Consider the following 55,768-nt stretch of genomic DNA (forward strand, 5'->3'; position numbering starts at 1 on the left):
TGCCATTGCTCTGCGGAGCGAGGTAAGTCACTTCAAATCCTTCGCGCTCTAACTGGCGACAGGTATCCAGCACCGCTTTATGTTCAGTCTTGCTGGTAATGATGTGCTTGCCTTTTTTCTGATAAAACTGCGCGGCGCCTTTGATGGCCAGGTTGTCGGACTCGGTCGCGCCAGAGGTAAAGACAATCTCACGCGGATCGGCGCCGACCAGCTCGGCAATTTGGTTGCGCGCGATATCCACCGCCTCTTCGGACTGCCAGCCAAAACGGTGGGAACGGGAGGCCGGGTTACCGAATGTTCCGTCCAGGGTGAGATATTGCATCATCTTTTCCGCCACACGCGGATCGGCCGGCGTGGTGGCGGAATAATCCAGGTAAATCGGTAATTTCATTGCTCTTAAGCTCCGTACATCGCTTCAAATCAAAAAAATATCAGGCCCGCAGATTTATATTAATCGTCTCCTGCGTGCGGCCATTCGCCATACGGCGCGTTTCATTATTCTGACGATCGGCTATATCAAGGATCTCTTTATTATTCACCAGCTCAGCCAGCGTAATGTTGTTGAGAAAATCGCTGATACGCTCGCTTAAATCGTGCCACAGGACATGAGTCAGACAGCGCTCGCCGCCCTGGCAGCCCTCTTTCCCCTGACAGCGCGTGGCGTCAACCGACTCATCGACGGCGGTGATCACCGCGCCAACGGCGATTTCCGCCGCGCTTTTGCCCAGCAGGTAACCGCCGCCCGGTCCACGTACGCTGGCCACCAGGCCATTTTTACGCAGGCGGGAAAAGAGCTGTTCAAGGTAAGAGAGAGAGATCCCCTGACGCTCTGAAATATCGGCCAGCGGCACCGGCCCTTCGTGTGAGTGCAGTGCAACGTCAAGCATCGCGGTAACGGCGTAACGCCCTTTTGATGTCAGTCTCATAGCTTGGCGACCCTCGGTTATACCCTGTTTCGGAGTGATATATGATGGCCGCAAGTCTGACATTCCTGAGTGTTTTGGTCAACTATTTAACCTGGTAAAACACTCAAGTATTCCCCGCTTCGCTTGTACTCTGCCGGGCTTATTTTTCGCCGCGCTTTTTCTCAAAGGAAGAGAGCATGCCGCGCAGGATGTTCAGCTCGTCACGTTCCGGACGCGCGCGCGTGTAAAGGCGGCGCAGCTTGCTCATCACCTGTCCCGGATTGGACTGGCGAATAAAGCCGCTATTCACCATCATCTGCTCCAGATGTTGATAAAAACGCTCCAGATCGTCCACTAACGGATAGGGGCTTTCTTCATACTGCGGCTGTTCCACGCGATCGCTTTGCAGGAAAGCCATACGCACTTCATATGCCAGGATCTGCACGGCCATCGCCAGGTTCAGCGAGCTGTAGTCAGGATTCGCCGGGATCGCCACATGATAATGGCATTTTTGCAGTTCATCATTGGTCAGGCCGACGCGCTCGCGGCCAAACACGATCGCTACCGGCGCCTGTGCGCCCTCTTCCACGCACTTAACGCCGCATTCGCGCGCATCCAGCATTGGCCAGGGCAGCGTACGCGACCGGGCGCTGGTGCCAACCACCAGGCTACAGCCGGCAATGGCTTCGTCCAGCGAATCGACAATCACCGCATCGCCAATCACATCGCTGGCGCCTGCGGCGAGCGAGATGGCCTGCGAATCAGGTTTAACCAGCGGATTAACCAGGTAAAGGTTAGTCAGCCCCATGGTTTTCATCGCGCGAGCGACGGAGCCCATATTGCCAGTGTGAGAGGTTTCCACCAGCACAATACGAATATTTTGCAGCATATAACTCAAGGAGGTCGGTGAGATAATTTGGCAATGCTAGCATAAATGCAGGACATTTTCCGATCTCCCTGCTATACTCCGTGCCGTTTTCCCCGTTCTTTAACATCCAGTGAGAGATACTGATGCATCCGATGCTCAACATCGCCGTGCGCGCTGCGCGCAAGGCTGGCAACTTAATCGCCAAAAACTACGAAACTCCAGACGCCGTTGAAGCTAGCCAGAAAGGCAGCAACGATTTTGTGACCAATGTTGACCGCGACGCCGAGCGCCTGATTATTGAGGTGATTCGCAAATCTTATCCGCAGCACACCATTATCGGCGAAGAGAGTGGTGAACTGTCGGCAGAAGATCAGGATGTACAATGGATTATCGATCCGCTGGATGGCACCACCAACTTCATTAAACGCTTACCGCACTTCGCGGTTTCCATCGCCGTGCGCATTAAAGGCCGCACCGAAGTGGCGGTGGTTTACGATCCAATGCGTAACGAACTGTTCTCTGCCGTACGCGGCCAGGGCGCTCAGCTGAACGGCTATCGTCTGCGCGGCAGCAATGCGCGCGATCTGGACGGCACCATTCTGGCGACCGGCTTCCCGTTTAAACAGAAGCAACATGCCGCAACCTATATGAAACTGGTAGGCAAACTCTTTACCCAGTGCGCGGATTTCCGTCGTACCGGTTCAGCCGCGCTGGATCTCTGTTATGTCGCCGCCGGTCGCGTTGACGGCTATTTCGAGATCGGCCTGAAGCCGTGGGATTTCGCTGCTGGCGAACTGATTGCACGTGAAGCGGGCGCGCTGGTGACCGACTTTACCGGCGGTCACGGCTTTATGACCACTGGCAACATCGTTGCGGGTAACCCACGCGTGGTTAAAGCCCTGCTGGCTTCCATGCGAGATGAGCTGAGCGATGCGCTGAAGCGTTAAGTCTCACGCGAACGAAAAAATGCCGCATGCTCCTTCGGGAGGTGCGGCATTTTTTTTGCCTTGCCGTTAGCGCAGCGCGCGCAACCCGCCTGATATCGCCGGCTGCGCGCTTAGCCACAAGATTATGCCGCCGGCAATCAACAACAAACCGCCCGCCAGCGCCAGGCTGTGTAGCGCTACGCGTTGCCATGGCGCAGGCGCGGCGCGTTGGTTAAGGCGCTGCGCCAGCGCACGCGAACTCTGCACCAGCAGCGCCATCATCGAGACCGTCAGCGCCGTGCCGAGAGCCATCGCCAGCGCGCTCAGTACGCCCCAGGCATAAACGCCGATCACCCGTGAGAACAGCAGCATCATAATCGCGCCGGAACAGGGCCGCAGCCCCATCGACAACACCACCAGCAGCGAGGTTTTCCAGCCGGTCGCCCGCGCCAGCTGTTGTTCATCAGGCAGATGCTGATGACCGCAGCCGCAGTGCTTATCGTGCTGATGATCGCGCGGGCGAAACGTATGCACCCGCATCGCTCCGCTACGCCGCAGCTGACGCAGCGCGCGCCAGCAGAGCCAGACGCCAAGCGCGGCAACCAGCAAATAGCTGCTCTTTTCCAGCCAGTAGCTGCTGAGGTGAAGCTGACGGGAAGAGGCCTGCAGGAGCCCCAATACCAGGCTCACCAGCCCTACCGCCACGGCGCCTTGCACCATTGCGGCCGCCAGCGTTAAGCGCAGACTGGTTTTCAGCCGGACAGGATGCGTCGCGAGAAAGGTAGCGATCACCACTTTGCCATGCCCCGGCCCCAACGCATGTAAAATGCCATATGTGAGGCTGAAACCGAGCAGAGCCAGTCCGGTCTGATGCGGATGCTGCGCCACGCGCTGCAACAGGCCAATCATTTGCTGATGAAGGCTTTTTTGCCACAGCACGCTCTGCCACAACAGCTGCGGCCAGTACCACCAGGCGGCCAGGGCCCCCAGCAGCGCCAGCGCCAGCACGCTCCATAGCGGCCACAGGCGACGCCAGCGCGGATAATCGCGTTGCAGTATTATTGACATGACAGCGTTACCGTTTGCGCGAATTGACGCCCCAAATCCATGCTTTCCGGCGGCGCATCGGCTTTATCCAGCGACAGGGCAAAATCTTTCAGCGCCGCATCCGGCTCTGGAGTATGCAGCGTCAGCTTGCAACGGGAGGAGAGCGCCTCCGGCAGGCTCAGCGACTGGGCATTTTTATAAGTCATATCAACAAAATAGGTGGGATCAAATGAGCTAAAAGTATAGCTCTGGCCTGCCAGCGGCTGCGGCCGCGCCAGCGGTAAAACAAAAGTCAGTACCGCCTGCGCCCCGCTGCGCGCCAGCGAGTAGGCGGGCGGCAGATTTTCAAACTTGACCGCTTTGCCCTGATGCCAGAACTCAGTGAAATAGTGCTGTGCCAGGACGTTAGCCATCACTTCCGCCGCCAGCTTTTTCCACACTGGCGAATCGGGCGTAGCGTCGCCGGCATCATAAAGCAGATCGGCTGAGGTGATCTCATCCATCGTCCAGACCATCTTTAAACCGGTCAGGGCATCATTGCTGACCACCGGCGTGGTTTGCATCGCAATAAAACTGTGCGGATGAGACCAGGCTAAAGGCGAAAGCAGCAGAGCCAGGCAGCCGCCGGCGGCGCGTTTGATCAGAGTAGTGGCTGTCATTCATCTTCCTGTACGGCAATTCTGTGACCCAGGTTAACGTCTGGATAAAAAATTGTCGACGCGCATCTGTTGTCACGTCGGTTGTCTATGCTTATTTTTGGTATGACTGACCGGAAAATTCACGATGAGTTCTGCTACAACTACAGCACCACTCTTCTCCAGTTCCCAGCGTCGTTGTCATCTCCTGCTTATGCTTTATCTGCCCGAGCCTTTGCTGACTCTGGATAGCCTGTGCCAACTCAATCAAGTCGACCCTTCGCTTGCCCGGCAAGATATAGCGGAGGTTGAGGAGGAGATCCAGCGTTATCACCGCCTTGGTATTTTACAGCAGCAGGACGGCACTTTTTTATTGCAGGGCGATGAACTGGATCAACGCCTGTGTCTGCTGCACTGGCTGCGCCGGGCGCTGCGCGTTTCGCCGGTATTTATCGAGGGGAATTTTGTTCCCGCTCTGCGCCAGCATTTGCAGGCGCGTCAGATAGAAAAACTGCTGTATAACGAGCGCAATCTGCAGGCCCTGATTGAACATTGCGCCAGCCGCCTACAGCGCAACTTCAGCCCGCGCGATCGGTTGTTTCTTCAGCTTTTTATGCAATATTCGCTGTGCCACACGCGGCAGGCTATATTTTCCGCCCGGCAACGGCTATGGCTGGAAAATAAGGCCGAACGGCTGGCGGCACAGGACATTATTCAACACTGGCAGCGGCGCTGCCGGTTCGCGCCCGACGCCAGCGAAATCGATTTTTATACGCTGCTGTTTAGCATGATCCATGCACCCTCCGCCGCGCGCCTGGCACATCAGGGCGAACTGCAATTGATGGAGCAAACCCGGCTGCTGATGACGCGTTTTCAAAGGCTCTCCGGCATGCGCTTCAGCAATGAACAGGGCCTGTGCAGCCAGCTTTATACTCATCTGGCGCAGGCGCTGGATCGCTGTCATTTTGCCGTCGGCATTGATAACAGCCTCTCTGAAGAGGTGATTCGCCTCTATCCACGCCTGCTGCGTACGACCCAGGCCGCCGTGGAAACCTTTGAAGATCATTACGGCATCCGCTTTTCCGCGGAAGAGATGGGGCTGATCGCGGTTATTTTCGGCGCATGGCTGATGCAGGAGAGCGTGCTGCAAGAGAAGCAGGTGCTGCTGTTAACCGGCACAGACGCCGCGCTGGAAAAGGAACTGGAGCACCAGCTGCGCGAGCTGACGCTGTTGCCGTTGAATATTAAATATTTATCTGTTTGCGATTTTCAGCATCACGGCGCGCCAAAAGGGGTAACGCTGGTGATCTCGCCTTATGCCGCTCCGTTACCGCTCTATTCGCCGCCGTTGATACACGCCGAACTGCCGTTAAGCGCGCATCAACAGCAGCGTATTCGTCTACTGTTGGAGTCCTGACGACTGTACGGGCGGGCGTAAAAACAGCGCCGGCAGCACCAGCAACGCCATTAACCAGAAGATATCGCCCTGTAAATAGGTGAACAGCACGCCGCAGACCATAGTCATCACTGCGATACCGCCGCCCATCGCCAGTGCAGAATAGACCGACTGCAGACGAATCACCTGCCCGCCCTGACGCGCCGCGATGAAACGCATCGCCGCCAGATGACAAACGGTAAAACTGCCACAGTGCAAAATCTGAGCGACGATCAGCCACGGCAGCTGAGTGGTTGAAGCCATCAGGCTCCAGCGCACCAGCGCGCAGATCCCGGAGAGCAGCAGCAAATCACGCGCGCTCCAGCGATGAAATAGCCGATTGCTCAGCGCAAAGATGATGATTTCCGCCACCACGCCCAGCGACCATAGATAGCCCACCACGCTGGCGGAATAGCCCGCCTCCTGCCACCAGATAGCGCTGAAACCGTAATAGGCGGCATGCGCGCCCTGCATCAGCGTCACGCACAGCAGGAAACGCCATACGCTCTTCTCGCGCAGCAGCGATCTCCATTCGGCCCAGCCGGCACTGTTCGCCGTGCGCGCTTCTCCCAGCGGCATCACCGTCGGCCGCAACAACATGCCGCCCAGCATCATCACAATGCCGACGCTTAACAGCGCCAGGATCGCCTGACTGTTCCAGGCAGTAATCAGTACGCCGGTCAGCGCCGAGCTGATCACAAACGCCAGCGATCCCCATAACCTGACCGGCCCGTAAGGCAGCGCGATTTGCCGTGTCCAGGTAGCGGCCAGCGCATCGCTGAGCGGCACCAGCGGCGAGAAAAAAAGATTAAAACCGATCATTACCAGCAGCAGCCATAGCCATTGCTGCCCCAGCCAGAAGCCGGCGGCGCACAGCAGGGTTAACAAGGCCAGCAGACGCAGTGCCAATACCAGCTGTGACGGATCGCGCACGCGTGAGGCGATAAGCAGACTGCCGACAAAACGGGCGATCATCCCGGCCCCCAGCAGCAGGCCAATTTTTTCTGCATCCAGGCCGCTGCCTTTTAGCCAGACCGCCCAGAAAGGAAGATAGATGCCATAGCAAAAGAAGTAGGTGAAGTAACCGAGTGCTAACCAGTATGTTGAACGGACCGTCATATTTCCCCCCGACAATGAGGCGCTACTTTGGCAAATCGCGGAAAGATAAGCAATTGAGGGCTTCACAGGGCATAAAAAAGCCCCGGCCAACGGGACGGGGCTTTTTGTTAAAGCGAGAGAAAAACAATCAGGCGTAAACCGGGAAGCGCGCGCAAACTTCCAGCACTTTCTGCTTCACGCGCTCGATGGTCGCTTCATCATTGATGTTATCCAGCACGTCGACAATCCAGCCGGCCAGCTCACGAACTTCCGCTTCTTTAAAGCCGCGACGGGTAACCGCCGGGGTACCGATACGGATACCGGACGTGACGAATGGGCTCTTAGGATCGTTCGGCACGCTGTTTTTGTTCACAGTGATGTTCGCGCGGCCCAGCGCGGCATCCGCCTCTTTACCGGTCAGGTTTTTATCCACCAGATCCAGCAGGAACAGGTGGTTATAGGTGCCGCCGGAAACCACGTTATAGCCGCGCTCCAGGAACACTTCGACCATCGCCTTGGCGTTCTTCGCTACCTGCTGCTGATAAACCCGGAACTCCGGCTCCATCGCTTCTTTCAGCGCCACCGCTTTACCGGCGATAACGTGCATCAGCGGGCCGCCCTGTCCGCCCGGGAACACAGCGGAGTTCAGTTTTTTATACAGATCTTCGTCGCCGCCCTTCGCCAGGATCAGGCCGCCACGCGGACCCGCCAGGGTTTTGTGAGTAGTCGTAGTGACGATATGCGCATGCGGAACCGGGTTCGGATAGACGTCTGCGGCAATCAGACCGGCAACGTGCGCCATATCAACAAACAGATAAGCGCCTACGCTATCGGCGATTTCACGCATTTTCGCCCAGTCGCATACGCCGGAATAGGCGGAGAAGCCGCCGATAATCATTTTTGGCTTATGCTGCTGCGCCAGCGACGCCAGTTCGTCATAGTTGATCTTGCCCGTCTCGTCGATGCCGTAAGGCACCACGTTATACAGTTTGCCGGAGAGGTTTACCGGAGAGCCGTGCGTCAGGTGACCGCCATGCGCGAGGTTCATACCTAAAATGGTGTCGCCCGGCTGCAGCAGCGCGGTATAGACCGCAAAGTTTGCCTGTGAACCAGAATGCGGCTGGACGTTGGCATAATCTGCGCCAAACAGCGCTTTGGCGCGATCGATCGCCAGCTGCTCAACGATATCGACATACTCACAACCGCCGTAGTAGCGTTTGCCCGGATAGCCTTCGGCATATTTATTGGTTAGCTGTGAACCTTGCGCCTGCATTACACGCGGGCTGGTGTAGTTTTCTGAAGCAATCAGTTCAATATGCTCTTCCTGACGCACTTTTTCTTGCTCCATTGCTTGCCACAACTCGGCATCGTAATCGGCAATGTTCATATCTCGCTTTAACATCCGCATCTCCTGACTCAGCTAACTTTAAACGGCACTATATGGCCCTGACGGGCGAAGGCCCACAGTGTAAACCGTTTTGCAGGTGGAAGCATAGCCTCATGGCCCGCTTTTTACGCAAACGATTGGCTTGAGCGCTGGCAAGGCCTACAGCCCGATTTGCTCTCCGCTTTTATCACGATAGTTATTCAGTCTTCGCTTGCAGTTTTTTCATTATTGTTAACCTCGGCATCCTTTATTTTTTCAGGGTTATTTACAAATATCGACAAAAGCGATTAACATGCATTTAAAATGCAACTTATAAAGCTAATCGGAGAGCCACCATGCTTGATGCCCAAACTATCGCTACCGTTAAATCTACTCTGCCCGCCGTTGCGGCGACGGGCCCCGCGCTGACCGCTTACTTTTATGACCGGATGTTTACCCATAATCCGGAACTGAAAGATGTATTTAATATGAGCAATCAGCGCAATGGCGATCAGCGTCAGGCCCTGTTCGACGCCATCTGCGCCTACGGCGCCAATCTGGAAAATCTGGCGGCCCTGCTGCCGGCCGTTGAGCGCATTGCGCAGAAACACACCAGCTTTTCCATTAAGCCTGAGCAGTATCAGATTGTGGGCAAGCACCTGCTGGCGACCATTGATGAAATGCTGCGCCCTGGCCCGGAAGTGCTGGACGCCTGGGCCAAAGCCTATGGCGTATTGGCTAATGTCTTTATCCAGCGTGAAGAAGAGATTTATCACGAGCATGAGAAAAAACAGGGCGGCTGGCGCGGCACTCGCGCTTTCCGCATTAGCGCTATTCAGCCGCAGAGCGAGGTGATTAAAAGCTTTACCCTGACGCCGGTGGATGGCAAGCCGGTAGCAGATTTCCAACCCGGCCAGTACCTGGGAGTGCATGTTCAGGACCCTGACTTCGCTAACCATGAAATCCGTCAATATTCCCTGACCCATGCGCCAAATGGCCGCGATTATCGCATCGCCGTGAAACATGAGGCGCAGGGTACGGTTTCCGGCTGGCTGCATGCGAAAGCGCAAGTCGGCGATGTAATTAACCTGGCGGCGCCGGCCGGTGACTTTTTCCTGCAGGCGGACGCCGCCACGCCCGTAACCCTGATTTCCGCCGGCGTCGGCTTAACACCCATGCTGGCGATGCTGCACGCCCTTGCTAAACAACAGCATCAGGCGCCGGTAAGCTGGCTGCACGCGGCAGAAAACGGCGCTCGCCACGCGTTTGCCGATGAAGTCGCGCAAACCGGCGCGCAGCTGGCTCACTTCAGCAGCCATGTCTGGTACAGCAACCCGCGCGCTGAAGATGCCGGACGCTTTAACGCTCAGGGCATGATGAATCTGGCCGCCGTTGCCGCCGATCTGGCTGATATTCACCGCCACTACTACCTCTGCGGCCCGGTAAGCTTTATGCAGTTTGTCGCTCGCCAGCTGTTGGATGCTGGCGTACCGAATCAGCATATTCATTATGAGGTGTTTGGCCCGCACAAAGTGGTTTAAGCTGATCTGCTGAGTCTGGGTATTTACACGGGTGAAGCATGAAAACAATCGGTTTGCTGGGCGGGATGAGCTGGGAGTCAACGGCGCTCTACTACAAGATTATCAACGAAGGCATTAACGCGCAGCTTGGCGGTTTACACTCCGCCAGGCTGGTGATGTACAGCGTCGATTTTTATGAAATAGAGCAGTTGCAGGCAGCAGGCGACTGGCAGGAAGCCGGAGAAAAGCTGGCGGCGGCGGGCCGTGCGCTGCAGGCGGCGGGCGCTGATTTTATCGTGCTCTGTACCAATACTATGCATAAAGTCGCGCCCGCCATCGCCGCGGCGACGTCGCTGCCGCTGTTGCATATCGCCGATGCTACGGCCGAAGCGATTAAAACGGCCGGACTGAGCAAAGTCGGCCTGTTAGGCACCCGTTTTACGATGGAGCAGGCGTTTTATAAGCAGCGGCTGCAAAGCGAGTATGGCATTGAAGTGGTGATTCCGGATGAGGCTGGGCGCGAAACGGTGCATCAGGTTATCTATCAGGAGCTGTGCCTGGGCCACATTAATGCCGCTTCGCGCGAGAAATATCGCGCCGTGATGGAGGATTTGGTCGCGCAGGGAGCAGAGGCGATAATTATGGGTTGCACGGAAATCACGCTGCTTATCGATCAACAGGACGCAACGGTGCCGCTGTTTGATACCACGCAAATTCATGCTGAGGCGGCCGTTGCGCTGGCCTTAGCCTGAGAAAAAGCCAGCGCCCGTCGGGTGCTGGCGCAGACCGTTCTTCTGGTTAAAAGCAACAGAGCCCAAGTCAATGCGCTATCAGCGCGCCTGGGTTTTGTCGCGTTCGCCGTTAGATCGCCTCTTCATCTTCTTCGCCGGTACGGATACGTACGACGCGCGCTACATCGTACACAAAGATTTTACCGTCGCCGATTTTGCCGGTTTGCGCCGTCTGCATAATGGTATCGACGCAGGTATCGACGATATCGTCAGCCACAACGATTTCAATTTTCACTTTCGGCAGAAAGTCGACCATATACTCAGCGCCACGATAAAGTTCCGTATGGCCTTTCTGGCGACCAAAACCTTTTACTTCGGTCACGGTCATCCCGGTGATGCCAACCTCCGCCAGTGCCTCGCGGACATCGTCGAGCTTGAATGGTTTGATAATTGCGTCAATCTTCTTCATAACGGACCCTTTTTCTCTCCCTCCGTGGCCGGACGGGTAATACTCAGACTGTGTGCGGTAGATACGCCCTGTTTTCGCAGGCTAAGCTATCATATCTGACCGCCTGAACGGCACTAAAAACTATGACTCTTTGAAGTCGTTCGCATCCAACTCGTGACGCGCCAGCAGCTTATAAAACTCGGTGCGATTACGTCCCGCCAGCCGCGCGGCATTGGTGACGTTGCCTTTGGTCATCTGCAGCAGTTTCCGCAGATAGTTCAGTTCAAACTGGTTACGTGCCTCGACAAAGGTCGGCAGCGCGGTGTTTTCGCCCGCCAGCGCCTGCTCCACCAGCGCCTCGCCGATCACCGGCGCGGAGGTCAAAGCCACGCACTGCTCAATAACGTTAACCAGCTGACGCACATTGCCCGGCCAACTGGCGCTCATCAGACGCTTCATCGCATCGGTCGAGAAGCTACGCACAAAAGGCTTATGACGTTCTGCCGCCTGGCGTAGCAAATGGTTAGCCAGCAGCGGAATATCTTCTGCCCGCTCATGCAGCGCCGGGATTTTCAGGCTGACGACATTCAGGCGGTAAAACAAGTCTTCGCGGAACTCCTGCTTTTCCATTGCTTTTGGCAAATCGCGATGGGTAGCGGAAATAATACGTACATTGATATCCAGATCGCGGTTGCTGCCCAACGGCCGCACTTTCCGCTCCTGCAGCACGCGCAGCAGCTTAACCTGCAGCGTTGGCGGCATATCGCCGATTTCATCCAAAAACAGGGTGCCGTCTTCGGCGGCCTGGAATAACCCTTCACGCGCGCTAACCGCGCCGGTAAAGGCGCCGCGCGCGTGGCCAAACAGCTCCGATTCCAGCAGCTGCTCCGGCAAGGCGCCGCAGTTGATAGCGATAAAAGGCTTCCCGGCGCGCGGGCTGGCGGCATGAATCGCCTTCGCCAGCACCTCTTTGCCGGTGCCGCTTTGCCCGTTAATCAATACGCTGACGTCAGATTGCGCCACCATATGTGCCTGCTCCAGCAGGCGCTGCATCAGCGGGCTGCGGGTGACGATCACTTCACGCCAGGCATCGTTGCTGGATGGCGCGCTGTGCGCCATCGCCTCATCAATCGCCTTATAGAGCGCATCCCGATCCACCGGCTTGGTAAGAAAGCTAAACACGCCCTGCCGCGTCGCCGAAACCGCCTCGGGTATCGAGCCGTGTGCCGTCAGGATAATCACCGGCAGGCCGGGATGCAGCTTTTGAATTTCACCAAACAGCGCCAGGCCATCCATCTCATCCATGCACAGATCGCTGATCACCAGATCGACTTTCTCTTTATTAAGCTGACGCAGCGCATCTGGCCCGCTGGTGGCCGTGGTGACCTGAAAACCTTCACTGGTCAGGCGCATGCCTAATAGCTTCAGCAGCGCGGCATCGTCGTCAACCAGCAGCAGACGGGCGGAGTTACGTGGCATTATTGCGCCTCTTTTTCATGACTGTTTTCCCCCGATGGCGCGGATGACGTACTGGCCTCATTCACATCGGGATGACTGTTATCAGAGACATCCGGCGATTTACGCGAAGAGAGCTGGCGCTCAATATCGGTCAGCGTCTCCAGTTTGCGCCGCGTCTCCGTAAGCTCCCGGCTCAGGCTGAGCTGTTTTTGCCGCAGGGCATCAAGCTGGCTATCGCTGGTCTGCTGCAGATGATGATAGCGCGTTCGGCTTTCTGATAACTCGAGCTGGGCCGCCTGATTATTACGCCATAGCTGCAATAGCGGGCGTACCGAGGCGGGATAGGCCATGCTAAAGCTATCCAGCTGTTCAACATACTGACGACGCTCAACCGGCGTGACGTTGCCATTATCCAACAGGATCCCCTGCTTGAAACTGTTTTGCCAGTTGGTGGCGGGCCAGCCGTGCGCCTCCGCCCGCGCCTGTACCGGCGACAGCCGCGCGGCGCAGTCAATGGCGCGCATCCAGTAAAGCGGGTTTTTGATGCTGTTGCCGTCGTCGATATGCCAAACGCGGGTGCAATCCACGGCGAGGTAATCAACAATATTGATTTTCGGCTCAGGCGGCGTCGCGGCCTGACGCGGTAAAACGCTGTGTATCGGCTGCTGACAGGCAGCAACCAGTAAGGCCGACAATAACAGCAGACGACGGCCAAAACCTTGTGCGGCAGAGAATGTAAATATGGTCATTAGCTATCATTTCCCGGCGCTCAAATTAAGTTCTATACGGAAGCAAACCTCAGCCTGTTCCGTGGTGATAAGCTGCAGATCGCCCTGCATACGCCGCAGACAGTCTTTGGCAATGCTCAGCCCCAGCCCGCTGCCTTTGACGGCCCCTTTACGCTGCTGGCTCCCCTGGAAAAAAGGCTCGAAGATCATCGCCTGTTCCGCTTCAGGGATCGGCGTGCCGGTATTGGCTACATCAATCCATACCCGATTGCCCTGTTTCTGACTGCGCAGCCAAATGGTACCGGATTCACTGCCGTAATATACAGCGTTGGAATAGAGATTATCGATTACGCGCATCAACAGCATGGGTTCAGCGCGGCAGGTGGTTACCTGCAAATCCACCTCGGTTTGCATTAACTTACTGCGCGCCGGGAGCGCGTGCGTATCCACCACGCTGTGAATGATCTCCGCCAGGTTCACCGTTTCCAGCGCCTGCGGGCTGTCGGCCAGCTTGCGGTTGTAGTCAAGCAGTTGTTCGATCAAACGCTGCAAATGTCGGCTGCTGCCGTCCAGGATGGCGACCACCTCTTTTTGATCGGCGGTCAACGGCCCGGCCACCTCATCCGCCAGCAGTTCGGTCCCTTCACGCATACTGGCCAGCGGCGTTTTCAATTCATGAGAGATATGGCGTAAAAATTCATGGCGCTGTGACTCCAGCCATGCCAGCCGCTCGCTCAGCCACAGAATGCGTTGGCCCAGCGCCCGGATTTCCCGCGGGCCTTTAAAGCTCACCATATTGCCCAGCGGCCTGCCCTCCCCCAGTCGATTGATCATTCGCTCGACCGCTTTCACCGGCCCGATAATCATGCGGGTGAACAGCAGCACCAGCCCCAGCGTGACGATAAACAGCAGCAGCGCCTGCCAGCCAAAGAACTGACCGCGCTCGGCGATTTCCCGCTGCAGCTGTAAGCCGCGCGAAAAAGCGGTTTCCCGCGTGGCCTGTACCATCTGCGCATTGGCGCTGGAAAAAGACGCCAGGCTCTCCGTGGCGCTGCTGATCGGGTTACTGTTCAGGCAGTGCAGCTGTTCCAGCCGGGTCAATGCCTGCCGCAGGCTTTGCCAGGCGCGCAGGTCGGGCAGTACCTGGGCGTGCGCATCCAGCATTTGCGAGTAACGCGCGCGCTGGGTCTGATAAAGGCGCGCCAGCATCGGATCGCCCAGCACGCAATATTGTCGATAGCTGCGTTCCAGCTCCAGCGCGGTGCGCGCCATCGCTTCACTGCGCCGCACGTCAGTTAAGGTGGTGCGATTGGTGTCGGCCGCCTGCTGGCTAAGCGCGGAAAGGCTTTCCCAGGCCTGCCAGGCCAGCACCAACAGCGGCAGCAATACCAGCAAAAACGCCATCAGCACCAGCTGACGCAGGGAACGCGGGAAAAATCGCCAGGTTTTCACATGCAATATCCTTTTTGAAGTGGGAATGATGCTAGCGAACAACGCGGCAGGAGGAAAGCCTGAAACCGGCAAGGCAAACGGAAACGCGGCGGTCGCCGCAGAAATAAAAACGGCAGAGCCAAAGCTCTGCCGTTTTTGATGCGCTGAAGGTTCACCGCATTTGAATAGGTGGTGCCTAACTCAACGTTGCGCCCGGTGTTTGATAAAGTCGCAAGCAAGCTATTATCGGTACGTGGACGGCAGGCACCGTATTGTGCGTCATTCGGAGTTTTATGAAGCGCTTGACCGCGTTAGCAGGGCTGTCATAAGGAGGTGAATGAGCCACTGCCGATATATTAGCAAATAATATGCCAACTTTGTAATTTTTATATAAGTCGCTAATTAATCAGGATTTATGCCATTTACTTCCTGTTTCTCTGCGCGTAAGACAAATCGCTGCTGCCTTTTCTGTCGCTTATCAACAACAGTTGACAACCATTATCCAATAATAACCAGTTATCAATAGGTTAAATGTCTCCTTTTAGAGACACTCTTTATACTATCCTGTCGCATTTTAGCAACAGCGCTAAATATAAAAAAAACCGCAGCGGAAACCGATGCGGTTTTTTTAACAGGTAAAGAATTAGCCTAACTGTTTACGTGCGTTACGGAAAATACGCATCCACGGACCGTCTTCGCCCCACTCAGCTGGATGCCAGGAGTTGCTTACGGTACGGAAGACGCGTTCCGGATGCGGCATCATAATGGTTACACGACCATTTTCACTGGTCACGGCGGTAATGCCGTTCGGCGAGCCGTTAGGGTTAGCCGGGTAGTTTTCCGTTACCTTGCCGTAGTTATCGACAAAACGCAGCGCCACTACGCCTTTGGCTTCCAGCGCGGCAAGATGAGCGCCATCGCGCACCTCAACAAAGCCTTCGCCGTGTGATACTGCAATCGGCATCCGCGAACCGGTCATGCCTTCCAGCAACAGCGACGGGCTGGCTGCTACCTCAACCAGACTAAAGCGCGCTTCAAAACGCTCGGACTGGTTGCGGACAAATCGCGGCCACAGATCGCTGCCGGGGATCAGCTCACGCAGGTTAGACATCATCTGGCAACCGTTACAGACGCCCAGCGCCAGGGTTTGTGGACGATGGAAGAAGGACTCAAACTGATCGCGTACGCGGCTGTTGAACAGAATGGATTTCGCCCAGCCCTCGCCGGCGCCCAGCACGTCGCCATAGGAGAACCCGCCGCAGGCGACCAGCGCCTGCATCTCTTCCAGGCCGATGCGTCCCGCCAGCAGATCGCTCATATGCACATCTACCGCATCGAAACCGGCGCGATGGAAAGCCGCGGCCATTTCAACGTGCGAGTTAACGCCCTGCTCACGCAGCACGGCGACTTTTGGCCGCGCGCCACGGGCAATAAAAGGCGCGGCGATATCGTCCTGCGGATTAAAGGTAAGCTGAACGTTCAGCCCCGGATCGTTATCATCTTTTTTCGCTTGATGTTCCTGATCGGCACAGTCCGGGTTATCGCGCAGGCGCTGCATTTGCCAGGTTGTTTCCGCCCACCAGACGCGCAGCGTGGAGCGGCTTTCGCTGTATACCACATCGTTGCCCGCACGGATCTCGAAGCGATCGCCCGGCAGCGCTTTGCCAAGGTAGTGAACACAGTCGCTCAGGCCATATTCGCCGAGCAAGGCTTCTACCGCGGCGCGATCCTGCGCTTTCACCTGAATTACCGCGCCCAGCTCTTCATTAAACAGCGCCGCCAGCGCATCCGCGCCCAGCGTGGCGATATCCGCCTCGATGCCGCAATGGCCGGCAAACGCCATTTCCGCCAGCGTAACCAGCAGGCCGCCGTCGGAGCGGTCGTGATAGGCCAGCAGCTTGTTCGCCTGAACCAGCGCCTGCATCGCCCGGAAAAAGCCTGCCAGCTGCTCGACGTCGCGTACGTCAGCCGGCTTATCGCCCAGCTGACGGAACACCTGCGCCAGGGCTGTCGCCCCTAACGCGTTATGCCCTTTGCCGAGGTCGATCAGCAGCAGCGCATTATCTTCCGCCGCCCGTAACTGCGGGGTGACCGTGCGGCGCACATCTTCAACGCGGGCAAAGGCGGTAATCACCAGCGAGAGCGGCGCGGTGATTTCACGCTGCTCGTTATTCTGCTGCCAGCGGGTTTTCATCGACATTGAGTCTTTACCCACCGGAATCGTTAGCTCCAACGCCGGACACAGCTCTTCGCCAATGGCTTTTACCGCCTCGTACAGGCCAGCATCTTCGCCCGGATGCCCGGCGGCGGCCATCCAGTTAGCCGAAAGCTTCACGCGCTTCAGCGCGCCAATATCGGTTGCCGCCAGGTTAGTTAACGCCTCTCCCACCGCCAGACGGGCCGAGGCGGCAAAGTCCAGCAGCGCCACCGGCGCGCGTTCGCCAATGGAGAACGCTTCGCCATGATAGCTATCCAGGCTGGCGGTGGTAACCGCACAGTTAGCCACCGGTATCTGCCACGGACCGACCATCTGATCACGCGCCACCATCCCGGTTACGCTGCGATCGCCAATGGTAATCAGGAAGGTTTTTTCCGCTACGGTCGGCAGATGCATCACGCGTTTTACCGCCTCTTCCAGCGTCAGGTCGTCGCGTACCAGCGCCTCGCCCTGCGCCTGCTGACGCTTGACGTCGCGCGTCATCTTCGGCGTTTTGCCCAGCAGCACGTCCAGCGGCATATCAATCGGCTGATTGTCGAAATGACTATCGGAAAGCGTCAGATGCTGCTCTTCCGTCGCTTCGCCAATCACCGCATACGGGGCGCGTTCGCGCTGGCACAGCTGATCAAACAGCGCCAGTTTGTCTGGCGACACCGCCAGCACGTAGCGCTCCTGTGATTCGTTGCACCAGACTTCAAGCGGGCTCATGCCCGGCTCATCATTAAGAATATCGCGCAGGTTGAAACGCCCGCCGCGTCCGCCGTCACTCACCAGCTCCGGCATGGCGTTCGACAGGCCGCCCGCGCCGACATCATGAATAAACAGGATCGGGTTCTGCTCGCCCAGCTGCCAGCAGCGGTCGATCACTTCCTGGCAGCGCCGCTCCATTTCCGGGTTATCGCGCTGTACGGATGCAAAATCGAGATCGGCATCGGACTGGCCGGATGTCATTGATGAGGCCGCGCCGCCGCCCAGGCCGATATTCATCGCCGGCCCGCCCAGCACGATCAGTTTCGCGCCCACGCTGATCTCGCCTTTCTGCACATGATCGGCGCGGATATTACCGATACCGCCCGCCAGCATAATCGGCTTATGATAGCCGCGCAGCTCGGTGCCGTTATGGCTGTTGACGCGCTCTTCATAGGTACGGAAATAGCCGTTCAGCGCCGGACGACCAAACTCATTGTTGAACGCCGCGCCGCCCAGCGGGCCTTCGGTCATAATATCCAGCGCGCTGACGATACGATCGGGCTTGCCGAAATCTTCTTCCCACGGCTGTTCAAAGCCCGGAATGCGCAGGTTAGATACCGAGAAGCCCACCAGCCCTGCTTTGGGCTTGGCACCGCGGCCGGTTGCGCCTTCATCACGGATTTCGCCGCCGGAGCCGGTTGCCGCGCCCGGCCACGGCGAGATCGCCGTCGGGTGGTTATGGGTTTCCACTTTCATCAGGATATGGGTCGGCTCCTGATGGAAATCGTAAACGCCCTGCTGCGCATCGGCATAGAAGCGTCCCACCGCCGAGCCCTCCATCACCGCCGCGTTATCTTTATAGGCTGACAGCACATAGTCCGGCGTCTGGGCAAAGGTGTTTTTGATCATTTTGAACAGGGATTTCGGCTGCGATACGCCGTCAATCACCCAGTCCGCATTGAAAATTTTATGGCGGCAATGCTCAGAATTGGCCTGAGCAAACATATACAGCTCGATATCATTCGGGTTGCGCCCCAGTTTTTCGAACGCCGCCAGCAGATAGTCAATTTCATCATCGGCTAACGCCAGGCCCAGCTTCTGATTGGCCGCCTCCAGCGCCGCGCGCCCTTGCGTCAGGATATCCACGCTCTGCAGCGGCTGCGGCTGCTGCTGTATAAACAGCTGTTCCGCTTCCTGTAGATCGCTAAATACCGTTTCCATCATGCGATCGTGCAGCAGCGCGGCCAGCTGCGACCATTGCGCGTCGGTGAGCTGCGGCGCCTGCAGATAAAAGGCCAGACCGCGCTCCAGACGACGCACCTGCGGCAGATCGCAATTATGAGCGATGTCGGTCGCTTTAGAAGACCAGGGAGAAATGGTGCCCGGACGGGGTATTACCAGCAGCAAACGCCCTTGCGGCGCATGTTCGGCGAGAGAAGGACCGTATTTCAGCAGACGTTGCAGGCGGGATTTTTCTTCTGCGTTCAGCGGTGCGCTGACATCGGCAAAATGGACGTACTCGGCGTAAATATCACTCACCGGCAGGTGAGCGTCCTGAAAACGGGTCAGCAGTTTGTTTACACGAAATGCCGACAGAGCGGGCGAACCACGCAGAATTTCCATCATTAAGATCTCTCGTCAGAGCGCCGGAGGACGCTTCTTTGGGCGCAACAGGGAAAACGGGCGACATTATAAAGAAACGGGGCCGCTAACGAAACCGTTTGCGTGGAAATTTCCGCGCTGCGAAATAGCCTGAAAATTGCGCAGTTCCTGCTATTAAAGTTGCTCTATGCCGCTTTGTTGCGCAAAATGCCCCACGCTCTGGGATTTAATAGATAACAAACGCTGCCCGAAGAGACAGAGGCCTGAGAGCCACCGAGAGATAACTATTTGAAACGCCTGAAAATTAATTATCTGCTTATCGGGTTGATCACCGTGCTGCTGGCAGTAGCGCTTTGGCCAACCATCCCGTGGTACGGCGGGACACAGGATAAAATTGCGCAGATAAAATCGCGGGGAGTGCTACGAATTAGTACCATTAATTCTCCGCTGACTTACTACACCGTCAATAACGCACCGGCTGGAATGGATTATGAGCTGGCGAAGCGATTCGCCGATTATCTGGGCGTAACGCTACAGGTTACCGTTCGGCAGAATCTGAACGACCTGTTCGACGACCTTGATGATGGCGATGCCGATCTGCTGGCTGCCGGGCTGATTTATAACAATGAGCGGCTGGCGCGTTTTCGTACCGGCCCCAGCTACTATTCCGTCTCACAGCAGCTGGTTTACCGCATCGGCACCTCGCGACCGAAAAACCTTGGCAACCTTAAGGGGCGGCTAACGGTTGCGTCCGGCTCCGCTTATATGTCCACGCTGCGCAACGTCAAAGAGAACCAGTATCCCGATTTGGACTGGGCGATCTCTACCGATCAGAGCCCAAAAGCGCTGCTGGAAGCGGTAGCGGACGGCGAACTGGATTATACCATTGGCGATTCCGTCACTATCGGCCTGCTGCAGCGTATCCATCCGCAGCTGGCGGTGGCGTTTGATATTACCGATGAGGAGCCTGTCACCTGGTACATGCAGCGCGACGAGGATGACAGCCTTTACGCAGCGATGCTCGATTTCTTTAGCCAGATGGAAGAAGAAGGCGCGATGGCCCGGCTGGAAGAGAAATACCTGGGGCATGTCGGCGCCTTTGACTATGTCGATACCCGCACTTTCCTGCGCGCTATCGACGACATTCTGCCCGGCATCAGGCCGCTGTTTGAGCGCTATGCCACAGAGATAGACTGGCGACTGCTGGCGGCGATCTCTTATCAGGAATCGCACTGGAATCCGCAGGCGACATCGCCTACCGGCGTGCGCGGTCTGATGATGCTGACCCGCAACACCGCCGACAGCCTTGAGGTGAGCGATCGTCTCGATCCGGAACAGAGTATTCGCGGCGGCAGCGAATATCTGCAGCGCATGATGGAGAAAGTCCCCTCCTCCGTGCCGGAAGATGAACGCATCTGGTTTGCATTGGCGGCCTATAACATGGGCTATGCGCATATGCTGGACGTGCGTAAGCTGACGGAAAAACAGGGCGGCAATCCGGATAGCTGGGCTGACGTGAAGCTGCGTCTGCCGATGCTGAGTCAGAAACGCTACTACACTCAGACCACCTACGGCTATGCGCGGGGCCACGAAGCCTATAACTATGTGGAGAATATCCGCAAGTATCAGCTCAGTCTGGTGGGCTATCTGCAGGAGCAGGAGAAAAAGCTGGCCCAGCGCAAAGCGCTGGAGGCCGCTTTAGGCGACGGCTATCCGGCGGTTGCGCCTGATATCGCCATGAACTGAATCAGCGCCAGAAGGGTTGCGCCAGCGGGCGGCATACGCTGAATCGGCTTCAGGAAGGATGCGTCTGCTGCGCGGCCCGTTGCGCCAGGCGCTGCGCGCGTTTTTGCTCGCGACGCATACGAAAGAAATCGCTAAGCATGGCGGCGCATTCATTTGCCAGTACGCCATGCTCTACTTTCACCTGATGGTTCATGCCCGGATGCCCTAAAATATCCACCAGCGAACCGGCCGCGCCGGTTTTTTCATCCCTGGCGCCAAACACCAGCCGGCTTATGCGGCTATGCACAATCGCTCCCGCGCACATGATGCATGGCTCCAGCGTGACATAAAGCGTGGTATCCAGCAGGCGATAGTTTTCCAGCACCTTACCGCCCTGACGCAACGCCATCATTTCAGCATGGGCCGTTGGGTCGTGTTGGCCGATTGGCCGATTCCAGCCTTCGCCGATCACCTGTTCGCCCTGTACCAGCACCGCTCCTACCGGAACCTCGCCCTGTTCACGCGCCCGATGCGCCAGCTGTAAGGCATAGCGCATCCAGTATTCATCATTTGTTTCGCTCACGGTACTCTCCAGCGGAAAAATGCGGCGGGCATTATAACCAAACCTGCCAGCAGACCAAATTATTCCAGCTGTTGCAGTTCGCCATGAGGCGTAACGCGCCAGCGATGCTGGCAAAAGTAAAGCAGCGGATTATCCTGCTTGCTGTCGCTATAGCCACTGTAGAGCTGTAACGGCGTACCAATTTTTTCCTCCAGCTGCACCACCTTCTCGTGTCCGAGGCAGCGCAGGCTAAGCACCCGTCCGCCCCAGCCTCGCGTCATCTGACTGGCGATAAGCTTAACGCGCGGCAGAAAGGCGGAATCGAAATAGACCTGTTCCACTAACGGTTGCGGCGAACCGGTGATCAGCCAGACGTCGGCATCCTCGCTGCTGAGATAATCGGTTAAGCGTTGCTGCACCACCGGAAACGCCACCACGCGCTGGCGAAACCAGCGGGCAAAATTCGCCTCGCGCCGCTGTAAGGCCGCCTCGCTGTGGCCAAAGGTGATAGACCACAACAGCAGGCTCATCGGCCAGCGCGCCGCGCGTCCCTTGATCAACATCCCGATGCCTACTACCGGCAGCAGCACCACCACCAGCAACAAATTAAGCGGTTGTCGCCACAGCAGATAGCGCATAAAGGTGCCGAACATATCCTGTTGATGTAAGGTGCCGTCCAGATCGAAAAATACCACCCGTCGTTGCGAGTCCGCCATTAAACCGCTCTCCTTCAATAAGCCTTTTGCGTCAGCATTCATTAGTGTAGACAGTAGCAGCCATCGCTGGCTAACGGCAGCGCCGCTGCAATGTAATTTGGCTTCCGCTTTGATCCGCGTTATAAAATTACATAAACAATGCTTTATGCTTATTCTTCAGAGGTTAAGTAGCTAAAGCGGCGTGCAGGCCTGCCTTTAGCGGGCAATATCAATCTGAAGGAGTCTGCCATGAGTGCCCTGTTACGCATCCGCCAACTCTATTCCGGGCTGGCGTTGAATGAGCGTCGGCTGGCCGATTATCTTCTGGCGCAGCCCGCCCATGCCTGTCAGCTTAGCTCGCCGCGGCTGGCGCAGGAGGCGGGCGTTAGCCAGTCCAGCGTGGTGAAGTTCGCGCAGAAGCTAGGCTATAAGGGATTTCCGGCGCTCAAGCTGGCATTGAGTGAATCCTTACAGGCGAAAGAAGCGATTACGGTACATAACCATATTTTAAGCGGCGATCCGTTAAAAGTGGTGGGCGAGAAGCTGTTTACCGAGAAGGTTTCCGCTATTCGCGCCACGCTGGATATCAATAGCGAAGATAAGCTACTGGAGACGCTTGATTTAATGAAGCGCGCCGATCGCATTGTGCTGGTCGGCATGGGCGCTTCCGGTCTGGTGGCGAAAGATTTTTCATGGAAGCTGATGAAAATCGGCATTAGCGCGGTGGCCGAGCAGGATATGCACGCCCTGCTGGCCAGCGTACAGGCCCTGCGCGCCGGTGATTTGCTGCTGGCCATTTCCTACAGCGGCGAACGCCGTGAGATCAATCTGGCCGCGCAGGAGGCGGTGCGCGTGGGCGCCTATGTGCTGGCCTTCACCGGTTTTACGCCGAACACGTTGCAGCAGTGCGCCACCCACTGTCTTTATACCGTGGCGGAAGAGCAGAGCACGCGCAGCGCCGCTATCTCCTCTACTTCGGCTCAGCTGGCGCTGACCGATCTGCTGTTTATGGCGCTGGTACAGCAGGATGCCGAGCGCGCCTCCAACTATATGCGGCACAGCGAGTCGCTGGTAAAAAAACTGGTATGATCTGTTAGCGAGCGTATAATGACCGCGCTTTACGTTATTCAGGCAGGACCGGGAACATCATGGCGTTACTGATTACGAAAAAATGCATTAACTGCGATATGTGCGAACCGGAGTGTCCTAACCAGGCGATTTCGATGGGCGATGACATTTACGTTATCGATCCCTGGCTTTGTACCGAATGTGTGGGGCATTACGATGCGCCAACCTGTATGAGCGTCTGTCCGATCGATAACACCATCATTACCGACCCGGCGCATCAGGAAAACCGCGAACAGCTGTGGGAAAAGTTTGTGCTGATCCAACAGGCAGTATGAGGCGTTGCCGCCTCAGCCTTCAATAATCACCGTCGCACACGCGTAGTGACGCTCATCGGCCAGCGTGACGTGAACGTTTTGTACCCCCAGCTTTGCAGCCAGCTCGGCAGCCTGCTGAAAAAAGCGCAGCCCCGGCTTGCCCAGCGCATCGTTATAAACTTCAAACTGATTAAACGCCAGGCCGCCACGAATACCGGTGCCGAAGGCTTTTGCCGCCGCCTCTTTTACCGCAAACCGCTTGGCGAGAAAACGCACCGGCTGCTGGTGCGTCTGATACTGTTGCCACTCGTTTTCACTTAGCACGCGACGCGCCAGGCGATCGCCTGAACGGCTTATCACCCCTTCGATACGCTCAATTTCAACGATATCAGTGCCCAGCCCGAGAATAGCCATTAGCGACGCGCTTCTCGCATCAGCTGCTTCATCTCTTTTACCGCCTCCGCCAGTCCGCTCATCAGCGCGCGACCAATAATGGCGTGCCCGATATTCAGCTCGTGCATTTCCGGCAGCGCGGCGATCGGCAGCACGTTATGGTAGGTAAGCCCGTGCCCGGCGTTAACCTTCAGCCCCTTTGAGGCCGCATAGCTGGCCGCCTGCTGAATACGCGCCAGCTCTGCGTCACGCGCGCCGCCCTCTTCCGCTTCGGCGTAAGCGCCAGTATGAATTTCAATATAAGGCGCGCCCGTGGCGACGGCTGCGTCAATCTGGCGCTCATCGGCATCAATAAACAGCGAAACCTGAATCCCCGCCGCGCTCAGGCGTTTTACCGCCGCGCTTACGTTCGCCTGCTGACCTGCGACATCCAGACCGCCTTCGGTGGTCACTTCCTGCCGCTTTTCCGGCACCAGACAGCAAAAATGCGGCTTGAGCTCACAGGCGATGGCCAGCATCTCTTCAGTGACTGCCATCTCCAGATTCATGCGCGTTTCAATGGTCTGCCGCAGCAGGCGCACATCGCGATCGGTAATATGTCGGCGATCTTCACGCAGATGCACGGTGATGCCGTCAGCGCCCGCCTGCTCGGCAACGAAAGCCGCCTGAACCGGATCGGGATATTGGGTGCCGCGGGCGTTACGCACGGTGGCGATATGATCGATATTAACGCCTAATAACAACTCAGCCATGACAGTCCTCAGAATGTTGCAGTTATTCAGGCAGCGAAGCGCCTCGGCGCTTGCTGTATTTACTCCTGGCGATCCGGCGTTTCAGCACGCTTTTTGGGAATAAACTGGCGGAACAGCTCCTGGCTTTTTAACGGCTTGCCGCCCAGCCACGGCTTTAACGCCATACGGGTAAAGCGTTTTGCTGCGCGCAGCGTATCGCCATCCGGAAAATCACGCTCCGCGAGCGCGCGCAGCTGCCGTCCGGTAAAGCTGCGCTGGTTTATTACCAGGCTGGCGATAAACCCTTTTTCTTCACGATAGCTGTAGGTCATGCCATCTTCAATCTCTTCTCCGGTGCCGGCGCAGTGCAAAAAATCGACGCCGTAACCTAAATGACCGAGCAGCGCCAGCTCAAACCGACGCAGCGCCGGTTCCGGGCTGCCGTTGGCCTGCGCCAGAGACTGAATACAGTGGAGATAATCAAAGAAGAGTTCGGGAAAGGGCGTTTCATGCTCCAGCACGCGCGCTACCAGCTCGTTAACGTAGAGGCCGCAGTAGAGGGTCATGCCGCTTAACGGCAATGCCAGCGAGACCGCTTCCACATTGCGCAGGGTTTTCACTTCGCCACGGCCGCCCCAGCGCACCAGCAGCGGCGTAAAAGGCTGGAGCGCTCCCTTGAGGTGGGAGCGCTTCGAGCGAGCGCCTTTGGAAATCACGCGCACCCGACCATGATTTTCGGTAAACAGATCCAGCATCAGGCTGGTTTCGCTCCAGGGCCGTCCATGCAGGACAAAAGCGCGCTGCCAGCCTTCCATTCAGTAATCAGAGATCGTCAACGTAGCCCAGGCTACGCAGCGCACGTTCGTCATCCGCCCAGCCAGACTTCACTTTAACCCACAGTTCAAGATGCACTTTCATCTCAAACAGCTCTTCCATATCCTTACGCGCTTCAATACCGACGGTTTTGATTTTGGCCCCTTTGTTGCCAATCACCATCTTTTTCTGGCCTTCACGCTCAACCAGAATCAGGCCATTGATATCATAGCCGCCACGCTCATTGGTAACGAAGCGTTCGATCTCTACCGTGACCGAATAGGGCAGCTCGGCGCCAAGGAAACGCATCAGCTTTTCACGGATGATTTCCGACGCCATAAAACGCTGCGAGCGATCGGTAATGTAATCTTCCGGGAAGTGGTGATCGGCAATCGGCAGACGTTTGCGTACGATGCTGGCGATAGTATCCACGTTTTTCCCGCTTTCCGCGGAGATCGGCACCATATCCATAAAGTCCATCTGCTGGCTCAGGAACTGCAAGTGCGGCAGCAGAATCGATTTATCGGTAATGTTATCGACTTTGTTGATGGCCAGCAGCACCGGCACTTTGTTCTCTTTCAGCTTGTTGAGAACCATTTCATCATCCGCCGTCCAGCGCGTGCCTTCCACCACAAAAATAATCAGCTCAACGTCGCCGATGGAGCTGCTGGCGGCACGGTTCATCAGGCGGTTAATCGCCCGCTTCTCTTCGATGTGCAGGCCGGGCGTATCCACGTAAATCGCCTGCCAGGCACCTTCGGTATGGATACCCATAATCCGGTGGCGCGTGGTTTGCGGTTTACGCGAGGTGATGGAAACCTTCTGCCCGAGTAACTGGTTCAGCAGCGTGGATTTTCCAACGTTGGGGCGGCCGACAATCGCAATAAAGCCGCAGTGCATCTGTTGTTCGCTCATTCGAGTCCTAACTTAATCAGCGCCTGTTCGGCCGCTGCCTGTTCAGCTTTACGACGGCTTGAACCGGTGCCAACCACCGGCTCTGCCATGCCGCTCACCTGACAGTGAATGGTAAATTCCTGATCGTGCGCTTCGCCACGTACCTGCACCACCAGATAGGAGGGCAGCGGCAGATGACGACCCTGCAGATACTCCTGCAGACGCGTTTTGGGATCTTTCTGTTTGTCGCCCGGGCTAATCTGATCCAGACGGCTTTGATACCAGTTGAGGATCAGCTGCTCGACGGTCTGGATATCGCTGTCGAGAAAGACGCCGCCGATTAACGCTTCAACGGTATCGGCCAGGATCGATTCACGACGGAATCCGCCGCTTTTCAGCTCGCCAGGACCCAGGCGCAGGCATTCGCCTAAATCAAATTCGCGCGCCATCTCCGCCAGGGTATTGCCCCTTACCAGCGTCGCGCGCATGCGGCTCATATCGCCCTCATCCACGCGAGGAAAGCGGTGATAAAGCGCATTAGCAATAACAAAGCTCAGGATGGAATCGCCAAGAAACTCAAGACGCTCGTTGTGCTTGCTGCTGGCACTCCGGTGGGTTAATGCCTGTTGCAGCAGATCCTGATGAGTAAAAGTGTAGCCCAGCTTTCGCTGGAGCTTATTAATGAGGATGGGATTCATGCGATACCAATTTCAATAATGCGTCAATTATGCTGCATACGAAACAGGGCTGACAGCGGTCAACGCTAAACAGTTTCGTTTGCAGTGGCTTCCCGCAGGCGGGAAGCCATCCGTTTTACTCACGACAACCTTAGTGGATGCCGCCAATACGACTCAGGCGAACGCCAGTTGGCCATTCACCTTCCTGTTTTTCAAAGCTCATCCAGATAGCGGTCGCTTTGCCAACCAGGTTTTTCTCCGGTACGAATCCCCAGTAACGGCTGTCAGCGCTGTTATCCCGGTTATCGCCCATCATAAAATAGTGACCTGCGGGTACAACCCAGCTCGCCTGCGGCTGTCCCGGCTGCTGATAATACATGCTGGCCTGACTTTGCGCTTCTGTTACCAACAAAATATTGTGGGTTACGTCACCCAATGTTTCTTTGCGGGCAGCCAGACGCAGACCGCCGGGCATGGTTTCACCCTGCGGCACCTGCCAGAAACCGTTACCGGATTCATTACCATCGAAGCCGCTGAAGGTCTGGATAAAGTTGCTGGGCGCCACGTCCGAATAGGTGATCGGCAGCGCTTTATCGCACGCTTTACCGCTGCCGCAGGCCGGATTAACCGTCAGCGTTTTGTTCAGCGCATCATAGGTCACGCGATCGCCAGGCAGGCCGATCACGCGCTTGATGTAATCCAGGCTCGGATCTTTAGGATATTTAAACACGGCGATATCGCCGCGCTTTGGATGACCAGTCGGGATCAGGGTCGTCTGGGTAATCGGATCTTTGATACCGTAGGCAAATTTCTCTACCACGATAAAATCGCCAATCAGCAGCGTCGGCATCATCGAACCAGACGGGATCTGGAAGGGCTCGTAAATAAACGAGCGCACCACAAATACCACCGCCAGCACCGGAAACACCGAGGCTGCCGTTTCCACCCAGCCGGGCTGCTTCGCCACTTTCGCCAGCGTTTTATCATCTAACGAACTGCCGGTTTGCGCCTGAGCCTGAGCCTGCTGCGCACGGCGGGCCGGCGCCCACTTGAACCTGTCGATACACCAGATAATGCCGGTCACCAGCGTTGCGATCGCCAGAATCAGGGCAAACATGTTAGCCATCAGATATCCTTATTTACTGTCTTTGCCCACGTGCAGAATGGCCAGGAACGCTTCCTGCGGCAGTTCGACGTTACCGACCTGCTTCATGCGTTTCTTACCTTCTTTCTGCTTCTGCAACAGCTTTTTCTTACGGCTTACGTCGCCGCCGTAACATTTGGCGATAACGTTTTTACGCAGCTGTTTCACTGTCGAACGGGCGATAATGTGGTTACCGATCGCCGCCTGAATAGCAATATCAAACTGCTGACGCGGGATCAGATCTTTCATTTTTTCTACCAGCTCGCGACCACGATACTGCGAGTTGTCACGGTGGGTAATCAGCGCCAGCGCATCAACGCGCTCGGCGTTGATTAATACGTCAACGCGCACCATGTCAGACGCCTGGAAACGTTTGAAGTTATAATCCAGCGACGCGTAACCGCGTGAGGTGGATTTCAGGCGGTCAAAGAAGTCCAGCACCACTTCCGCCATCGGAATTTCATAGGTCAGCGCAACCTGATTGCCGTGGTAAACCATATTGGTTTGCACGCCACGTTTTTCCACGCACAGGGTAATCACGTTGCCCAGATATTCCTGTGGCATCAGCATATGACATTCGGCGATCGGCTCGCGCAGCTCGCTAATATTGTTTAACGGCGGCAGCTTGGAAGGGCTATCGACATAGACGATATCGCCGCTGGTGGTTTCCACCTCGTAGACTACGGTCGGCGCGGTGGTAATCAGGTCGAGATCGTATTCACGCTCCAGACGCTCCTGAATGATCTCCATATGCAGCAGGCCAAGGAAGCCGCAGCGAAAACCAAAGCCCAGCGCCGTTGAGCTTTCTGGCTCATAGAACAGCGAGGCGTCGTTCAGGCTCAGTTTGCCCAGCGCATCGCGGAAGGCTTCATAATCATCTGAGCTGATCGGGAACAGACCGGCGTAAACCTGCGGCTTCACTTTCTTAAAGCCAGGCAGCGCTTTATCCGCCGAGTGTTTGGCGCCGGTTAAGGTATCGCCGACCGGCGCGCCAAGGATATCTTTGATGGCGCAAACCAGCCAGCCTACTTCACCGCAGTTCAGCGTGTCGCGATCGACCTGCTTCGGGGTAAAGATACCCAGACGATCGGCGTTATACACCTGCCCGGTGCTCATCACCTTAATTTTTTCGCCCTTGCGCAGCGTACCGTTTTTGATACGCACCAGCGATACCACGCCCAGATAGTTATCAAACCAGGAGTCGATGATCAGCGCCTGCAGCGGGCCGTTCGGATCGCCTTCCGGCGGCGGAATATCACGCACCAGACGTTCCAGCACTTCTGGCACGCCAACGCCGGTTTTCGCCGAGCAGCGTACCGCGTCGGTAGCGTCGATGCCGACGATATCTTCAATTTCCTGCGCCGCGCGATCGGGATCGGCCGCCGGCAGGTCAATTTTGTTCAGTACCGGCACCACTTCCAGATCCATTTCAATGGCGGTATAGCAGTTAGCCAGCGTTTGCGCTTCCACGCCCTGCCCTGCATCAACCACCAGCAGCGCACCTTCACAGGCGGCAAGAGAACGCGAGACCTCATAGGAGAAGTCGACGTGGCCTGGGGTGTCGATAAAATTGAGCTGGTAAGTTTCACCGTCTTGCGCTTTGTAATCGAGCGTCACGCTCTGCGCTTTGATGGTGATGCCGCGTTCACGCTCCAGATCCATTGAGTCCAGAACCTGCGCAGCCATTTCACGATCGGTTAAGCCGCCGCAAATCTGAATCAAACGATCTGATAAGGTCGATTTGCCGTGGTCAATGTGCGCGATGATCGAAAAGTTTCTTATATGCTTCATTATGGAGGTTATTCTGCCTTACAAATGCTGAAACTCTCGCGATACAACCTCAGGAGAGCGTGGAATATCACAGGCGAAGACGGCCCGAATGGCGCATTGTACACGACATATCAGGGTGGTGGAATCATCGCGCCGGGAGATAAAGCAAGGAAAACGGGATGATAGCGTATTTGCCATAAGGGAGGGGCAAAAAAGCGCGAAACATTAGCCGAACGAGACGCATCGTCCGGCTGATATTTAGTGAGATTCTTGCTCAACCCGCAACACATCGGGCGGCAGCATAATATTCAAAATCACCGGCTGAAAAGCCTCGCCTTCGCCAAAGCGCATCGAAACGCCTTTGGCGACGATAAAGCCGCCAATGCCGCCCAAGAGCGCGCCGCAGGCCGCAGCCAGATCGGTATGAAACAGCATCTGAAACAGCCCGGCCAGCAGGAACAGCCCCAGCAGCGGCGTCATATAGACCAGCAGCGCGGAGCTTAACAGACTGCTCTCGCGAATGCCCAATTCAACCCGCTGACCGGGCTGCAGCGGCGTAGCGCTGGCAATCTGCATGACGTGCGCGTTTTTCGGCCCCAGCTTGTTAAGCATGGCGCTGCCGCATCCTTTGCGCGCGGAGCAGCTGTTACAGGTGGTTTTCACTTCCGAGTGGAGCGTGGCGATGCCGTCCTGCCACGCAACCACGGTGGCCCATTCTCTCATCATCGTTGTGTACCTAAGCTGATACTGTCGGCGATACGCTTCGCCGTAGAGGGCGGCAGTTCGCCAACAATAGTAATTTCACTGTTGTTGTGGGTGGCAGTTTGCACCGTGCGGCGGCCGGTGCGCAACAGCTGCGTCGTGCTGTTTTTGTCTGCCGGGCTGACGTTAATGGAAAAACTAAACAGTCCGTCTGAATAGAACCTTGATTCTACAGGCTTATTAAGCGCAGGCAGCGCGCGGCGGCTCTGCGCCACTTCTTTCATGCCAGCGGGCAACCAGGTCGGTCGCCAGCCAAAGGAGACTTTTTGCGCCTCCGGCACCGAGAGCGACGGCGGCAGATTGGCCTTCTCCAGCCCCTGCATTAAATTGCGCACGCCTTCATCAACGGCGAAGCTGACCACGCGATATTGCTCCAGCGTTTCGCCATCGCGATCGAGCAGATCAATACGCAACGGCAGCTTGGTTTCGCTATCCAGCCAGACAATATAGCTGTAACGCGTACCGTCACGCGCCACGATGCGCACCACTTCGCACAGCTGATCGGCAATGCGCGTGCGCCCGACCGGCACGAAATCATAGCTGGTGGTTAAGTGTTTAAAATCGGCATAAACCAAAGAGGGCAGCGCATCAACAATATGCGAGCCGGGCAGCGAAAAAGGCTCCAGTCCCGGTTCAAAATAGCTGATATCTTTGCCACGCTGAATCACTTCCCGGCGCGGTCCATCCATCTGCAACAGCTGCGCGTATGTCTTGTTATCGATTATCGCATGACGATAGCGTAACGATTCAATACCCAGCCGGGAGACATTGATGTAGGCGAGTTCATAATTGAGAGATTGGCTAGCCTGTTCCATCTGTTGCAACAACGCCCCGGATGCAGTTTCCTGCGCCGGGGCGATGGACGAATAAAACAGGCCGCCAGCCATAAGGCTAACGGCACACCAGAGCTGCTTCATTACTGCTGCTGTATTCCTAACGACTGATTTCCTGGAACCTGAACCTGCGCCTGCTGCGGGCCATTCGCATCGAACTGCATCTGCTCAGTATGCAAACGACGCTGCAGTTCGTAATCCTGCAGCATAGCGTTTACCCGACGGCGCTGCTCTTGCACTTGCTGGCTGGCGCTGTTGGTATCGAAGCTGTCAGACGGCACGCCCAGGCTAACCGGTGACGCCTTGCCCATCATCGGCAGCGTATTAAATACCGGCGCTTCAGACCCCTGCCCGGTATCCTGCGGCTGGTTATAATGCTGCACGCCGACAATCACCGCCAGAGAGACACAGGCCGCTACGCCAACCTGGGTAAGTTGCGCCGCCCAGGGACGCATTTTTTTCCAGAAAGGCATTTTTTCCCAGCGCGCGGGCTCAGGCTGCGCTTCCGGGATCAGCGTTGCAACATTACGCGCGGGTTCCTGTTCGATAGCGGCGGCAACGCGCGCTGCGATATCAAAATGCACGGTTTCGCCCACGTCGCCACGCAACGTATCGCGGATAAGATGATAGCTTTCCCATCTTTGTTGCAGTGTAGCGTCTTTAGACAATGCGGAAATCACTTCGTTGTCCAAAGTTTCGCCATCCATTAAAGCGGAAAGTTTTTCTTTCTGCATGCCTTAGTACCCTTCCTGTATCCGTTATTTCTAACGTTGGATAAGTGGTTGAACTTTGTTATCGATGGCCTCTCGTGCGCGAAAAATACGCGAGCGGACGGTGCCGACCGGACAATCCATGATGGCGGCTATCTCTTCATAGCTTAAACCATCCAGCTCCCGCAGCGTGATCGCCATACGCAAATCTTCCGGGAGCGACTCAATGGTGCGGAACACTATCTGTTTCAATTCATCAGACAACATTAAGTTCTCAGGGTTCGATATTTCTTTCAGCGCCCCGGCGCTTTCAAAATTTTCGGCCTCCATCGCGTCTACATCGCTGGACGGCGGACGGCGCCCCTGAGCAACCAGATAGTTTTTCGCAGTGTTAACGGCAATACGGTACAACCAGGTATAAAACGCGCTATCGCCACGGAACGAGTCCAGTGCACGATAAGCTTTAATAAAAGATTCTTGTACCACATCGGGTACATCGCCTGACGGTACGTAGCGCGAAACCAGGCTCGCCACTTTATGCTGGTAACGTACAACCAGTAAATTGAATGACTTCTGATCTCCTTTCTGTACCCGCTCAACGAGAATCTGATCCGTTAATTGCTCGCTCATCCGAGGTAATGTCTCCCCAAATCATTCTCCACGCGTAAATGAACCACCCACAGTCACTCAACTTTATGAGCAAGCCCTCGTTAGAGCTTCTCATAAGACAAGAGTTCAGTTACGCCACTTTTTTGTTACGTCACCGGGTACTTTTACCTAACAAATATTTAATTATGCTGAGAAAGCCTACGGCGCCGACCTGTTTTTCATCATTAACCGGCTATCTGACGTAAGCCGCAGAGTACCCGATGCGCATGACATTTTCATCCTTAACGCATAATTATTGCGCCTTGTTCGCCATAATAAACAATCCATTATGGAAACGCGTATTTCGGCGGCTTTTCCGCACAAAAACGCGCACGGTCAAGGCAGAAGCTGACATTACCTTGCCTCAGATCGTGCTTTAGTCGGGTTTAAGCCCTTTTTTATTGCGCTTTTTGCGCTTATGCTCAGGCGACCACTTGTTTAGTAAAATAAACACTATGAGCGATATTTCCGATTATCAGTGCGACGTTTTGATTATAGGCAGCGGCGCGGCAGGCCTGTCACTGGCGCTGCGGCTGGCAGAGACGCAACAGGTTACCCTGTTAAGTAAAGGGCCGGTGAGCGAAGGCTCCAGCCTCTATGCGCAGGGCGGCATTGCCGCCGTTTTTGATGAGATGGATAGCATTGCGTCCCACGTTGAGGATACGCTGATTGCCGGTGCCGGGCTGTGCGATCGCGATGCGGTAGATTTTATTGCCAGCAATGCACGCCACTGCGTGGAGTGGCTGATCAAACACGGCGTCGCTTTCGATAAGGAAACCCAGCCTGACGGCGAGGAGCGCTATCACCTCACGCGCGAAGGCGGCCACAGCCATCGCCGCATTTTACACAGCGCGGACGCCACCGGACGCGAAGTGGTGACGACGCTGGTTAGTCAGGTGCTCAGCCATCGCAATATTCGTATCCTGGAGCGCACCAACGCCGTTGATCTTATTCTCTCCGATCGATTAGGCATGCCGGGCCCCCGCCGCGTGCTGGGCGCCTGGATTTGGAACCGTAATCGCGAGCAGGTGGAAACCTGTAGCGCGCGTGCCGTGGTGCTGGCCACCGGCGGCGCGGCGAAAGTTTACCAGTACACCACCAATCCTGATGTCGCCTCCGGCGATGGGGTGGCGATGGCCTGGCGGGCGGGCTGCCGCGTGGCCAATATGGAATTTAATCAGTTCCATCCCACCTGCCTTTATCATCCGCAGGCGCGCAATTTTCTGTTAACCGAGGCGCTGCGCGGCGAAGGCGCATATTTGCGTCGTCCTGACGGCAGCCGCTTTATGCCCGATTTTGATTCGCGCGCCGAGCTGGCACCACGCGATATCGTGGCGCGCGCGATCGATCATGAGATGAAACGGCTTGGCGCCGAGTGTATGTATCTGGATATCAGTCACCAGCCCGCAGAGTTTATTCGCGCGCACTTTCCGATGATTGATGAAAAGCTGCGCTCGCTGGGATTCGATCTCACTCGCGAGCCGATACCGATCGTGCCGGCGGCGCATTACACCTGCGGCGGCGTGATGGTGGACCACCATGGCCGCACCGATCTGGACGGGCTCTACGCCATCGGCGAAGTCAGCTATACCGGTTTGCACGGCGCGAACCGTATGGCGTCAAACTCGCTACTGGAATGCCTGGTATATGGCTGGTCCGCCGCGGAGGAGATGGCGCGCACGCTGCCGCACGTTAAGCGTATCGATACGCTGCCCGCCTGGGATGAAAGCCGGGTGGATGATTCAGACGAACGCGTCGTGATTCAGCACAACTGGCATGAGCTGCGGCTGTTTATGTGGGATTACGTCGGCATTGTGCGCACCACCAAACGCCTGGAGCGCGCCAGCCGCCGCATTGCTCTACTCCAGCAGGAGATAGAGGAGTATTATCGCCACTTCCGCATCTCCAACAATCTATTGGAGTTGCGTAACCTGGCGCAGGTGGCGGAACTGATTATCCGGAGCGCCATGCAGCGTAAAGAGAGCCGTGGACTGCACTTTACCCTCGACTATCCTGCGATGCTGCCGGAATCAGGCCCAACGATCCTGATCCCGCCCGCTTACATAAACAGATAGAAGTCCTGGGTCAGGCTACAAAAAGCCGGTGAATAGCGCTGGTCTGGCCCGCGGATCACCATCCGCTCCTGTAACAGCTCTCCCGCCGCCGGCGAAAACCCCAGCAGCACGCGATGCGGTAACCGCGTGCTGTTTTCCGCCACGTCGTTACGAAAACGCAGATGCCAGCCGCGCGCCTGCGCCATGCTGACGAAACGGTTTCCCTCTTCTTCCGGCAGCACCAGGCAGAAGAAGCCCTCTTCGCCAATCAGCATTTCCGCGCTCTGCAGTAAACTTTCATGGTTCAGCGTATGGGTGGCACGCGCCTTATCACGCGCGGAGGTGGCACAGGCCGGGCCCGGCGTATAATAAGGCGGATTACTGACAATCAGTGGATAGCGCTGCTCCTGACGCGCCGCCCACGTCAGAATATCCGCCTGATGGATATGAATACGCTGCGGCCAGGGCGACCCGGCGACATTTTCAGCCGCCTGCGCCGCCGCCTCGCCATCCAGCTCCACCGCATCGATTTCCACCTTATCAGCGGTGCGCTGCGCCAGCATTAACGCCAGCAGACCGCTGCCGCTGCCAATATCCAGCACGCGTGTCGCCTGCGCTACCGGCGCCCAGGCGCCAAGCAAAATGCTGTCGGTACCCACTTTCATCGCACAACGGTCGTGCGCGATAAAAAAGCGTTTAAAAGTAAAGCCGTTGCCACGTAACGGACGTTTTGATTGCGACATAATCAGGACCAAAGACAAAAACGGTGCCAGCATAGGGGAAATAAGAGAGGGTTAAAAGCGATAAACTGCCGACAAACAGATGAAGATCGTCGCCAATCTGTCTATAATCAGCGCCCCAAACTGAGGTAGAACATGACCGCAACCACATTCTCCGAACTCGAACTTGACGAAAGCCTGCTGGATGCCCTGCAGGACAAAGGCTTTTCCCGCCCTACCGCTATTCAGGCAGAAGCGATTCCCCCTGCGCTGGATGGTCGCGACGTGTTGGGTTCAGCACCAACCGGGACCGGGAAAACGGCGGCTTATCTTTTGCCCGCGCTGCAACACTTGCTGGACTTCCCGCGTAAAAAATCGGGCCCGCCACGGGTTTTGATCCTGACGCCGACGCGTGAGCTGGCGATGCAGGTTGCCGATCAGGCGCAGGAACTGGCTAAGCATACTCAGCTGGACATCGCCACGATTACTGGCGGCGTGGCCTATATGAACCATGCTGAAGTGTTCAGCGAAAACCAGGACATCGTGGTAGCCACCACGGGACGCCTGCTGCAATACATTAAAGAAGAGAATTTCGACTGCCGCGCCGTAGAAATCCTGATCCTTGATGAAGCGGATCGCATGCTGGACATGGGTTTTGCGCAGGATATCGAAACCATCGCTGCGGAAACCCGCTGGCGTAAGCAGACCATGCTGTTCTCCGCGACGCTGGAAGGCGACGGTATTAAAGATTTCGCCGAGCGCCTGCTTAATGAGCCGGTAGAGATCGATTCCGATCCTTCTCGTCGTGAACGTAAAAAGATCCAACAGTGGTATTACCGCGCCGATGATGTCGCGCATAAGACCAAGCTGCTGGTGCACCTGCTGCAACAGCCAGAGGCCACCCGCTCTATCGTCTTTGTGCGTAAGCGTGAGCGGGTGCATGAGCTGGTTGGCTGGCTGCGTGAAGCCGGTATCCAGGCCAGCTATCTGGAAGGCGAGATGGTGCAGGCCAAGCGTAACGAAGCGCTGAAGCGTCTGATGGACGGTCGGGTTAACGTGCTGGTGGCGACCGACGTGGCCGCGCGCGGCATCGATGTGGATGATGTCAGTCACGTATTTAACTTTGATCTGCCGCGTACGGCGGATGTCTATCTGCACCGTATTGGCCGTACCGGTCGTGCGGGCCGTAAAGGCACCGCGCTGTCACTGGTAGAAGCGCACGATTATCTGCTGCTGGAAAAAATCAGCCGCTATATTAGCGAGCCGTTGAAAGCGCGGACCATCGATGAGCTGCGTCCAACCACGCGCGCACCCAGCCAGAAACTAAACGGCAAGCCATCGAAGAAAGTCCTGGCGAAGCGTAAAGAAAAAGAGAAGAAGAAAGAAGAAGAGAAGAAGCCACGCGTTAAGGTGCGTCATCGCGACCGGAAAAATATCGGTAAGCGCCGTAAACCAGCCGCCGCTAACGGCAACGACAGCAATAAAGAAAGTGCTGAATAATTGCACCACGCAACAAAAAACCGCCGATAAACGGCGGTTTTTTTTCAGGTTGAATCAGGGAATAGGGTCCTGTGCGTCACTTTTAACGCTAACCTGCCAAAAACTTTTCATTCTTAGCGTCGCCGCACGTTAAATGTATGTACTGCGCTGTTTTTTATTCTTTTTCCCCAAACCCGGCGTGTTGTTTTTTACACCACGTCAATAACCTTCTTTCGCCTTTTTTGCTTACAGGCTTTCAGTAAAGGTACGAGTAATTACATCACGCTGCTGTTCTGGAGTAAGTGAGTTAAAACGTACGGCATAACCTGATACGCGAATCGTCAGCTGTGGATATTTTTCCGGATGCTTAACCGCATCTTCCAGCGTTTCACGACGCAGCACGTTAACATTCAGATGCTGACCGCCTTCAACCCGCACCTGCGGTTTCATTTCCAGCGGCACTTCGCGATACTCGAACTGACCGAGGTCGCTTACCGGAACGATTTGATCTTCAGTGTAATCACCTTTAGCGCATACACAACGCGCCTCGGCTTTCTCATCATCCAGCAGCCAGAAAGAGTTAAGCAGCGCGCTGTTATTGGTTTTAGTAATTTGGATACCTGTAATCATATTTGCCTCCCAGGCGTAATGACGCCAACGCCGTTGACAGCGTTAGATTTGCGTTTAAAAAACATCCGTCTGTTTATATACCAACGCATCGCCCGGGCAACTTTGATGCAGGTCAATTATTTCCCTACGGTTAATCATGGTGTTGGGCTAAATTTTTGTTTTAAATCAATTTTCCCAAATAAATTAATTTTGTAAATTTTCAATTTATTTTGGGGGTTGCTCATGCGCGCAGAGTCGCTACTCTGATGTTTTACCTGGAAGAAGAGAGAACGTCATGGATAAAGCACCAACCTGGCATGATGTGCTGGCAACGGAAAAAGAGCAGCCTTACTTTATTGAAACGTTAAAGCTGGTGGCGCAAGAGCGCGCGGCAGGCGTCACGGTCTATCCGCCGAAAGAAGATGTCTTTAACGCCTTTCGCCTGACAGAGTTAAGCGATGTGAAAGTGGTGATTTTAGGACAGGACCCTTATCACGGCCCAAATCAGGCGCACGGCCTGGCGTTTAGCGTAAGGCCTGGCGTGGCGGTGCCGCCTTCGCTGATGAATATGTATAAAGAGCTGGAGCAGGATATTCCTGGCTTTACGCGCCCGAATCATGGCTTTTTAGAGAGCTGGGCAAAACAAGGCGTGCTGCTATTGAATACGGTATTAACCGTTGAGGCGGGTAAAGCGCATTCTCATGCGCGCTTTGGCTGGGAAACCTTTACCGATCGGGTGATCAGCGTGATTAACGAGCAGCGTGAAAACGTGGTGTTTTTGCTGTGGGGATCGCATGCGCAGAAAAAAGGCAGCATTATCGATACGCAACGGCATCATGTACTGAAGGCGCCGCACCCCTCCCCGCTTTCTGCCCATCGCGGATTCTTTGGCTGTAAACACTTTTCGCGTACCAATGAGATCCTCGCGCAGCAGGGCGATGCGCCGATTGACTGGACGCCGCATCTTCCCTGATACCGCGCGCAGCGCCGTGACCTTAAGCCACGGCGCAGGCAGCATTAGCCTTTGGCTTTTGCGACGGCAACCATCGCCGGGCGCAGCAGACGACCATTCAGGGTATAACCGCGCTGCATCACCATCATCACGTGGTTCGGCGCGACCTCGTCCGATTCCATCATTGACATCGCCTGATGAACGTCAGGATTAAACGGCACGTTGGTTTCGCCTACCACCTCAACGCCGAATTTACGTACCGCCGCCAGCAGGGACTTCAGCGTCAGTTCGATACCTTCGATCATCGCGCTCAGTTCCGGATTGGTTTTGTCCGCCACTTCCAGCGCGCGCTCAAGGCTATCGATCACCGGCAGCAGCTCATTAGCGAATTTTTCCAGCGCAAATTTATGCGCCTTTTCGACATCCAGCTCGGTACGACGGCGGATATTTTCAATCTCGGCCTGCGCACGCAGCTGCGCGTCACGGACGCCGTTTTGTAATCCGGCCAGTTGCTCTTCAAGCTGAGCAATACGTTCATCACGCGGATCCACCACTTCTGCTTCAGACTCTGCCGTCTCCGCGCTCTCGTTTTGCTGCTGTTCCATTTCAATCTCGTCTGAGACTTGCTCGTTTGGTGCTTTCTGATCTTTACTACTCATGAATTTCTCCGCGTTTTGCACATTCATCTCGCTGGTTCGCTTATTATGGGGATCAGATTAATGGTTTCAAGGGAACCAGTCACAATGTCAGGGCAGATTTGCCCCATGAGGAAGACCAGCATAATGAACAAACATTTCCAGTGCATCGGCATCGTCGGACATCCCCGTCATCCTACCGCCCTGACCACTCACGAAATGCTCTGGCGCTGGCTTAGCGAGAAAGGCTACGAAGTCATTGTTGAACAACAGATTGCGCGTGAACTGTCGCTGAAACATGTGCAAACCGGATCGCTGGCGGAGATTGGTCAACGTGCCGATCTGGCGGTCGTGGTCGGCGGCGACGGCAACATGCTGGGCGCAGCGCGTGTGCTGGCACGTTACGATATCAAAGTGATCGGCATTAACCGCGGCAACCTGGGCTTTCTCACCGATCTGGACCCGGATAACGCTCAGCAGCAGCTGGATGATGTGCTGCGCGGCGACTATATCACCGAAAAACGTTTTCTGCTGGAAGCGCGCGTCTGTCGCGGCGAAGGCGAGCCACGTATCGGCACCGCGATTAACGAAGTGGTGCTGCATCCGGGCAAAGTGGCGCATATGATTGAGTTTGAGGTCTATATCGATGAGAACTTCGCCTTTTCTCAGCGCTCCGACGGGCTAATTATCTCTACGCCGACCGGCTCTACCGCCTATTCGCTTTCGGCTGGCGGCCCGATCTTAACGCCTTCGTTGGATGCCATCGCGCTGGTGCCGATGTTCCCGCATACGCTTTCTGCCCGGCCGCTGGTGATCAACAGCAGCAGCACTATCCGCCTGCGCTTTTCCGACCGGCGCAACGATCTGGAGATCAGCTGCGACAGCCAAATCGCGCTGCCGATTCAGGAAGGCGAAGATGTGCTGGTGCGCCGCAGCGACTATCATCTCAACCTGATACACCCTAAAAATTACAGTTATTTCAATACGCTAAGCTCAAAATTGGGCTGGTCGAAAAAATTATTTTAAAAAGCGCAACGTGCCACTTTACTGTATATAAAACCAGATTATACTGTACGAAAAACCATGTCTGTGTTTATGTACAGGAAGGCACGTATGCTGGCCCAACTCACCATCAGTAATTTTGCAATTGTTCGCGAGCTGGAAATTGATTTTCAACGTGGCATGACCGCGATTACCGGTGAGACCGGTGCTGGTAAATCCATTGCTATTGATGCGCTGGGCCTTTGTCTGGGCGGCCGCGCAGAGGTGGATATGGTGCGCCAGGGCGCGAACCGCGCCGACCTTTGCGCTCGCTTTAACCTGAAAGACACCCCCTCTGCCCTGCGCTGGCTGGAAGAAAATCAGCTGGACGATGGCCAGGAATGTCTGCTGCGCCGCGTCATCAGCAGTGATGGCCGCTCGCGCGGTTTTATTAACGGAACGGCCGTGCCGCTTTCTCAGTTGCGCGACCTGGGCCAGCTACTCATTCAGATTCATGGTCAGCACGCGCATCAGCTGCTGTTAAAACCAGAACATCAAAAATCCCTGTTGGACGCCTACGCCGATCAGCCGCTGCTGATGCAGAGCATGGCGGCTAACTATCGTCAGTGGCATCAAAGCTGCCGCGCGCTGGCGCAACATCAACAGCAGATGCAAGAGCGCGAAGCACGGCGCGAGCTGCTGCAGTATCAGCTTAAAGAGTTGAACGAATTTGCGCCGGTTGCCGGTGAGTTCGAGCAGATCGATGAAGAATATAAGCGCCTCGCCAACAGCGGCCAGCTGCTTTCCACCAGCCAACAGGCGCTGCACTTACTGGCCGATGGCGATGACAGCAATTTGCAAAGCCTGCTGTATACCGCGCGTCAGATGATGGGCGAGCTGGTGACCATGGATGAAAAGCTGGGCGGCGTGCTGAACATGCTGGAAGAAGCGGCCATCCAGATCAGCGAAGCCAGCGATGAGCTTCGTCACTACTGCGACCGTCTCGATCTCGATCCCAACCGGCTGTATGAGCTGGAGCAGCGCCTGTCGCGCCAGATCAGCCTGGCGCGTAAACATCACGTTGCGCCGGAGGCCTTGCCCGCCTTCCATCAGCAGCTGCTGGAAGAAGAACAGCTGTTGTCGCAGCAGGAGAGCGATCAGGAAGCGCTGAGCCTGGCGGTCACGCAGCATCATCAGGCGGCGCTGGCAAGCGCGCAGAAGCTGCATGAGCAACGCGTGCATTACGCGCAGGAGTTAACGCAGCTGATTACCGAAAGCATGCATGCGCTCTCTATGCCGCACGGCCAGTTTACTATCGCCGTACAGTTTAACCCTGAGCAGCTTACCGCTGAGGGCGCGGATCGTATTGATTTCCGCGTCAGCACCAACCCGGGTCAGCCGTTACAGCCGCTGGCTAAAGTGGCCTCCGGCGGTGAGCTGTCACGCATCGCGCTGGCGATTCAGGTGATTACCGCCCGGAAGATGGATACGCCGGCATTGATTTTCGATGAAGTGGATGTGGGTATCAGCGGACCGACGGCGGCGGTCGTGGGTAAACTGCTGCGTCAGCTGGGCGAGTCAACGCAGGTGATGTGCGTAACGCACCTGCCGCAGGTAGCGGGCTGTGGACACCATCATTTCTTTGTCAGCAAAGAGACCGACGGCGCAATGACCGAGACTCATATGCAGCCGCTGGATAAGCGTGCACGCCTGCAGGAACTGGCGCGTTTGCTGGGTGGCAGTGAGGTGACTCGCAATACGCTGGCGAATGCGAAAGAGCTTTTAGCGGCCTGATATGCACTTTTTTACATTCCTGCGGTCATATGCTTGCTCTGTAAAGGTTTCCAACTGCGGTCAGGTTTATTATCATCGACAGCTTGTCGCCTGAATGAAACACGATGATCGCAGGCTGTGTTCAGACCGTGCTGGCACCAAACTCGCCTGTTTAAAAGGCGTTGAGCCTAAAAAAGGAATGTATAAATGCGCTGTAAAACGCTGACTGCTGCTGCAGTGTTACTTCTCATGATGACTGCTGGCTGTTCCACTCTGGAGCGCGTGGTTTACCGTCCTGATATCAATCAGGGTAACTATCTTACTACCACTGACGTTGCCAAGCTGCGCGTGGGTATGAACAAACAGCAGGTTGCCTATACGCTGGGTACGCCGATGATGAGCGATCCATTCAGCAGCAACACCTGGTATTACGTATTCCGCCAGCAGCCTGGCCATGAGAAAGTGACGCAGCAGACGCTGACGCTGACTTTCGACAGCAGCGGCGTGCTGACCAATATCGATAATAAACCGAACCTGACCGGCAGCAACGCCAGCAACTAATTGGTTATCGGGCATAAAAAAAGGCGCTAAGGCGCCTTTATTTTTTAGCTGAGCGTTCTGCCCGCTGGCGTCGTAGCTCTTTGGGATCGGCGATGAGCGGCCGATAGATTTCCACGCGATCGCCATCGTTCACTTCATCCTGCAGTTTTACCGGACGGCTATAGATGCCGAGCTTATTCTGCGTCAAATCAATATCATGACGCAGTTCCAGTAAACCAGAAGTGCGGATCGCCTGCTCTACGCTGCTGCCTTCCGCCAGTTTCACCTGACGTACATACTGTTTTTCCGGCAGCGCATAAACCACCTCAACAGTAATATCAGGCACGGTAAACCTCTTTCGCGCGCTGGGTAAAGGCCTGAACCATACTGTTTGCCAGCTCTTTGAAGATACGGCCAAACGCCAGCTCAACCAGCATGTTGGTAAATTCAAACTCCAGGTTGAATTCAACTTTACAGGCGTCGTCGCCCAGCGAGGTAAAGGTCCAGCCACCGGTTAGTTTACGGAACGGGCCGTCTACCAGCTGCATGCGGATGCTTTGATTATTAGTAAGCGTGTTATGCGTCACGAACGTTTTGCTGATACCGGCCTTGGAAACATCTACCGACGCCGTCATCTCCTGTTGGGAAGCGGACAGCACGCGGCTTCCCGAACAGCCTGGCAAAAATTCCGGATAGGCATCGACATCGTTAACTAACTGGTACATTTGTTCAGCACTGTAGGGGACGAGTGCGGAACGGCTAATCTGGGCCATATCGTTTCCTGTGATTCCTAAAACGTACAAATAATAGCATTTTCAACAGTCAAACAGAAATTCTCTAAGTCGCAAGGCGTGCTAGAATAGCTTTTTTTCCCGGCGAATTTGGGACCGGGGATGCGATTAACACTGGTCTGATGTAAACTAAGTTGCACTATGACAAAGAAAAAAGCACATAAACCCGGTTCTGCCACTATTGCCCTTAACAAACGCGCCCGCCATGAATACTTCATTGAAGAGGAGTTCGAAGCGGGAATGGCGCTACAAGGATGGGAAGTTAAATCGCTACGAGCCGGTAAGGCTAACATCAGCGACAGCTATATTCTGCTGCGCGACGGTGAAGCTTATCTGTTCGGCGCTACCTTTCAGCCGCTGTCGGTCGCATCCAGCCATGTAGTTTGCGATCCCACGCGTAACCGTAAACTGCTGCTGAACCAGCGCGAGCTGGACAGCCTGTATGGCCGTGTTAACCGCGAAGGTTATACGGTTGTCGCGCTGTCGCTCTACTGGAAAAATGCCTGGTGCAAGCTTAAAATTGGCGTTGCGCGCGGTAAGAAGCAGCATGACAAGCGTGAAGACGTGAAAAACCGCGAGTGGCAGCTGGATAAAGCACGCATTATGAAGAATGCCCATCGCTAAGCGCTGGATTGACCAAACGTTTTTTGCTATACTCTTAAATTCTTGGGGCTGATTCTGGATTCGACGGGATTCGCGAAACCCAAGGTGCATGCCGAGGGGCGGTTGGCCTCGTTAAAAGCCGCAAAAAAATAGTCGCAAACGACGAAAACTACGCACTAGCAGCTTAATAACCTGCTTAGAGCCCTCTCTCCCTAGCCTCCGCTCTTAGGACGGGGATCAAGAGAGGTCAAACCCAAAAGAGATCGCGTGGATGCCCTGCCTGGGGTTGAAGCGTTAAAACTAATCAGGCTAGTTTGTTAGTGGCGTGTCCGTTCGCAGCTAACAAGCGAATGTAAAGACTGGACTAAGCATGTAGTACCGAGGATGTAGGAATTTCGGACGCGGGTTCAACTCCCGCCAGCTCCACCAAATAAAACAAGGGGTTACGCGAAAGCGTAGCCCCTTTTTCTTTGCTGATGGCGGCAAAATGGCGACACAATAAAATTTGTGGCGGCAGCCGAAAGTAAAAGACCCGCCTAAGCGGGTCCTCTTTATAACCATAAAGGTTGTTGCAATTTTCGGTCTGGATGAGGTGGTACTGGTGCGACCTTCAATGGCTTTGCAATGATGGCGGCGACAGTCTCAAGCGATTTGAACGTGCAGCTGCAATTAATGTTCTGGCACTGGTTATAGCGCTCTTTAGTTGTTTTAGAGATTTGCGTGCTGCTACGAGTATGAGCAGCATGACCACATTCCGGGCAGTTCATCATTTTTTATCACCTCATCGCAAAAGTTCACCTAATGGGATGCAATTTATCATTATCAAGAACCTTCCGATAGAATTTATTCCATTTCGAGACCATGAATCTTCACTTCCAGCTCCAGACTGGTGGTAAAGCCGCCGTCACTGCCCAGGCTGTGCGTCAGCGTAGTAATGATCCAGCTGCTGCCGTCCACCTGCTTTTTGAAGCCGCTGACCTTCACCGGCATTTCCGTGTAAAGGTCCGCACGCCCGCGCGCCAGCTGAATGGAGAACGTTGCCACGCCGCGCTGCAGCCGCTCCCACTGCATTTTAGCCGCCCGCTCTGCATTGCTGCGGTTAGCATAGGTCCGGCTCAGTACCAGCACGTTTTCATCCGTGCCGATAAGATAATCGCCCTGCTTTGCCTCCGGCTCCTTTTTCTTCGCGGTGCTTTTCCGCCTGCGCTTAACCTTCGTGGTTTCCTTTTTGGCCGGTTCACGGGTATGCAGCCAGCTGGCAATCACGCCGGTGTAGGCGTCACGGTCCGCCAGGGTAAAGCGGTGACTGTCGCCCGCCGAACGTGTCAGCGTGATAACCGGCAGGGATTTACCGCTGGCCGTCCTGCCCTGCCCCTGCCGGATAAACAGCAGTTTTCCGTTCTTCACGCAGGCCAGCGCCCCGCACTGGCGCGCCAGGCGCATCAGAAAACTGGCATCTGACTCGTTGGTCTGGTCCAGGTGATCGATCGCCATCTTTGCCATATCCTCACCCAGCGCCGGGTCCAGCTTGTGCCTGGCGGCTATCTCTTTCACCATGTCGCCCACGGTGGTTTTATGCCATGACTTTTCGCGCCGGGTGTTGAGTGTTTCGCGGAAATCGGCACTGCGGGCGCGCAGTACCAGCTTGTCCGGTGCGCCGGTGTGTTCGATTTCGTCCACGGTGTAAGAACCTTTTGAAATCAGCGGCTCGCCCTGCCAGCCCAGCGCCAGATTAAGCTGAACGCCCCGGCGTGGCAGCTGCAGCTGGCCGTCCGCGTCATCCAGCTCGATGTCCAGCTGGTCCGCCTCAAAGCCACGATTATCGGTAAGCGTCAGGCTAATCAGTCGCTTTTCGATACGCTGCGTGATGTCGGCGCCGTCCATCGTCAGTCGAAAGGCGGGCGCGCTGGCCGTGCCGGTTATCCATTGTATTGCGCTCACTGGAACAGCCCTCCCACGGCGGCAGCCGCTTTTCCTGCCGCGCCGGTCGCGGCTTTTTGCATGGTTGCCAGCTGGTCACTCAGGCTGCCGAACATCTCGCCCAGCGACTCATCCACCCGTTTCAGCGTCAGCGTGAACTCGATGCGTCGGCACGCGCCGTTACTGAAAAATTCAGCCCGCGTCTGGTTCAGGCTCTCAATCACGAACATGCCAAAGATGGTGCCGCTGCCCTCAATCAGCGGCCACGCCTTGCCCAGCTCCGCCATCTGCTCCAGCGCAAACAGCGACAGCCTGCCGCCGGTAATTTCCGGCAGCAGCGTGCCGGTCAGCGTCAGCGTGTCGGTGTCCGGCCCCAGAAACTGCGCGGACGGCCGCAGCCCCACGCGGCTGTTGGTGGGAAAGCGCCAGCTGCGCTGATACTGCAGCTCCTGATACGGCACCGTTTTCAGCATGAAAACAAACAAACCCAGCGTCATCATCATTCGTCAAATCCTCCCCGGTCACGGTAACTGCTGCGGGCGCGGGCCTGCGCCTGCCGCTCTTTTGCCTTCAGCTGGCGCATCACCTCCGCCACCACGTCCTGTGCGCTCTGCCCTGGCTGCTGCACAATGGTAATCGGGGCATGAATATTCACGGCGGGCGCCGGGCTGCTTCCGGCACTGGCTGCTTTTACCGCTGCCCCGGACTTGACCGGCAGGCTCATCGGATGCAGCGGGCGCGCGGTTGCAGGCGCGGCAGCAGCGCCCATTGCCAGAGCCGCCGTGGCGGCCAGCGCGGCGGTACGCCTGCGGCTGGTAATGCGGGCGGGACCGTTTACCAGCTCCGGGCCGTTTTCGCCAGCAATGCCAAACTGCCCGGACGGGATAAAACCGCCACTGTCAAACAGCCCGGCAAAGCCTGTTTTCTTCGGCGCCGCAGGCTTGCCCGCAGGGCCGTTGCCGCCTGCGGTATCCGGCTTCATCCAGTCCGGCAGGTAGCTGTTCAGCGACGTCAGCTTACTTTTCAGTGCCTCCCATTTCTGACTGATACCCGCCATCAGGCTGTCAATCATCTGCGCCCCGGCCTCCTGAAAACGGACGGGCAGCGCGTTAAGGTCTGCAGTGATTTCATTCCATTTAGTGCTTATCCAGGTGGTGATGGTATTCCATGCGCTAACTGCACCATCGCGGATGGTGACCCACAGCGCGGCAAACTTTGGCCCCAGCGTCTCCCAGTTCTGCCAGATATACAGCGCTGCCATCGCAATCAGACCCACCACGGCCAGAATCGGGTTTGCCAGCATCAGCCGCCCCAGCCACAGCACACCCTTACCCACGATGCCCAGCGCATTACGGATAAGCCCGAATGCGCCGGGCACCTTCAGGCCCAGCATACTGAAGCCCAGGCGCAGCAGGGCCAGCGGGCCAAGAATGGCCGCCGCCGCCAGCGACAGCGCCCCGATGGCCGTCACTGCAATGGCAAACCCGGCGGCCAGCTTGAATAGCGCAGCGGTCAGCTGTGGATGTTGCTGAACAAACTTCCCCAGCGCCGAGGCCAGATTGCCCAGCCAGTCAACCAGGCGTTTCAGGTCAGGGGCCACGGTTTCCCCGATCGCGGACATGGCATTGGTGAATGAGCCGCTGGCGGCGTCCCATTTGTTGCCCAGCGTTTTCAGCGAGGCGTCCACGCGCTCACGCAGCGATGCCTGATTTTCCAGCTTGGCTGCCGTTTCCCGGTAGCCTGCCAGCCCTTTGGTGATCATGTTGTTCAGCACCTGCAGGGTTTCAGAGTCATCGCCAAACATGTCCTTGAGCGTGCTGAGTTTCTTCTCGGTACTCAGTTTGTTCAGCTGGTCCAGCTGCGCATACATCTTTTCGATCCCGGCAAACTCGCCCTTACCGTTGGTAAAGTCGAACTTCACACCGGTGCCCTTCAGGTCCTTGTTCACGCCGCCGATTTTTTTAGTGTCCATCATAGCCTGCAGCACCTTGCGGTAGGCGTTCCCCGCCGAGCCGCCGTCCATGCCCTGCTGGTCCGCCATGACCAGCAGCGGCGCAAAGGCTTTTGCCGCATCCAGCCCCTTCATCTTGATGATGTCCATCGCGCTGCCGATTTTGGCAAAGCCCTGCAGCATGTTTTCCGAATCCACCCCGGCGTAGAAGCCTTTCTGGATGATGTCGGTCAGCGCCATCATGTCTTTTTCAGAGGTTTGCGTGGCATCCTGCAGCTTGGCGGCAAACTCCGCCGCGTCCGTGGGCGCCATCTTCAGCTGCACGCCCAGATAGGCGGTGGCTTCACCCAGCCCGCCCAGGATGGACTGCGCGGACATCCCCTGACGGCGCAGCATGGTCATCATGTTCTGGAAGTCCGCCGTGGTGCCGGGCAGCCTGTCGCCCAGGCTGACGGCCAGCCGGTTTATTTTTTCAAACTCCGGTGAGACCTTCGCCCCTGGTCCCATCATGGAGGCGGCCAGCTGCGTGGCGGCATCCTCTGAATCGGCGTACGCCCTGACCGGCGCCATCATCGTCATGCCTGTTGCCACGCCGGACGCCACCATACCTGCACCGTTCCCGGCCAGGTTATTGCGCAGCGCCTGCGTTTTCTCCCGGCGCGCCCGGATGGCGTTCAGCTTCTGCTGGCGCTCGCCGAGTTTTCGCAGGGTCGCCTGCTGGCGTTCAAGGGCACCGCTGGCCACTTCCGCGTCGGTTTTCAGGCGGCGCTGCGCGGCGCTCAGCTGTTTTGTATCGATACCGGCGGCGTTCAGCGCCTCACGCTGGCGCTGCACGGACAGGCGCAGCCCGTTATATTTCTGCTGCAGTTCGCTGGCGCGGTTTTTGGCCTGCTCCAGCAGCCGGGCCTGCTGTGCAGTAGGGCGGTTGGTGGCGGCAAACTGCGTTGCCAGCGCCGCCGCCTCCTGCCGGGCAGCGGCCAGATTTTTTTCGGTGATGGCAAGCTGCGATCGGGTTTTGCGGAACCCGTCAATTTTTCCGGCCTGCTCGTTCAGGGATTTCAGGGTGTCTTTACTGGCTTTCAGCGCGGCGGCCAGCTCCCTGGAACCGGCCTGGGCGTTTCGGAAAGGACGGGTGATTTTATCCACCGCGTTTAAAACCACCTGCAGCCGCAGGTTTGTGTCACTCATCGTCACCGGCTCCGCTTCGCAATATCGCTTTATGCCGCCACTCCAGCACTTCGGTAAGCGGCATCACGTCAGTGACGGACGGCGGCCAGTGAAAAATGGTGGCGATGTCCGCCACCAGGTCATCCACCGTCAGTTCGTCGGGAAATCCGACAGCACCGACTTCGGCAACAAAAAAGTGACCACCTCCACCGACAGCGCCAGCAGGTCGGCAGGGTCCATTTCGGCAATCTCATGCGGCTGCAGCGCGGGCTGGCTGATGCGCGGGATCACCGTCATCATCGCGTTCACGTCCATATCCATCAGCGCCTGCAGGCGGGTGCCGCGCAGTGCGCCGGACTGCGGCTTGCGCAGGGTCACGCTGGTAATCTGCTCTTTTCCGCGCGTCACCGGCGTGTCCAGGGTGAGGGTTTTCTGCTGCGGCTGCGGTACGGCGTCGTTTTTAATCTCTGTCATCGTTTTATGTCCTGAAAAATAAGTTATGCAGCGGCAGGGCTTCCCCTGCCGGGGTTATCAGAGGCCAAGGGCGCTTTTGTGTTTTTCCATCAGATCCGTGCCGCCCACGATTTCGACCATGTTCACCAGGTCAACTTCGTACAGCACCTCGCCGTTAATGGTCAGCTTCGCGTAGCTGTTGGTGCCGGATACTTTGGTGCTGTTGCTCTCGCCGGTTTTCCACTCGCCGGAATCCACCTCCTTGTGGCGACCGCGTACGACCAGCTCCACCGCCTGCACCTCGCCGGTGCTGTCCGTCTGAATGGAGCCGGTAAAGCGCAGCTGAATGGCATCCGCCGTAGCGGCACCCATCTGCTTGAACAGCAGCAGCTCCGTGCCGCCGATGGAAAATTCAGTGTCCAGCGCGCCGTCATCCAGCCCCATATCAATGTCCACCGCGCCCGGCATCCCGCCGCCACGGTATTTTTCAAACTTGCGGGTAAACTTCGGCAGGGTCACGGACTCAACCAGCCCCATCCAGTTATTCCCGGCATTAAACATATTCAGGTGCTTCAGCTTGCGGGGTAATGCCATCTGTTTTTCTCCTTACGCGCTGACCTGGCTGGCAAAATTCACCAGATACTGGTCCGTGATGCGCTGGCGCAGCATCAGGTTTTCCAGCGGCGGCACCGGCGTGTAGTCATAGTCAATGGTGAGTTTGCCCGCCTTGAGCGTGTCCTTGTCGTTCACGCTCTCATCCAGCCAGCAGTCGGCGCCGATGAGATAGCCCTGGCTGACCAGGCTGCGTAGCTTGGCGCGAATGCTTTCAATGATGTCGCGGGCCAGCGACGGGTTCAGGACGCCGTCCACCGCCCACATCTGCGCCTCCGCCATCGTGTCCATCAGCACCTGCGCGGTGCGGGTGTAGTTCTCAAACGCAAACAGCGGATCGTCACTCAGGCAGCGGGAACCCCAGAAGCGGAAGCCGTCCTGGCGGATCAGCGTGGTGACGTCGTTCTGGTTCAGCAGACCCGCATCGGTTGCCGGATCCTGCAGGTCCCAGAAGACGTCTGCGGAAATGCCGGTGACGCCGTTCACGCCCACGTTGGACAGGGTTTTGTGCCAGCCGGTCTGCTGGTCGATTCGGGCGCGCAGGCCGAGCGCACGGGCGGTGGCATAGGCCGTGGAGTCCGCGTTCAGCACGGTGTCAAAGTTGATGAAATCCGGCCAGATAAGCATCCCTTCGCGCTGGCTGAAGTTGGCGCGATAGGCGATCGCCTCTTCCACGGTCTTACAACCGTAGGCAGAGAGATAGGCAAAGCCGCGCAGGCTCTGCGCCACGGATAACAGTTCCGTTGCCACCGCCTGCGTGTCGTGTCCGGGCACGCCGAGGATGCGCGGTTTAACGCCGCATTTGGCCTGCGCGGTCAGCAGCGCTTTCATGCCGGTGCGTTTGCCGTCTGCGGTCACGCCGCCGATGATGTTGGACGTGGTTTCCGCTTCGGTTTCGCCCTGCGCCACGCGCACGACCACGGTCACGGGTTTGGCCTGATCGCCGATCGCATCGAGCGAACGGGCCAGCGTTCCGGACTCGCCCGCTTTGCCGCTGGCGGTCAATACGTCCGTGAGTAAAACGGGGGTATTCAGCGGAAAGGTCGCTGCGTCGGCATCGTCTGCGGTGCAGACCATGCCCACAATCGCGGTGCTTACCGTTGAGATGGTACGGGTGCCTTCGTTAATTTCCGTAACGCGCACACCGTGATGATAATCGTCTGCCATGTAGCAAATCTCCAGTTAAGGGGTTTTGCTATGGTGTTACGTGGCTCCGGTTGATTCACGCCCTTGCTGTTGTATGAGGTCTGACACAACGGACGACTGTCTTTTTTTCAGTTCCTTTTGCTCAGCTGCCGGGATGTAGCGATACAGTGTCTTAACCGAAACATCCAGAACCAGCGCCACCTGATGCAGGGTCGCACCGTTACGTAACATCCGCCTGGCTCTTTCGGTTACCTCTTCTGTCATTATCCTGCGGCGCCCGCCTATACGGCCTTTTTCACGCGCCGCCGCCAGTCCTGCACGGGTACGCTCAACAATCAGCTCGCGCTCCATTTCCGCCAGCGCCCCCATAACATGAAAAAAGAAGCGGCCCATTGGCGTACTGGTATCGGAATTATCAACCAGCAGGCTGCCCGCAGGACGTAGCGAAACAATGCTCCCGTCTTCGATAAACTTCCATTCCATGACGTCACGACTATGGTCGCTAAAAAAATTAATTGCCCGATGTTTATCCAGATCCGCAAGTGTTTCTGGCCGCTTATGCTGCTGCAGGTAAGACGGGGCTGCACAGGTAACCATCCGGATGTCACCAAGACGTCTGGATATAAAACTTGAATCCTGAAGCGCGCCCAGGCGGACAAGGCAATCTACGCCTTCCGTAATCAAATCAGTTTTTTTATCCGATGAAACCAGCACAACTTCAATACCGGGGTACAGTGCCTGAAAATGCCTAAGGTTAGGGATCAATATGGCATGCGCCAGCGCCAGGGGGACATCAAGTCTCAGGCGTCCTCGCGGTGGAAGTGTCGTTGAAAAACTGGCCATCATGTCATTAACTTCGGCCAGAACATGCCTGGCATGATGATAGAACTCATCCCCTTCAGCAGTAACGCTCAGCTTTCGGGTTGTGCGATAAATGAGTTTTACACCCAGATCATGCTCTATCTGTTGTATCGCTTTGCTCACGGTGGGGCGATGGATCTGAAGTACATCAGCAGCTTTTGTGAAGCTACCCTGCTCAACAACCTGTATGAAAATATTTAGGTATTCAATCATGTTGGTATGCACGTGATCACCTGTTTTGTAGGCTGTTTAAAACTGGCATTGTAAGGTAAACCATCCCAACGACATTATTTCTTTTTGTTCAGATAAGGACTTCCAGGCTGTCAAGATGTCCGCTTCTGGCACTTAGCGGACTGAGGACGCCAAGACATTGCTATTTGTCTCTCTAACGTTGGTTTGGGCGAAGCGGCAAAGATGAGCGCTGCAGAAGCAAGCATGACAGGTGGGAATGGATGGCTAATGGTCCCTGTCAATATATCTGGAGTTGAGCAGAAGATTATTTTTCAATGGGGGTACGTGTCCGGTAGTTCAACTTATAAAGTTAATTACCCTGTTGTGTTTCCAAATAGTGTTAAATGCTTTTTTGCCATCCCAAACACGACGCTTGAGGCTGGCATCAGTTATTTATCAATGGCAAACGTTACGCCTATAAGTAATTCCCAAGCCACGATTATTGTCGGAAAGGTCACAAATGGTAATGCTGAATTGTTTACGCGGGCGGTTCACTGGTTTGCTGTAGGATACTAGTTAGTATTAATGAATAAAAAAGCCCTTTCGGGCTTTTTTTAATTCGGCCATACAGGAAGCACATAACCATTATCAACTGCCTCAATTAAAATCCATGAAGGAATCTCAGGCAATTTTATTCGCGGCCAGCCCTCATCATTAGGCCAGCTTTTGAAGCTGGCACGCACCTTTAACAATTCTTCACGCTGTTCATCAGTCAAGGGTATATCGTTGATTGTGTAATCCACAACTAACATCCGGTCTGTCGCCAGTATAAAATCATCGCGTAGCTTTCTTGCCCGCGCTTTTATTTCATCCTCAGACACTTCAGGCACAGGCATAGCAATCCAGCATGGACAACCGCTATTATCAGCACCCCGTATTTTCCCAGCGGGCGGCATTCCGGAAAATTCCATAAAAACTTCATCACTCACATCTTTTAAATCATCCGGGAGCGTACCTGCGCTTTTGTATGCTTCTTTAAGCGCTTCAGGGTAAAAAGCATTGTTCTTAGGGCTAAACCAGTAATTCATCAATAATTCTCCATTAAAATATGCGTGACCATTTTAATTGTCTTTTATATGGCGGGTGATAAGTTACTGTTGTGCCATGCACTAAAGAACATAAAATTCAGTACCCGATTACTATGTAAAAGCCATAGCATGCGCTTCCGTTAGAACCACGCGTAACACTTCCCCCCTCTGTTTGAGCATTCAATACTGTTGCTGAAGCTGTTATTTTAGAAAGCCCGGATAAAGATACTGCATATACTGTTGGCCTTGTATATTGAGAGGCTGCATCATGTGATGCGACGGCAGCAAAAATACCATTAGGAAATGCAACTGGCAGATTGAAAACCATTTCCGTTGCTGACGTCATGGATAAAAAACGCCCCCACTGAACAATAATTCCTTTTCCATTACTAACTGGTACGTTTAACCATCCTGCAGCAGATAACGATGCTGTCGAGGCGGGCAGTTTGGCCGCTTCGCCCAAACCAACGTTTTTACCAACCTATACCCCATACCGTTACTGTAGAAGGTGATTTGGAATAGCTGGACGCGGCAGCAAACGTCGCACGATCTACTATCGCGGATGATGTGTACGGGGTGCCATTCGTTGCATAAATGGTCGAATTGGTCAGAGCCTGAATAATTGAAAGGCAGGCGGCAGGAAATGCAACCGGCCATGATGAATTAACGACAACCATCGTCCCATCGGTAGATTGCGGCACGGTAACGGATTTCCACTGCAAAATAATATTCCGCACTGTACCGCTAATAACTACCGGTACGGAAAGCCACCCTGAACCGCTTGTTGCTGCTGAGGCTGCAGGCAGTTTTGCCGCCTCGCCCAAACCAAGGTTTTTAAGAAACGCCGCCACGTCGGCAATATCGCTGCCGTTCTTCGCAATATCCATTTTCCCGGCCAGCTTGTTCAGCACCGTGGCGGAGAAGTTCGGGTCATTGCCCAGCGCGTCGGCCAGTTCTTTCAGCGTGTCCAGCGTGGCGGGTGCGCTACCTGCCAGCGCAGAAAGCGCGGCGGCCACAAACGCCGTGGTTGCCAGCTGCGTGGAATTGTTGCCCGCTGCGGGCGTCGGCGCTTTTGGCGTACCGGTAAACACCGGGCTGGCCTTTGGCGCATACTGCGAATGTGGATCGGTAGCGGCCAGATGTTTTGACATCAGGCTGTCCACGTACTGGCGTACCTCCAGCACGTTTTCATCCACATACTGGCGCGTTGCCAGCACCACGGACGGGTCCACCTTCAGCGTAATGGCATCAGTGCTGCTGACAATCAGGATCATGCGCAGGCGCTGCGTACGTCCGCTGCCCTCCTGCAGCTGCGGCTTGTAGGTGTCAGCGGTATTACAGACCGCAATCAGCGTGCCGTCACCGTCAAACAGCCCCATCTCCCGAATCCAGAAGCCACCTTCCGTTTCAGGGATAACCTGTTCTGCAATAATCTGGCTGCCGTTGGCCGCGTCAACGGTCAGCGAATTGAGCGCCGCCCGGCGCACCTCGTTTACCAGCTTCGTCTGGCTGGCGTTCGGCGTGGGCGACGTACCGCCACCGTCTCCCACCGCCATGTGCGTGATATTCAGCTTTGTGCCGAGCGATACGGCGTTGGCAATTTTCGCCGCGCCGAGGTTGGTGACAATCGCATAATATTTTTGTGTCATGGTCCCACTTCCAGCAAGTCGATAACGTGAGTCGCCGCACCCGGATAGCTCCGGCCGCTGACGGAAATAATGTCAGGTGTATAGGGGTAAACGGTGAGATCGTCACCGCCATAGCTGGCGGCACCGAGATAACACTGGCCGCCGCTTTGCAGGTTGATGGACATGCCCAGCATGTGGCGGCTGGTAGGCTTTGCATCACTTATCAGGCGCTCCAGCTCCTGATAGCTTTCTTCCGTGATGCCCTGCTCCTGCACGCCAATATCCAGCCGGAAGGTGCCGGGCGCCTCGCCGTTCTGCCACCATTCAATAACGCGGATAAGAAAACCGAACGGCTCCACCACGCGGCGCACCGCGCTGATGGTTCCCTTGTGCTGATGGATGTAAAACGCATCCTGTACCACCTTGCGCTTGACGCTCTCCGCCCAGCTCTCATCCCAGCGGTCTACCGAAAATGCCCATGCAAGGTACGGTAAAAACTTTACCGGGCAGGTTGCCGGGTTCCACAGTTCACGCAGCGGCACCTTCAGCCCGGACAGATCGCTGCAGGCTTCTGCCAGCCTGCGCTCAGTGGCAGACGACCCCGGCGGTAACAGACTGTTATTCAGGCTCATACCGTTCCCCCTGCTGCATCACCTGCCACCGTTATCAGCGTGCCGGTGCAGTAACCTGCCTGCGTGCGGTCCATGATGATGTCGCGGGCCGGTTCGACCATTTCAACCCAGTCCACGCCAGCCACGCGCAGCACTGCCCCGTAAGAGTCCTGGCGCAC

Annotated in this window: 59 protein-coding genes and 1 other RNA gene (2 of these 60 cut by a window edge); 16 read left to right on the plus strand and 44 right to left on the minus strand. The window is 56.0% G+C overall.

Features of this window, described 5'->3' with window-relative positions; genetic code table 11:
* The 3 genes from K6958_RS15185 to trmJ all read right to left on the minus strand — a co-directional run.
* Positions 1–391 carry the 5' portion of an IscS subfamily cysteine desulfurase gene (locus K6958_RS15185; RefSeq protein WP_249891913.1) on the minus strand. 824 nt of this gene lie to the left of the window's left edge, so 391 of the gene's 1,215 nt are visible here — the first part of the coding sequence; it begins with the start codon at positions 389–391; the stop codon falls past the left edge of the window.
* A gap of 40 nt (positions 392–431) precedes the next feature.
* Positions 432–926, minus strand: coding sequence for a Fe-S cluster assembly transcriptional regulator IscR (iscR, locus tag K6958_RS15190; RefSeq protein ID WP_103060084.1), 495 nt, complete (start codon positions 924–926; stop codon positions 432–434).
* 139 nt (positions 927–1,065) lie between these two features.
* Positions 1,066–1,794: a tRNA (cytosine(32)/uridine(32)-2'-O)-methyltransferase TrmJ gene (trmJ, locus tag K6958_RS15195; protein WP_249891914.1), complete on the minus strand. Its 729-nt coding sequence runs from the start codon at positions 1,792–1,794 to the stop codon at positions 1,066–1,068.
* 122 nt (positions 1,795–1,916) lie between these two features.
* Here trmJ and suhB point away from each other — a divergent pair, with 122 nt between their 5' ends.
* A complete protein-coding gene (gene suhB, locus K6958_RS15200; RefSeq protein ID WP_249891915.1) occupies positions 1,917–2,720 on the plus strand; it encodes an inositol-1-monophosphatase in 804 nt (267 codons plus the stop codon).
* 66 nt (positions 2,721–2,786) lie between these two features.
* Here suhB and K6958_RS15205 read toward each other — a convergent pair whose 3' ends face one another.
* The gene (locus tag K6958_RS15205) at positions 2,787–3,767 is read right to left on the minus strand and encodes a nickel/cobalt transporter (protein WP_249891916.1); all 981 of its coding nucleotides are present in this window, start codon (positions 3,765–3,767) and stop codon (positions 2,787–2,789) included.
* Complete coding sequence (locus K6958_RS15210; protein ID WP_249891917.1) at positions 3,758–4,405, minus strand: DUF1007 family protein; 648 nt, start codon at positions 4,403–4,405, stop codon at positions 3,758–3,760. Before K6958_RS15210 ends, K6958_RS15205 begins: the two co-directional genes overlap by 10 nt.
* A 124-nt stretch (positions 4,406–4,529) precedes the next feature.
* Between K6958_RS15210 and csiE the strand changes: the two genes are divergently transcribed.
* The gene (gene csiE, locus K6958_RS15215) at positions 4,530–5,798 is read left to right on the plus strand and encodes a stationary phase inducible protein CsiE (protein WP_249891918.1); all 1,269 of its coding nucleotides are present in this window, start codon (positions 4,530–4,532) and stop codon (positions 5,796–5,798) included.
* Here csiE and K6958_RS15220 read toward each other — a convergent pair.
* Positions 5,781–6,935 (minus strand): 3-phenylpropionate MFS transporter, encoded by a 1,155-nt coding sequence (locus tag K6958_RS15220; protein WP_249891919.1) that lies wholly within the window; start codon positions 6,933–6,935, stop codon positions 5,781–5,783. The two genes, csiE and K6958_RS15220, sit on opposite strands and share 18 nt — an antisense overlap.
* A gap of 127 nt (positions 6,936–7,062) precedes the next feature.
* The gene (glyA, locus tag K6958_RS15225; protein WP_085070685.1) at positions 7,063–8,316 is read right to left on the minus strand and encodes a serine hydroxymethyltransferase; all 1,254 of its coding nucleotides are present in this window, start codon (positions 8,314–8,316) and stop codon (positions 7,063–7,065) included.
* A 320-nt stretch (positions 8,317–8,636) separates the two neighbouring features.
* Between glyA and hmpA the strand changes: the two genes are divergently transcribed.
* Together hmpA and K6958_RS15235 are read left to right on the plus strand one after the other, a co-directional pair.
* Positions 8,637–9,821 carry an NO-inducible flavohemoprotein gene (gene hmpA, locus K6958_RS15230; protein WP_249891920.1) on the plus strand — a complete coding sequence of 395 codons (1,185 nt, stop codon included), beginning with the start codon at positions 8,637–8,639 and terminating at the stop codon, positions 9,819–9,821.
* A 38-nt stretch (positions 9,822–9,859) separates the two neighbouring features.
* Positions 9,860–10,552, plus strand: coding sequence for an aspartate/glutamate racemase family protein (locus K6958_RS15235; protein WP_249891921.1), 693 nt, complete (start codon positions 9,860–9,862; stop codon positions 10,550–10,552).
* 109 nt (positions 10,553–10,661) lie between these two features.
* Here K6958_RS15235 and glnB read toward each other — a convergent pair whose 3' ends face one another.
* The 5 genes from glnB to purL all read right to left on the minus strand — a co-directional run bounded on the left by glnB (position 10,662) and on the right by purL (position 19,130).
* Positions 10,662–11,000: a nitrogen regulatory protein P-II gene (gene glnB / locus K6958_RS15240; protein ID WP_038624670.1), complete on the minus strand. Its 339-nt coding sequence runs from the start codon at positions 10,998–11,000 to the stop codon at positions 10,662–10,664.
* A gap of 120 nt (positions 11,001–11,120) precedes the next feature.
* Entirely contained in the window at positions 11,121–12,458 is a 1,338-nt protein-coding gene (gene glrR, locus K6958_RS15245; protein WP_249891922.1) for a two-component system response regulator GlrR, read from the minus strand.
* Positions 12,458–13,186 (minus strand): two-component system QseEF-associated lipoprotein QseG, encoded by a 729-nt coding sequence (gene qseG, locus K6958_RS15250; RefSeq protein WP_249891923.1) that lies wholly within the window; start codon positions 13,184–13,186, stop codon positions 12,458–12,460. Before qseG ends, glrR begins: the two co-directional genes overlap by 1 nt.
* Before the next feature lie 6 nt (positions 13,187–13,192).
* Positions 13,193–14,617, minus strand: a complete 1,425-nt coding sequence (locus K6958_RS15255) for a sensor histidine kinase (protein WP_249891924.1) — start codon at positions 14,615–14,617, stop codon at positions 13,193–13,195.
* A gap of 622 nt (positions 14,618–15,239) precedes the next feature.
* Positions 15,240–19,130, minus strand: coding sequence for a phosphoribosylformylglycinamidine synthase (gene purL, locus K6958_RS15260; protein ID WP_249891925.1), 3,891 nt, complete (start codon positions 19,128–19,130; stop codon positions 15,240–15,242).
* 264 nt (positions 19,131–19,394) lie between these two features.
* Between purL and mltF the strand changes: the two genes are divergently transcribed.
* Positions 19,395–20,852, plus strand: coding sequence for a membrane-bound lytic murein transglycosylase MltF (gene mltF / locus K6958_RS15265; protein ID WP_249891926.1), 1,458 nt, complete (start codon positions 19,395–19,397; stop codon positions 20,850–20,852).
* Between the two features lie 49 nt (positions 20,853–20,901).
* On the opposite strand, the gene tadA is transcribed toward mltF, so the two are convergent.
* Together tadA and yfhb are read right to left on the minus strand one after the other, a co-directional pair.
* Positions 20,902–21,387, minus strand: coding sequence for a tRNA adenosine(34) deaminase TadA (gene tadA, locus K6958_RS15270; protein WP_434085220.1), 486 nt, complete (start codon positions 21,385–21,387; stop codon positions 20,902–20,904).
* A gap of 86 nt (positions 21,388–21,473) precedes the next feature.
* Entirely contained in the window at positions 21,474–22,109 is a 636-nt protein-coding gene (gene yfhb / locus K6958_RS15275; RefSeq protein ID WP_249891928.1) for a phosphatidylglycerophosphatase C, read from the minus strand.
* 228 nt (positions 22,110–22,337) lie between these two features.
* On the opposite strand from yfhb, the gene K6958_RS15280 reads away from it, so the two are divergent.
* On the plus strand, positions 22,338–23,177 hold the full coding sequence (locus K6958_RS15280) for a MurR/RpiR family transcriptional regulator (RefSeq protein ID WP_249891929.1): 840 nt from the start codon (positions 22,338–22,340) through the stop codon (positions 23,175–23,177).
* Between the two features lie 59 nt (positions 23,178–23,236).
* On the plus strand, positions 23,237–23,491 hold the full coding sequence (locus K6958_RS15285) for a YfhL family 4Fe-4S dicluster ferredoxin (protein WP_249891930.1): 255 nt from the start codon (positions 23,237–23,239) through the stop codon (positions 23,489–23,491).
* A gap of 12 nt (positions 23,492–23,503) precedes the next feature.
* On the opposite strand, the gene acpS is transcribed toward K6958_RS15285, so the two are convergent.
* The 11 genes from acpS to rpoE all read right to left on the minus strand — a co-directional run bounded on the left by acpS (position 23,504) and on the right by rpoE (position 32,827).
* Entirely contained in the window at positions 23,504–23,884 is a 381-nt protein-coding gene (gene acpS, locus K6958_RS15290) for a holo-ACP synthase (protein ID WP_249891931.1), read from the minus strand.
* Positions 23,884–24,615 (minus strand): pyridoxine 5'-phosphate synthase, encoded by a 732-nt coding sequence (pdxJ, locus tag K6958_RS15295; protein WP_249891932.1) that lies wholly within the window; start codon positions 24,613–24,615, stop codon positions 23,884–23,886. Before pdxJ ends, acpS begins: the two co-directional genes overlap by 1 nt.
* A gap of 59 nt (positions 24,616–24,674) precedes the next feature.
* The gene (recO, locus tag K6958_RS15300) at positions 24,675–25,409 is read right to left on the minus strand and encodes a DNA repair protein RecO (protein WP_249891933.1); all 735 of its coding nucleotides are present in this window, start codon (positions 25,407–25,409) and stop codon (positions 24,675–24,677) included.
* 7 nt (positions 25,410–25,416) lie between these two features.
* On the minus strand, positions 25,417–26,322 hold the full coding sequence (era, locus tag K6958_RS15305; RefSeq protein ID WP_249891934.1) for a GTPase Era: 906 nt from the start codon (positions 26,320–26,322) through the stop codon (positions 25,417–25,419).
* Positions 26,319–26,999 (minus strand): ribonuclease III, encoded by a 681-nt coding sequence (rnc, locus tag K6958_RS15310; protein ID WP_103060105.1) that lies wholly within the window; start codon positions 26,997–26,999, stop codon positions 26,319–26,321. The genes era and rnc overlap by 4 nt, the downstream gene beginning before the upstream one ends.
* A 130-nt stretch (positions 27,000–27,129) precedes the next feature.
* On the minus strand, positions 27,130–28,104 hold the full coding sequence (lepB, locus tag K6958_RS15315) for a signal peptidase I (protein ID WP_249891935.1): 975 nt from the start codon (positions 28,102–28,104) through the stop codon (positions 27,130–27,132).
* Between the two features lie 9 nt (positions 28,105–28,113).
* The gene (gene lepA / locus K6958_RS15320; RefSeq protein ID WP_249891936.1) at positions 28,114–29,913 is read right to left on the minus strand and encodes a translation elongation factor 4; all 1,800 of its coding nucleotides are present in this window, start codon (positions 29,911–29,913) and stop codon (positions 28,114–28,116) included.
* A 237-nt stretch (positions 29,914–30,150) separates the two neighbouring features.
* On the minus strand, positions 30,151–30,618 hold the full coding sequence (rseC, locus tag K6958_RS15325) for a SoxR-reducing system protein RseC (RefSeq protein WP_249891937.1): 468 nt from the start codon (positions 30,616–30,618) through the stop codon (positions 30,151–30,153).
* Positions 30,615–31,571, minus strand: a complete 957-nt coding sequence (gene rseB, locus K6958_RS15330; RefSeq protein WP_249891938.1) for a sigma-E factor regulatory protein RseB — start codon at positions 31,569–31,571, stop codon at positions 30,615–30,617. Before rseB ends, rseC begins: the two co-directional genes overlap by 4 nt.
* Positions 31,571–32,221 (minus strand): anti-sigma-E factor RseA, encoded by a 651-nt coding sequence (rseA, locus tag K6958_RS15335; protein WP_249891939.1) that lies wholly within the window; start codon positions 32,219–32,221, stop codon positions 31,571–31,573. Before rseA ends, rseB begins: the two co-directional genes overlap by 1 nt.
* A gap of 30 nt (positions 32,222–32,251) precedes the next feature.
* On the minus strand, positions 32,252–32,827 hold the full coding sequence (rpoE, locus tag K6958_RS15340; protein WP_103060111.1) for an RNA polymerase sigma factor RpoE: 576 nt from the start codon (positions 32,825–32,827) through the stop codon (positions 32,252–32,254).
* A 473-nt stretch (positions 32,828–33,300) separates the two neighbouring features.
* Between rpoE and nadB the strand changes: the two genes are divergently transcribed.
* A complete protein-coding gene (gene nadB / locus K6958_RS15345; protein ID WP_249891940.1) occupies positions 33,301–34,920 on the plus strand; it encodes an L-aspartate oxidase in 1,620 nt (539 codons plus the stop codon).
* Here nadB and trmN read toward each other — a convergent pair.
* The gene (gene trmN, locus K6958_RS15350; protein WP_249891941.1) at positions 34,905–35,642 is read right to left on the minus strand and encodes a tRNA(1)(Val) (adenine(37)-N(6))-methyltransferase TrmN; all 738 of its coding nucleotides are present in this window, start codon (positions 35,640–35,642) and stop codon (positions 34,905–34,907) included. The genes nadB and trmN overlap by 16 nt on opposite strands.
* A gap of 132 nt (positions 35,643–35,774) precedes the next feature.
* Between trmN and srmB the strand changes: the two genes are divergently transcribed.
* Positions 35,775–37,118 (plus strand): ATP-dependent RNA helicase SrmB, encoded by a 1,344-nt coding sequence (srmB, locus tag K6958_RS15355; RefSeq protein WP_249891942.1) that lies wholly within the window; start codon positions 35,775–35,777, stop codon positions 37,116–37,118.
* 225 nt (positions 37,119–37,343) lie between these two features.
* Here srmB and grcA read toward each other — a convergent pair whose 3' ends face one another.
* Positions 37,344–37,727 carry an autonomous glycyl radical cofactor GrcA gene (gene grcA / locus K6958_RS15360; protein ID WP_249891943.1) on the minus strand — a complete coding sequence of 128 codons (384 nt, stop codon included), beginning with the start codon at positions 37,725–37,727 and terminating at the stop codon, positions 37,344–37,346.
* Between the two features lie 274 nt (positions 37,728–38,001).
* Between grcA and ung the strand changes: the two genes are divergently transcribed.
* The gene (gene ung, locus K6958_RS15365; RefSeq protein ID WP_249891944.1) at positions 38,002–38,679 is read left to right on the plus strand and encodes a uracil-DNA glycosylase; all 678 of its coding nucleotides are present in this window, start codon (positions 38,002–38,004) and stop codon (positions 38,677–38,679) included.
* A gap of 44 nt (positions 38,680–38,723) precedes the next feature.
* On the opposite strand, the gene grpE is transcribed toward ung, so the two are convergent.
* Positions 38,724–39,317 carry a nucleotide exchange factor GrpE gene (gene grpE / locus K6958_RS15370; RefSeq protein WP_249891945.1) on the minus strand — a complete coding sequence of 198 codons (594 nt, stop codon included), beginning with the start codon at positions 39,315–39,317 and terminating at the stop codon, positions 38,724–38,726.
* Positions 39,318–39,440: 123 nt separating this feature from the next.
* On the opposite strand from grpE, the gene nadK reads away from it, so the two are divergent.
* The 3 genes from nadK (at position 39,441) to bamE (ending at position 42,608) form a co-directional block, all read left to right on the plus strand.
* Positions 39,441–40,319, plus strand: coding sequence for an NAD(+) kinase (gene nadK / locus K6958_RS15375; protein WP_249891946.1), 879 nt, complete (start codon positions 39,441–39,443; stop codon positions 40,317–40,319).
* Positions 40,320–40,406: 87 nt separating this feature from the next.
* Complete coding sequence (gene recN, locus K6958_RS15380; protein WP_249891947.1) at positions 40,407–42,068, plus strand: DNA repair protein RecN; 1,662 nt, start codon at positions 40,407–40,409, stop codon at positions 42,066–42,068.
* 186 nt (positions 42,069–42,254) lie between these two features.
* Entirely contained in the window at positions 42,255–42,608 is a 354-nt protein-coding gene (gene bamE / locus K6958_RS15385; protein ID WP_249891948.1) for an outer membrane protein assembly factor BamE, read from the plus strand.
* Between the two features lie 37 nt (positions 42,609–42,645).
* On the opposite strand, the gene K6958_RS15390 is transcribed toward bamE, so the two are convergent.
* Complete coding sequence (locus tag K6958_RS15390; protein WP_249891949.1) at positions 42,646–42,933, minus strand: RnfH family protein; 288 nt, start codon at positions 42,931–42,933, stop codon at positions 42,646–42,648.
* Positions 42,926–43,360 carry a type II toxin-antitoxin system RatA family toxin gene (locus K6958_RS15395; RefSeq protein ID WP_249891950.1) on the minus strand — a complete coding sequence of 145 codons (435 nt, stop codon included), beginning with the start codon at positions 43,358–43,360 and terminating at the stop codon, positions 42,926–42,928. The genes K6958_RS15390 and K6958_RS15395 overlap by 8 nt, the downstream gene beginning before the upstream one ends.
* Before the next feature lie 159 nt (positions 43,361–43,519).
* Between K6958_RS15395 and smpB the strand changes: the two genes are divergently transcribed.
* Together smpB and ssrA are read left to right on the plus strand one after the other, a co-directional pair.
* Positions 43,520–44,002: an SsrA-binding protein SmpB gene (gene smpB, locus K6958_RS15400; protein ID WP_249891951.1), complete on the plus strand. Its 483-nt coding sequence runs from the start codon at positions 43,520–43,522 to the stop codon at positions 44,000–44,002.
* Positions 44,003–44,046: 44 nt separating this feature from the next.
* Positions 44,047–44,410: a transfer-messenger RNA gene (gene ssrA, locus K6958_RS15405) on the plus strand.
* 122 nt (positions 44,411–44,532) lie between these two features.
* Here ssrA and K6958_RS15410 read toward each other — a convergent pair.
* The 9 genes from K6958_RS15410 to K6958_RS15450 form a co-directional block, all read right to left on the minus strand.
* Entirely contained in the window at positions 44,533–44,751 is a 219-nt protein-coding gene (locus K6958_RS15410) for an ogr/Delta-like zinc finger family protein (protein ID WP_241700250.1), read from the minus strand.
* Between the two features lie 73 nt (positions 44,752–44,824).
* Positions 44,825–45,865 carry a phage late control D family protein gene (locus tag K6958_RS15415; RefSeq protein WP_249894706.1) on the minus strand — a complete coding sequence of 347 codons (1,041 nt, stop codon included), beginning with the start codon at positions 45,863–45,865 and terminating at the stop codon, positions 44,825–44,827.
* A gap of 53 nt (positions 45,866–45,918) precedes the next feature.
* Positions 45,919–46,404: a phage tail protein gene (locus K6958_RS15420; protein ID WP_249891952.1), complete on the minus strand. Its 486-nt coding sequence runs from the start codon at positions 46,402–46,404 to the stop codon at positions 45,919–45,921.
* The gene (locus tag K6958_RS15425) at positions 46,401–49,040 is read right to left on the minus strand and encodes a phage tail tape measure protein (RefSeq protein WP_249891953.1); all 2,640 of its coding nucleotides are present in this window, start codon (positions 49,038–49,040) and stop codon (positions 46,401–46,403) included. Before K6958_RS15425 ends, K6958_RS15420 begins: the two co-directional genes overlap by 4 nt.
* The gene (locus K6958_RS15430) at positions 49,033–49,155 is read right to left on the minus strand and encodes a GpE family phage tail protein (protein ID WP_084971544.1); all 123 of its coding nucleotides are present in this window, start codon (positions 49,153–49,155) and stop codon (positions 49,033–49,035) included. The genes K6958_RS15425 and K6958_RS15430 overlap by 8 nt, the downstream gene beginning before the upstream one ends.
* A gap of 14 nt (positions 49,156–49,169) precedes the next feature.
* A complete protein-coding gene (locus tag K6958_RS15435; RefSeq protein ID WP_249891954.1) occupies positions 49,170–49,493 on the minus strand; it encodes a phage tail assembly protein in 324 nt (107 codons plus the stop codon).
* 57 nt (positions 49,494–49,550) lie between these two features.
* Positions 49,551–50,066: a phage major tail tube protein gene (locus K6958_RS15440; protein WP_084971537.1), complete on the minus strand. Its 516-nt coding sequence runs from the start codon at positions 50,064–50,066 to the stop codon at positions 49,551–49,553.
* 12 nt (positions 50,067–50,078) lie between these two features.
* Positions 50,079–51,251 (minus strand): phage tail sheath protein, encoded by a 1,173-nt coding sequence (locus tag K6958_RS15445; RefSeq protein ID WP_249891955.1) that lies wholly within the window; start codon positions 51,249–51,251, stop codon positions 50,079–50,081.
* 36 nt (positions 51,252–51,287) lie between these two features.
* Positions 51,288–52,304 carry a LysR substrate-binding domain-containing protein gene (locus K6958_RS15450; RefSeq protein WP_249894707.1) on the minus strand — a complete coding sequence of 339 codons (1,017 nt, stop codon included), beginning with the start codon at positions 52,302–52,304 and terminating at the stop codon, positions 51,288–51,290.
* Positions 52,305–52,505: 201 nt separating this feature from the next.
* On the opposite strand from K6958_RS15450, the gene K6958_RS15455 reads away from it, so the two are divergent.
* Positions 52,506–52,838, plus strand: coding sequence for a gp53-like domain-containing protein (locus tag K6958_RS15455; RefSeq protein WP_249891956.1), 333 nt, complete (start codon positions 52,506–52,508; stop codon positions 52,836–52,838).
* Between the two features lie 38 nt (positions 52,839–52,876).
* On the opposite strand, the gene K6958_RS15460 is transcribed toward K6958_RS15455, so the two are convergent.
* From K6958_RS15460 to K6958_RS15475, 5 genes are all read right to left on the minus strand, one after another.
* The gene (locus tag K6958_RS15460) at positions 52,877–53,350 is read right to left on the minus strand and encodes a tail fiber assembly protein (protein ID WP_249891957.1); all 474 of its coding nucleotides are present in this window, start codon (positions 53,348–53,350) and stop codon (positions 52,877–52,879) included.
* A gap of 97 nt (positions 53,351–53,447) precedes the next feature.
* The gene (locus tag K6958_RS21335; RefSeq protein WP_434085221.1) at positions 53,448–53,696 is read right to left on the minus strand and encodes a gp53-like domain-containing protein; all 249 of its coding nucleotides are present in this window, start codon (positions 53,694–53,696) and stop codon (positions 53,448–53,450) included.
* 127 nt (positions 53,697–53,823) lie between these two features.
* The gene (locus tag K6958_RS15465; protein ID WP_249891958.1) at positions 53,824–54,999 is read right to left on the minus strand and encodes a phage tail protein; all 1,176 of its coding nucleotides are present in this window, start codon (positions 54,997–54,999) and stop codon (positions 53,824–53,826) included.
* The gene (locus tag K6958_RS15470; RefSeq protein WP_249891959.1) at positions 54,996–55,610 is read right to left on the minus strand and encodes a phage tail protein I; all 615 of its coding nucleotides are present in this window, start codon (positions 55,608–55,610) and stop codon (positions 54,996–54,998) included. Before K6958_RS15470 ends, K6958_RS15465 begins: the two co-directional genes overlap by 4 nt.
* On the minus strand, positions 55,607–55,768 hold the final stretch of the coding sequence (locus K6958_RS15475; protein ID WP_249891960.1) for a baseplate J/gp47 family protein. The gene runs 759 nt beyond the window's last position; the window shows 162 of its 921 coding nt (coding positions 760–921); its start codon lies beyond the right edge, outside the window; its stop codon occupies positions 55,607–55,609. The genes K6958_RS15470 and K6958_RS15475 overlap by 4 nt, the downstream gene beginning before the upstream one ends.

This window comes from Mixta hanseatica, assembly GCF_023517775.1.
GTDB lineage: Bacteria > Pseudomonadota > Gammaproteobacteria > Enterobacterales > Enterobacteriaceae > Mixta > Mixta hanseatica.

Coding starts and splice junctions, on each gene's coding strand:
- nadB (WP_249891940.1), top strand. CDS start 33,301: ATGAGCGATATTTCCGATTATCAGTGCGACGTTTTGATTATAGGCAGC.
- grpE (WP_249891945.1), bottom strand. CDS start 39,317: ATGAGTAGTAAAGATCAGAAAGCACCAAACGAGCAAGTCTCAGACGAG.
- qseG (WP_249891923.1), bottom strand. CDS start 13,186: ATGACCATATTTACATTCTCTGCCGCACAAGGTTTTGGCCGTCGTCTG.
- K6958_RS21335 (WP_434085221.1), bottom strand. CDS start 53,696: ATGACGTCAGCAACGGAAATGGTTTTCAATCTGCCAGTTGCATTTCCT.
- acpS (WP_249891931.1), bottom strand. CDS start 23,884: ATGGCTATTCTCGGGCTGGGCACTGATATCGTTGAAATTGAGCGTATC.
- tadA (WP_434085220.1), bottom strand. CDS start 21,387: ATGCGCTATGCCTTACAGCTGGCGCATCGGGCGCGTGAACAGGGCGAG.
- glnB (WP_038624670.1), bottom strand. CDS start 11,000: ATGAAGAAGATTGACGCAATTATCAAACCATTCAAGCTCGACGATGTC.
- K6958_RS15415 (WP_249894706.1), bottom strand. CDS start 45,865: ATGGACGGCGCCGACATCACGCAGCGTATCGAAAAGCGACTGATTAGC.
- srmB (WP_249891942.1), top strand. CDS start 35,775: ATGACCGCAACCACATTCTCCGAACTCGAACTTGACGAAAGCCTGCTG.
- recN (WP_249891947.1), top strand. CDS start 40,407: ATGCTGGCCCAACTCACCATCAGTAATTTTGCAATTGTTCGCGAGCTG.
- iscR (WP_103060084.1), bottom strand. CDS start 926: ATGAGACTGACATCAAAAGGGCGTTACGCCGTTACCGCGATGCTTGAC.
- K6958_RS15285 (WP_249891930.1), top strand. CDS start 23,237: ATGGCGTTACTGATTACGAAAAAATGCATTAACTGCGATATGTGCGAA.
- K6958_RS15410 (WP_241700250.1), bottom strand. CDS start 44,751: ATGATGAACTGCCCGGAATGTGGTCATGCTGCTCATACTCGTAGCAGC.
- trmJ (WP_249891914.1), bottom strand. CDS start 1,794: ATGCTGCAAAATATTCGTATTGTGCTGGTGGAAACCTCTCACACTGGC.
- suhB (WP_249891915.1), top strand. CDS start 1,917: ATGCATCCGATGCTCAACATCGCCGTGCGCGCTGCGCGCAAGGCTGGC.
- K6958_RS15445 (WP_249891955.1), bottom strand. CDS start 51,251: ATGGCAGACGATTATCATCACGGTGTGCGCGTTACGGAAATTAACGAA.
- K6958_RS15465 (WP_249891958.1), bottom strand. CDS start 54,999: ATGACACAAAAATATTATGCGATTGTCACCAACCTCGGCGCGGCGAAA.
- K6958_RS15220 (WP_249891919.1), bottom strand. CDS start 6,935: ATGACGGTCCGTTCAACATACTGGTTAGCACTCGGTTACTTCACCTAC.
- nadK (WP_249891946.1), top strand. CDS start 39,441: ATGAACAAACATTTCCAGTGCATCGGCATCGTCGGACATCCCCGTCAT.
- K6958_RS15470 (WP_249891959.1), bottom strand. CDS start 55,610: ATGAGCCTGAATAACAGTCTGTTACCGCCGGGGTCGTCTGCCACTGAG.
- lepA (WP_249891936.1), bottom strand. CDS start 29,913: ATGAAGCATATAAGAAACTTTTCGATCATCGCGCACATTGACCACGGC.
- rpoE (WP_103060111.1), bottom strand. CDS start 32,827: ATGAGCGAGCAATTAACGGATCAGATTCTCGTTGAGCGGGTACAGAAA.
- K6958_RS15205 (WP_249891916.1), bottom strand. CDS start 3,767: ATGTCAATAATACTGCAACGCGATTATCCGCGCTGGCGTCGCCTGTGG.
- K6958_RS15235 (WP_249891921.1), top strand. CDS start 9,860: ATGAAAACAATCGGTTTGCTGGGCGGGATGAGCTGGGAGTCAACGGCG.
- K6958_RS15420 (WP_249891952.1), bottom strand. CDS start 46,404: ATGATGATGACGCTGGGTTTGTTTGTTTTCATGCTGAAAACGGTGCCG.
- grcA (WP_249891943.1), bottom strand. CDS start 37,727: ATGATTACAGGTATCCAAATTACTAAAACCAATAACAGCGCGCTGCTT.
- ung (WP_249891944.1), top strand. CDS start 38,002: ATGGATAAAGCACCAACCTGGCATGATGTGCTGGCAACGGAAAAAGAG.
- yfhb (WP_249891928.1), bottom strand. CDS start 22,109: ATGGCGGACTCGCAACGACGGGTGGTATTTTTCGATCTGGACGGCACC.
- K6958_RS15210 (WP_249891917.1), bottom strand. CDS start 4,405: ATGACAGCCACTACTCTGATCAAACGCGCCGCCGGCGGCTGCCTGGCT.
- rseA (WP_249891939.1), bottom strand. CDS start 32,221: ATGCAGAAAGAAAAACTTTCCGCTTTAATGGATGGCGAAACTTTGGAC.
- recO (WP_249891933.1), bottom strand. CDS start 25,409: ATGGAAGGCTGGCAGCGCGCTTTTGTCCTGCATGGACGGCCCTGGAGC.
- rseB (WP_249891938.1), bottom strand. CDS start 31,571: ATGAAGCAGCTCTGGTGTGCCGTTAGCCTTATGGCTGGCGGCCTGTTT.
- smpB (WP_249891951.1), top strand. CDS start 43,520: ATGACAAAGAAAAAAGCACATAAACCCGGTTCTGCCACTATTGCCCTT.
- K6958_RS15435 (WP_249891954.1), bottom strand. CDS start 49,493: ATGACAGAGATTAAAAACGACGCCGTACCGCAGCCGCAGCAGAAAACC.
- K6958_RS15460 (WP_249891957.1), bottom strand. CDS start 53,350: ATGAATTACTGGTTTAGCCCTAAGAACAATGCTTTTTACCCTGAAGCG.
- lepB (WP_249891935.1), bottom strand. CDS start 28,104: ATGGCTAACATGTTTGCCCTGATTCTGGCGATCGCAACGCTGGTGACC.
- K6958_RS15450 (WP_249894707.1), bottom strand. CDS start 52,304: ATGATTGAATACCTAAATATTTTCATACAGGTTGTTGAGCAGGGTAGC.
- K6958_RS15440 (WP_084971537.1), bottom strand. CDS start 50,066: ATGGCATTACCCCGCAAGCTGAAGCACCTGAATATGTTTAATGCCGGG.
- K6958_RS15455 (WP_249891956.1), top strand. CDS start 52,506: ATGAGCGCTGCAGAAGCAAGCATGACAGGTGGGAATGGATGGCTAATG.
- hmpA (WP_249891920.1), top strand. CDS start 8,637: ATGCTTGATGCCCAAACTATCGCTACCGTTAAATCTACTCTGCCCGCC.
- glrR (WP_249891922.1), bottom strand. CDS start 12,458: ATGCCACGTAACTCCGCCCGTCTGCTGCTGGTTGACGACGATGCCGCG.
- glyA (WP_085070685.1), bottom strand. CDS start 8,316: ATGTTAAAGCGAGATATGAACATTGCCGATTACGATGCCGAGTTGTGG.
- pdxJ (WP_249891932.1), bottom strand. CDS start 24,615: ATGGCTGAGTTGTTATTAGGCGTTAATATCGATCATATCGCCACCGTG.
- purL (WP_249891925.1), bottom strand. CDS start 19,130: ATGATGGAAATTCTGCGTGGTTCGCCCGCTCTGTCGGCATTTCGTGTA.
- K6958_RS15280 (WP_249891929.1), top strand. CDS start 22,338: ATGAGTGCCCTGTTACGCATCCGCCAACTCTATTCCGGGCTGGCGTTG.
- rnc (WP_103060105.1), bottom strand. CDS start 26,999: ATGAATCCCATCCTCATTAATAAGCTCCAGCGAAAGCTGGGCTACACT.
- K6958_RS15425 (WP_249891953.1), bottom strand. CDS start 49,040: ATGAGTGACACAAACCTGCGGCTGCAGGTGGTTTTAAACGCGGTGGAT.
- rseC (WP_249891937.1), bottom strand. CDS start 30,618: ATGATGAGAGAATGGGCCACCGTGGTTGCGTGGCAGGACGGCATCGCC.
- K6958_RS15395 (WP_249891950.1), bottom strand. CDS start 43,360: ATGGCCCAGATTAGCCGTTCCGCACTCGTCCCCTACAGTGCTGAACAA.
- bamE (WP_249891948.1), top strand. CDS start 42,255: ATGCGCTGTAAAACGCTGACTGCTGCTGCAGTGTTACTTCTCATGATG.
- era (WP_249891934.1), bottom strand. CDS start 26,322: ATGAGCGAACAACAGATGCACTGCGGCTTTATTGCGATTGTCGGCCGC.
- csiE (WP_249891918.1), top strand. CDS start 4,530: ATGAGTTCTGCTACAACTACAGCACCACTCTTCTCCAGTTCCCAGCGT.
- trmN (WP_249891941.1), bottom strand. CDS start 35,642: ATGTCGCAATCAAAACGTCCGTTACGTGGCAACGGCTTTACTTTTAAA.